Below are 56,156 nucleotides of genomic sequence, written 5' to 3' on the forward strand. Positions count from 1 at the left end.
AGGGTGGTGGCGGTGAAGCCGGGGAGCTGTTTGGTGTGGTTGCAGCGCACGCAGAGGGCTTGGCCGTTGGTGTCGGTGGTGGGGCCGCCCTGGGCGTGGTCGTGGATGTGGTCGAGGTGTCGGGCGGGGGCGTCGCACCAGGGGGTGCGGCAGGTGGCGGCGTCGCGGGTGAGCAGGTAGCGGCGCAGGCCGCCGTCGAAGGTGCGGCGGGTCGAGTCCATCGCGACGAGGGTGCCGGTGTCGGGGTGGGTGTAGAGCCGCCGCAACCACACGCCCGCCGCCTTGGCCCCGGCGTCACCCTGGGCGGCCGACCCGGTGGCCGACCCGGTGGCCGACCCGGTGGCCGACCCGGTGGCGCGCTGGAGTCGGGTGAGGAGGTCGCGGACCCAGGCGGCGGGGACGGGGCCGTAGCCGGTGAGGTGGGCGGGGGTGTCGTCGTCGGCGAGGAGGGCCTGGTCGGTCTTGACGAGCTGGATCTCGACGGGGACCTGGTCGGGGGCGGCTTGTCCGGTGAGGCGGGTGACGAGGGTGTCGGCCATGACCTGGCCCTTGCCGCGTTCGTCGCCGGCGGCGCTGGCGGTGTCGGCGGCCGCGGTGAGGGCGGCGTGGGCGGCGACGGCCTGCGCGACGGGCAGCAGCGCGGTGAGGTAGGCCATCGTGTCCGGCGCGGGGCGCAGCGTGACGCGCCGGTCGGACTCGGCCTTCGCGGCGCGGGCCATGACCGAGGCGGCGTCGATGCGGTAGGCGACGGCCCGGACCCTCCGGGCGAGCTCGCGGTCGCCGAGTGCGGCGACGGGCTGGGTGGGGTCGGTGATGACTTCGGCGTCGACGAGGCGCCGGTCCGCTGGGTCGAGGACGGCGGTCTCGCGGACGATGATCTGGGCGCGCCACTCGGACAGCTCGCCGGCTTCGAGCGCGGCGAGGGTGTACGGCAGGTCCGTCGTCAGCGCGAGCGCGAGCCGGACGTGCCCGGCGCCCTGCACGGGTGACTCGTGCCGCGCGAGCGCGACCTGCGCCGCGACCCCCGTCATCCCCGACGGCCGCCGCCGACGGCGCTGCGACCCGGCGTCACGGGCGCCATCATGCCCACCATCGCCGGTCCCGGTCACCGAGGGCGCCTTACCTGCGTTGTCATCGTCGGCGAACGACGCAGCCCGGGCCTGGTCCCGCGCGGCTCGCCAGCCGTCGAAGTCGCCCGCCTCGGAGCACTCCCGTGCCCGCTGCGACCACGCCTGCGCGACCTGCTCCTGGGAGTCGACGAACGCCGCCGTCACCCGCACCTGCGCCGCAGCCACCGCCGACTTCACCCGCTCGAGCACCGCGAGCTGGTCGATCAACACCTGGTCGGACAGCGTCTGGTCGGCGAGCCCGGCCCGGCCGGACTCACCCCCCTGCCCCACCCGCGACAGCGTCGACACGAGAGCCTCGAGGCCCTCCGTCGTCTCCACTGCCGCATCGTCGAACATACATTCGATTCTAGCGGATCGATGGAGTCCCAGAACCCCTTGTGCACACCTAATTCGGTTCGCGGAGAGCGGAATTCGACTCAGTCGGAGTCCACGTAGAGGCAGAACGGATGGCCAGCAGGGTCGAGCATCACCCGGACATCGTCCTGCGGCTGGAATGCGGCGAGCTCGGCCCCGACCTCGACGGCGTACGCCACGGCGGCAGCGAGGTCGTCCACCTCGAGGTCGAGGTGGAGCATCATGATCGGCCGGCCCGGCTCGCTCGGCCAGACCGGCCGCACGTAGTTCGGCTCCGTCTGGAACGACAGGTTGTAGCCATGGGTCTCGGACGGGGCGAGCGTCGCCCAGTCCGGGGTGTCCTTGAAGGACGTCCAGCCGAGCAGTCGCTCGTAGAAGTGCGCGAGGGCGGACGCGTCGGGGGCGTCGAGCACGACGCCGAACCAGTGCTTCGTCGTTCTTAGCGGCATCGCACCAGCATGCCCCGGCACCGGTCCAGCACGGCGTGAAGAAGGGCCAGGATCGGCGTATCAGGAGCGGCGCCCCCTCCTCTGAGGGGTGTCGGCGAAGGTCCAGGCACGCGCGTCGACGAACCTCCACCCTCCAGGGGTGGTGCTGGGCGGGGCCTGGACCGCCCAGCACTTGCCTGTCCGCAGGTGCTCAGCGTGAGTCGTGACTCGCGACCCAGCGGGCCTCAGTGGGACCGCGCGAGCCCGCGCACGACGACCGCCAGACCCACCTCGAACGCCTTGGCCTCGGACGTCGCATCCGGGGCAGGAAGGTCGGGGTCGACGGAGGCGGCCATCGCGCGATCCTGCTGCCCCGCAACGGATCCGAGGATGTGGTGCACGACGAGGGACGCTACCTCGTCCCGCTCCGACGCGGGCGCGCCGGCGTCGTGGACGAGCTGGGCCAGGGCTCGGAGCGGGCGAGCGGCGCCCGGCTCGACGGCATACGCGAGGCCGACCACATCGGCACCGTCGGGCACCTGGACCAGGGCGTCGCGCACGGCGACGGCCAGCCCGACGAGCGCCTCGGCCGGTGGCTGGTCCGGGCGCGGGTCGGGGATCTCGGAGAGCAGCACGTCGGCCACCTCGACGAGGAGCTCCTGCTTGTTCGCGACGTGCCAGTAGAGGGCGCCCGGCGCGACGCCGAGCTCGCGCGCGAGGCGGCGCATCGACAGGTCGGCCAGTCCGTAGCGTCGCAACAGGTCGACCGCGGTCGCGACGACCTGGTCCCGACTGAGTGCCACGCGCTCCCCCGCCCTCGGTGCACGGGTCCGCTGTGGACCCGCGTTGACAGCCGAGCCTAGCGACTCGGCATACTGAACACCGTTCAAGTTGAACACCGTTCAGTGCCGCGCGCAAGGAGCCCGCATGACCCGCCGTTTCGACGACCTCGCCGACGCCGTGCTGGCCGGCACCCCGGCCACGACGGACGACGCCCTCGACGTCCTGCGCGCCACCGACGAGGAGCTGCTCGCGGTCGTCGCAGCGGCGGCGCGCCTGCGGCGCAAGCACTTCGGCAACACCGTCAAGGTCAACTACCTCGTCAACCTCAAGTCGGGCCTCTGCCCCGAGGACTGCCACTACTGCTCCCAGCGGCTGGGCTCTCAGGCCGACATCCTGAAGTACACCTGGCTGAAGCCGGACGAGGCCATCGAGCAGGCTGCGGCCGGGCTGCGCGGCGGCGCCAGCCGGATCTGCATGGTCTCGAGCGGACGCGGGCCCACCGACCGCGACGTCGACCGCGTGGCCGGCATGGTCGGCGCGCTCAAGCAGGAGCACCCCGACGTCGAGGTGTGCGCGTGCCTCGGCCTGCTCAAGGACGGCCAGGCCGAGCGCCTGCGCGCGGCCGGCGTCGACGCGTACAACCACAACCTCAACACCGCCGAGTCGCACCACGACAAGATCGTCACGAGCCACACCTACGCCGACCGCGTCGACACGGTCACCAAGGCCAAGGACGCCGGGCTCTCCCCGTGCTCGGGCCTCATCGCCGGCCTCGGCGAGAGCGACGAGCAGGTCGCCGAGGCGCTCTTCGCGCTCCGGGACCTCGGCTCGGACTCCATCCCCGTCAACTTCCTCATGCCCTTCGACGGCACCCCGCTCGAGGGAACCTGGGACCTCACCCCGGGGCGTTGCCTGCGCATCCTCGCCATGGCCCGGATCGTCTGCCCTGACAAGGAGATCCGCATCGCCGGCGGTCGTGAGATGCACCTCCGCTCGCTCCAGGGGCTCGCCCTCCACGTGGCCAACTCGATCTTCCTCGGCGACTACCTCACCTCCGAGGGCCAGGCCGCGGAGGCCGACCTCGAGCTGATCCGCGACAACGGCTTCGTCGTGCTCGGCGCCGACGACGGGGCGGCCGACCCGGGCCGGCCGGCCGCGGCCACGCACGACCCGGCGAAGCGTCGCCGCGGGGCCGGCACGGACCTGCCTGCCAATGCCTGAACCGTCGGGACCACCGTCCGGCCCACCGCTGCATCCGCCTCTGCAGTCACCGCTGGCCGCCCGGGACCACGGGCTCGTCTGGCACCCCTACGCGCCGCTCGACGGCCCGGCGCCGTATGCCGTCGAGGGCGCCTCGGGCGTGCGCCTGACGCTGACGGCGCCGGACGGCACGCGCCACGACGCCGTCGACGCGATGGCCTCGTGGTGGTGCGCCGTCCACGGCTACCGCAACCCCGTCCTCGACGCGGTTGCCCACGAACAGGTCGACCGTTTCAGCCACGTCATGTTCGGCGGCCTGACGCACGAGCCGGCCGTCAGGCTCGCCGAACGCCTCACCTCGCTGGCGCCCGGGCCGATGGCCCACGTCTTCTACGCCGACTCGGGCTCGGTGTCGGTCGAGGTGGCCCTCAAGCTGTCGCTGCAGTACCAGGCGGCACAGGGACGACCGAGGCGGCAGCGGTTCCTCACGGTGCGCGGCGGCTACCACGGCGACACGTTTGCTGCGATGAGCGTGTGCGACCCCGTCGACGGGATGCACTCGGCCTTCCCGGGTGCGCTGGCGCGCCAGGTCTTCGCCCCACGTCCTCCCGCCGCGCGGCTCGTCACGACCGCGACCGGCGAGGAGCACTGGGAGACGGACCGGTCGGCCCTCGACGCATGGGCGAGCGAGGTGCGCACACTGGCGACGACCCACGGCGACGAGCTCGCCGCCGTCGTCGTCGAGCCGATCCTGCAGGGCGCCGGTGGCATGCACGTCTACCACCCCGACTGCCTCCGGGTGCTGCGTGAGGTGGCCGACGAGCACGGCCTGCTCCTCGTCGTCGACGAGATCGCGACCGGCTTCGGTCGGACCGGCCGGCTCTTCGCCTCCGAGTGGGCCGACGTGACGCCGGACGTCATGTGCGTCGGCAAGGCACTGACGGGCGGATACCTCTCTCTCGCAGCGGTGCTCATGACCCGTGAGGTCGGCGAGGCCATCACGCGCTCCGCCTTCCGGGCCCTGCTGCACGGACCCACCTTCATGGCCAACCCCCTCGCCTGCGCGGTCGCCAACGCGTCGGTCGAGCTGGTCGAGGCCACGTGGAAGGACGACGTCCCCCGCGTCGGTCGCCTCCTGCGCGAGCACCTCGAGCCGGCGCTCTCCCTGCCCCACGTGGCGGACGTCCGCACCCTCGGCGCGGTCGGGGTCGTGCAGCTGACGTCGCCGGTCGACGTCCCCGCCGTCACGCGCGCGGCGCTCGGGCGCGGCGTCTGGGTGCGGCCTTTCCGGGACCTCGTCTACACGATGCCGCCCTACGTCTGCACCGACCAAGACGTGCGGCTCATCGCCGAGGGCGTCGTCGGCGCCGTGGCGGAGGTCCATGGATGAGCCGCTGGGACGCCTGGCTGGGCCAACGAGCCGACCTGAGGGCCGAGCGCGGCACGGAGCGCTTCGACCCGGTGCTGCGCGTCAGCCGCCCAGGCTCCGCCTCCCGGGACCCCCTCGACCTCGCCTCCAACGACTATCTCGGCCTGTCCCGCGACGAGCGCGTCGTGACGGCCGCCAAGGAGGCCCTCGACCGCTACGGCGCCTCGGCGACCGCGAGCCGACTCGTCACAGGGACCCTGCCCGTGCACCGTGACCTCGAGGCCGCGCTGTGCCGGCTCACGGGAGCGACGAGCGCCCTCGCCTTCTCGACCGGGTATGCCGCCAACCTCGGGGTGCTGACCGCCCTCAGCGGGCGCGGGGCCGAGATCCTCCTCGACGCCCACGCCCACGCGTCGCTGCACGACGCGGCCCGCATGTCGCGGGTCCCGTACGCGACGTTCGCGCACAACGACCCCGACGCCCTGGCTGCCGAGCTCGCCGCCCGTCCCGACCGCAGGGTCGTCGTCGCCGTCGAGTCGATCTACTCCGTCCTCGGGGACGCCGCTCCCGTGCAGGCCCTCGTGGAGGTGTGTCACGCCCACGGCGCCCTGCTCGTCGTCGACGAGGCGCACGGCATCGGTGTCGCAGGGCACGGCCGCGGCCTCGTGCACGAGCTCGACCTCGTCGGGACCCGCGACCTCGTCGTGACCATGACCCTGTCGAAGGCCCTCGGCTCACAGGGTGGTGCCGTGCTGGGGTCGACCGCCGTGCGCGACCACCTCGTCAACACCGCGCGCAGCTTCATCTTCGACACCGGCCTCGCGCCTGCCGCCGCCGCGGCTGCCTGCGCCGCTGCCGACGTGGTCGACGGCGACCCGACGCTGGCGGCCGCGGTCCGCGCCAACGCCCGCACCGTCGCAGCCATCTGCGGCATCGAGCCCGCGGCCGGAGCAGTCCAGTCGATCCCCATGCGGTCGCCCGAGAGCGCAGTGGCCGCCGCCCTCGACCTGCGCGCCCACGGCGTCCTCGTCGGGTGCTTCCGGCCACCCAGCGTCCCCGACGGCGTGTCCCGCCTCCGGGTCACGGCGCGCGCCGACCTCGCAGGAGAGGATCTCTTCCAGGCCGCCCGGCTCGTCGCCCGCACGGTCGCGACGCACGAGGCTCCGTCCCGTCCCGATACCGTCGAGGGGCCACGGGCAGGGGACGCTCCCTCCCCCGCCCGTGGTCTCCCGTCGGTCGCGGCCGTGGAGGGGGTCCAAGGGCCCGTTCCCCCGTCGCCGCTCGGCGCCGTCCCACCCCACGGCGACGATGACTGAGTCACGGCTCGCCACGCTGCCCGCGGTGCTGCTCGTCACGGGCACCGACACCGACGTGGGCAAGACGGTCGTGACCTCGGCGGTCGTCGCGACGGCACGGGCGGCGGGACGGCGCGTGACGGCATACAAACCCACGCAGACCGGGGTGGCACCCGGCGAGCCGGGAGACATGGCCGAGGTGGAGCGCCTGACGGGCGTGGCGACCGTCGAGGGCGTGCGCCTGCGGGCGCCCATGGCGCCGAGGCCGGCAGCCGCGCTCGAGGGCGTCGGCCTGCCCACCCTGGCCGACCACGTGGCCCGGGTCGCGGACCTGGGCGTACGCCACGACCTCGTCGTCGTCGAGGGCGCGGGCGGTCTGCTCGTCGAGCTGACCGACGCCGGTGAGACTCTGGCCGACCTCGCCACGATCCTGGAGGACAGCGGGGTGCTCGTCGTGTCCCGGAGTGCACTCGGCACCCTCAACCACACCATGTTGACGCGAGAAGCACTGTCCCACAGAGGAGTCCGGCAACTCGGCATCGTCATCGGCGCGTGGCCCGACCATCCCGACGTCATCGAGACGACGAATCGCGACTACCTCGGGGCGCTCCCCGGGGGTCTGGTCGGCGCCGTGCCGCTCGGCGCCCCACGCCTCGACCCGGCGACCTTCGCCGCCGACGCTCCAGGCTGGCTGCCGGGACTGGCTCAGCGCCTCGGGACACCCTGACGCAGCAAGCCGTGCACGATGCCGTCGGTGAGGGCACGCCACGACGCGGCGAGGATCGAGCCGGCGACACCGATGGTGTCCCACGACGTCTCCCCGTCGGAGGTCTCGATGAGCACGCGCGTCACGGCGTCCGTGCCGTGCGAGGCATCGAGGATGCGCACCTTGAAGTCGATGAGCTCGATCTTCTCGATCTCGGGGTAGGCGCGGGCCAGGGCTTCGCGCAGCGCGTGGTCGAGCGCGTTGACCGGACCGTTGCCCTCGCCGGTCGCGATGAGGCGGGCACCGTCGGCACGCAGCTTGACGGTCGCCTCGGACGTGGCGTCACCTTCGCCCGAGGAGTCGGTGATGACCCGCCACGACTCGACCTCGAAGTAGTCGGTGCACCCCGGCTCGAGCGCCTCGCGGAGCATCAGCTCGACGGTCGCGTCGGCGGCGTCGAAGGTCCACCCGCGCAGCTCGAGGTCCTTGACCTCGGCGAGCACCGCGGCGACGACGTCGGGGCGGTCGGACAGGTCGAGCCCCGCCTCACGCGCCTTGAGCTCGATGCTCGCGCGCCCGGCCATGTCGGAGACGAGGGTGCGCATGCCGTTGCCGACGAGCGACGGGTCCATGTGCTGGTAGAGGTCGGGATCGACCTTGAGCGCGCTCGCGTGCAGACCCGCCTTGTGCGCGAAGGCGCTGGCGCCGACGTAGGGCTGGCGACTGTAGGCAGGGACGTTGGTCACCTCGCTGATCGCGTGCGCGATGTGCATGGCCCGGCGGAACGCATCGGGCTCCATGGCGTCGAGCCCCAGCTTGAACTGGAGGTTGGCGGCGACCGTGAGCAGGTCCGCGTTGCCGGTGCGCTCGCCGTAGCCGTTGACGGTGCCCTGGACGTGGGTCGCGCCGGCCCGGACCGCCGCGACGGAGTTGGCCGCCGCGCAGCCGGTGTCGTTGTGGCAGTGGGCACCGACACGGGCGCCCGTCGAGGCGATGACGTCGGCGACGACCTCCTCGACCTGGTGCGGGAGCATGCCCCCGTTGGTGTCGCAGAGCACGACGACCTCGGCGCCGGCCTCGTGCGCGGTGCGCACGACCGAGAGGGCGTAGTCGCGGTCGAGGTGCCAGCCGTCGAAGAAGTGCTCGCAGTCGAGGAAGACGCGCCTACCCTGGGCGACGAGGTGGCCGACCGTGTCGCGGACCATCTCGAGGTTCTCCTCGAGCGTCGTGCGCAGGGCGCGTTCGACGTGGCCGGTGTGGGACTTCGCGACGAGGCACACGACCGACGCCTCGGAGTCGAGGAGGGCACGCACGAGGGGGTCCTCCGCCGCGACCCCGCCGGCGCGACGGGTGGCCCCGAAGGCGGCGAGGGTCGCGTGACGCAGGTCGAGCTCGGTGCGGGCCCGCTCGAAGAACTCCGTGTCCTTCGGGTTGGCTCCGGGCCAGCCGCCCTCGATGAAGTCGACCCCGAGATCGTCGAGCAGCCCGGCGATGGCGAGCTTGTCCGACACCGAGAGGTTGAGCCCCTCCTGCTGGGCGCCGTCGCGCAGGGTGGTGTCGTAGACGTGCAGCGCTTCCATGGCCTTCATTGTCCTCGGTCTCGGGGGTTCGGCCGACCGCCTCTGACAGGCGGGCGACGCGGATGGGGGCGTCCCGGTCTCTTCTCGTGGTCGCGGCGGCCGGGGTGGTGGCCTTCGCGGTGTCTCCGTCGGGGTGGTTCGGGAAACAAAAAGACCCCCCAGGGTTGGGAGGTCTGCGCGACGAGGGGTGCTCGTCGCGCTATTCGATAATGAGGGTGCCGGTGGGCACGGGGCGCTTCATCACACGCTCACGGTAGGGCCCACGAAACGTCCGCGAAACACCACGTCCGGATCGTGGGACCGCTGTCCCACCCATCGGCCCCGCGGCCCGGGTGGCCCTCCGCCACGCGCACCGCCCACGCCACCGCGAGCGATGCAGCCGCACCTCGACCGGGCCACACGGCATACCGGATCTCAGCGCGCGGCGGCGGCCTCGACGAAGGCACGGAAGAGCCGTGGGTCGGAGCCGACCTCGGGATGCCACTGCACCGCGAGACGGAAGGTCGCGCCGGGGTCCTCCATCGCCTCGAGCGTCCCGTCGTCGGCCCACGCCGACGCCACGTAGCCGGGGTGCCGCAGCACCGACTGGTGGTGGTAGCTCGGGACGTCGACCTCCTCGCCGAGGATGCCGGCCAGGCGCGTGCCCGCCACGGTCCGCACGGGATGGTTGCCGTAGGTCGCCGGCGCCGGCGAGTGCTCGTGGTGGCCGACGCGGTCCGGCACGTGCTGCTCGAGCAGGCCACCGGCCGCGACGGCCATGACCTGCATGCCGCGGCAGATGCCGAGCAGCGGCAGGTCGACCTCGGCGGTGGCGCGCGCGAGCGCGAGCTCGGAGGAGTCCCGGTCGGGCCGTGAGGCCTGAACCGACGCGTGGCGCTCGTCGGCGTACAGCTCCGGCGCGACGTCGACGCCGCCGGCGAGGATGACGCCGTCGAGACGCTCGACGATCTCGAGCGCCGTGTCGTCGTCGGCGTCGGGACGCGGCGGGATGACGACGGCGATGGCCCCGGCGTCCTCGACCTGCCGGACGTAGCGGTGCGGCACGAGCGCCCCGGGCACGTCGACCCAGCGCCCCCACGACGCCCGCTCGACGTAGGCGGTGATCCCGATGACCGGACGGCTCATGCGAAGCCCCTACCCGACCTCAGAGCGGCGTGACGTAGGCGCCCGAGATGCCGCCGTCGACGAGGAAGGTCGAGGCGGTGATGAAGCTCGACTCGTCGGAGGCGAGGAAGAGCACGGCGTTGGCCATCTCCTCGGGCTCGCCGAAGCGTCCCATCGGCACGTGCACGAGCCGCCGGGCCGCCCGCTCCTCGTCCTTGGCGAAGAGCTCCTGGAGCAGCGGCGTGTTGACCGGTCCCGGGCACAGCGCGTTGACGCGCACGCCCTGGCGCGCGAACTGCACGCCCAGCTCGCGCGACATCGACAGCACGCCACCCTTGCTCGCGCTGTAGGAGATCTGCGAGGTCGCCGCGCCCATGACGGCGACGAACGAGGCGGTGTTGATGATCGAGCCCTTGCCCTGCTCGAGCATGTAGGGCAGGGCGGCCTTGCAGCAGAGGTAGACCGAGGTGAGGTTGACCTCCTGCACCTTGCGCCACGCGTCGAGGTCGGTGTCGAGGATCGAGTCGTCCTCGGGCGGGCTGATGCCGGCATTGTTGAAGGCGATGTCGACCGAGCCGTAGGTCTCCTTCGCGGTGCGGAAGAGCGCGTCGACGTCCTCCTTGCTCACGACGTCGACGCGCACGAAGGTGCCGCCGACCTCCTCGGCGACCTGCGGACCCTTGACCTCGTCGAGGTCGCCGATGACGACCTTGGCGCCCTCCTCGGCGAACCGCCGCACCGTCGCGAGACCGATGCCCGAGCATCCGCCCGTGATGACCGCGACCTTGCCGTCGAGCCTGCCTGCCATGTGGATTTCCTTCCAGCCCAATGAGTTACGTGTCGGTTGTGGGGTGACCGTCAGTCGGTCGCGATGAAGACGTTCTTGACCTCGGTGAAGGCGTCGAGCGCGTCGGGGCCGAGCTCGCGGCCGATCCCGCTCTGCTTGAACCCGCCGAACGGTGTCGAGTAGCGCACGCTGCTGTGCGAGTTGACCGAGAGGTTGCCCGCCTCGACGCCGCGTGCGACCCGCAGCCCGCGCCCGATGTCGCGCGTCCAGATGGACCCGGAGAGGCCGTATGCCGTGTCGTTGGCCTTGGCGACCGCGTCGGCCTCGTCGTCGAACGGCATGACCGCCACGACCGGCCCGAAGACCTCCTCCTGCCAGACCTTGTCGGTCGTCGAACGGGGCAGGACCACGGTCGCGGGGTACCAGTAGCCGCTGCCGTCGGGGGCGTCGCCGCGGAAGGCGACGTCGACGTCCTCGGTCGCCTCCTCGACGTAGGAGCGCACGGTGTCGCGCTGGCCGGCGCTGATGAGCGGTCCCATCTCGGCGGACTCGTCACGGGGGTCAGTGACCACCACACCGCGCACGGCCGTCTCGAAGTGCTCCATGAAGGTGTCGAAGACGCTGCGCTGCACGAGGATCCGGCTGCGCGCGCAGCAGTCCTGACCGGCGTTGTCGAAGACTCCGTAGGGGGCCCGGGCCGCAGCTAGCTCGAGGTCGGAGTCGGCGAAGACGATGTTGGCGCTCTTGCCGCCGAGCTCGAGCGTCACCCGCTTGACCTGGTCGGCGGCGCCGCGCATGATCCGCTGACCGACGGCGGTCGACCCCGTGAAGCAGACCTTGCGCACGTCGGGGTGGGTGACGAAGCGCTCGCCGACGACCGAGCCCTTGCCTGGGACGACGGTGAAGACACCCTCGGGGATCCCCGCCTCGAGCGCGAGCTCGCCGAGGCGCATCGCCGTCAGCGGGGTCAGCTCGGCGGGTTTCAGCACCACGGTGTTGCCGGCGGCCAGTGCGGGCGCGAAGCCCCAGCCGGCGATCGGCATCGGGAAGTTCCAGGGGACGATGATGCCGACGACGCCGAGCGGCTCGCGGAAGGTCACGTCGATGCCACCGGCCACGGGGATCTGGCGCCCGAAGTTCCGCTCGGGTGCCGCGGAGTAGTAGGCGAGGACGTCCCGGACGTTGCCGGCCTCCCAGCGGGCGTTGCCGATGGTGTGGCCGGCGTTCTCGACCTCGAGCTGGGCGAGCTCCTCCTGGTGCTCGCCGACGAGGTCGGAGAACCGGCGCAGCAGCAGGCTGCGGTCGGCGGGACTCACCTCCCGCCAGGCCGGTGCCGCGGCGGAGGCGCGCGCGATGGCGCCGTCGGCCTGCTCGAGCGAGGCCAGCTCGACCGAGCGGACGACCTCCTCGGTCGCCGGGTTGATGACGTCGTGCGTCTGGCTGGTGGTGGTCACAGTCGCTCGAATCCTCTCCTGCGCTCCCAGTCGGTCACGGCGGCGTTGAAGGCCGTGATCTCGACGTCGGCGGCGTTGACGTAGTGGTCGACGACCTCGTCGCCGAAGGCCGCCCGCGCCATCTGCGACCCGGCGAGCAGGTCGCGGGCCTCCTGCAGCGTCGAGGGAACGTGCGGCTTGTCCGAGGTGTAGGCGTTGCCGTCCAGCGCAGGCTCGAGCGGGAGCTCGTGCTCGATGCCGTGCAGGCCGCCCGCGAGCATCGCGGCGACGGCGAGATAGGGGTTGAGGTCGCCGCCGCCGATGCGGTTCTCGACGCGGAGGCCGGCGCCGTGACCGACGACGCGCAGCGCACACGTGCGGTTGTCACGGCCCCACGCGACGGTGGTCGGCGCGAAGCTTGCCGACGCGAATCGCTTGTAGGAGTTGATGTTCGGCGCGTAGAAGTAGGTCAGCTCGCGCTGCGTCGCGAGGATGCCGGCGAGGAAGTGCTCGAACATCGCGCTGTGCCCGTGCTCGCGGTCGTCGTCGACGAAGACCGTCTCGCCGTCGAGCCCGCGCAGCGACAGGTGGATGTGGCACGAGCTGCCCTCGCGCTGGTCGAACTTGGCCATGAAGGTCAGGGACTTGCCGTGGTGGGCCGCGATCTCCTTGGCCGCGTTGCGGTAGACGACGTGGTTGTCGCACGTGCGCACCGCTTCGTCGAAGAGGAAGCCGATCTCGTGCTGGCCGTAGTTGCACTCGCCCTTCGCGCTCTCGACGACGGCGCCCGCGGCATACATCTCGTTGCGGATCTCGCGCAGCAGCGGCTCGACCCGGTCGCCACCGAGGATGGAGTAGTCGACGTTGTAGCGGTTGGCCGGCGTCAGCCCGGTGTAGCCGGCGTCCCAGGCCTGCTCGTAGGACTCCTGGAAGACGATGAACTCGAGCTCGGTGCCACAGTGCGCGGCCATCCCGAGGGCAGCGGCCCGGTCGACCTGGGTCTTGAGCACCGTCCGCGGCGACTGCGCGACCGCGCCGCTCCCGTCGAGCCAGGTGAGGTCGCACTGCACGGTCGCCGAGTTGCGGCTGCCCGGGGTGCGGCGGAGGGTGCCCAGGTCGAGGTCGAAGAACATGTCGCCGTAGCCGCGCTCCCACGAGGAGATGGCGTAGCCGTCGACGGTGTTCATGTCGACGTCGACGGCGAGCAGGTAGTTGCAGCCCTCCGTGCCGTCCTCGAGGACGTGGTCGAGGAAGTAGTGCCCGTGCAGGCGCTTGCCCTGCAGGCGTCCCTGCATGTCGGTGAACGCGACGACGACCGTGTCGATGTCGCCCGCCTCGATCTCGGTGCGGAGCTGGTCGACGGTCAGGGTCGGTGGTTTCGCCATGTCTCTTCCTATCCGATGAGGCCGCGGAGCAGGGCGGAGGTGGCATCGCAGTGCTCCTCCATGACCACGCGGGCCCGGTCAGGGTCGCCGCCGAGGATGGCCTCGACGATCTGGGCGTGCTGGTTGTCGGAGTGCTCGATGTTGCGCCGGAGGACCGGGATCGCCATGAGCATGTCGTGCAGGGCGGCCTGCGCCCGGGTCACCGCGTCGACGAGCATCGGCGACCCCGAGAGCGTGGCGATCGCGAGGTGCAGCCGCGAGTCGGCGACGCGGTGGGCCGGGGCGTCGGCCGCCTCCTCGACCTCCCGCAGGCTCTCGGTCAGCCAGGCCCGCTGGTCGCCGGCCAGCGGCTGGGTCGCGGCCAGCCACGCCGCCCCCGGCTCGACGACCCGGCGGAACGTCAGGGCGTCGGCCATCGCGGCCCCGCTGCGCACGAAGGTCCCCGGGACCCCGCGTGGCGACGTGGGGACCTCGGCGGCATACGTCACCGTCGTGCCTCCGCCCCGGCCCCGCTTGGTCGTGACGAGGCCGGAGTCGCGGAGCGCGGCGATGGCCTCGCGCAGCGTGTTGCGGCTGACGCCGAGACGCTCCGCGAGGTCGCGCTCCGGCGGCAGCTGCTCGCCGTCGGCGAGCACGCCCAGGCGGATCGCACGGGCGAGCTGCTCGACGGTGTTCTCGAAGGCGTTGCCGGACGCCGGCCGCAGCACCGCGTCCGGCAACGCCGTGAGCGCGAGGTGGCGCTCTCCCCCGACCACGTCCATGTCAGCCGAAGATCTCCGACGCCGGCTTCGTGTCGTGCCCCTTGGGCACGTCACGCATGAAGTGCACCCGGCCGCCGACGAACCACGTCACCGTCGAGAAGACGAGGACGGCGAGGACCGCGATCGGCGCGTAGTTGAACGTGTTGACGGTGATCGGACTCGCCGGCGGGAGCATGAACAGCACGACGATGAAGCCGACCCAGACGACCGCGACCCAGCCGATGGGGGCGCTCCACCGGCCGAGGTTCCACACGCCGGGTCGGAACTCAGGGTTGGTCCGGCGCAGGAAGACCGGGACGACGTAGGCGATGTAGAGACCGATGACGGCTATCGAGGTGACGGCGAGGTAGGCGGTCGTCGAGACGAGCGCGGGCGCGGTCAGCACGACGGAGCACACGACGCACAGCCAGATGGAGTTGGTCGGCGTGCCCGTGCGCGGGTTGACCTGCGACCACCAGCGCGAGCCGGGCAGGGCGTTGTCGCGCGAGAAGGCGTAGGACATGCGCGAGTTGGCCGTGACCGAGGCCATGCCGCAGAAGAACTGGGCCACGGCGGCGATGAAGAGCAGGAAGATCCCGAGCGAGCGGCCGGCCGCGTCGATGAAGATCTGGGCCGGCGGCAGGCCGATGTCGGTGCCGAGGGCCGCGTCGTAGTCCTGGATCGCGGCGGTCACCGCGACGAGGAGCACCCAGCCGGCGAGGATCGAGACCCACACGCTGCGCACGAGGCCCTTGGGCGCCTCGGTGGAGGCGTTGATGGTCTCCTCGGCGACGTGGGCCGAGGCGTCGAACCCGGTGTAGGTGTACTGCGCCATGAGCAGGCCGATGAGGAAGGCGTAGAACGGGGCGTCCCAGCCGGTGCGGTTCTCGAAGTGGAAGAAGGTCCACGACAGGCTCTGGTGCTGGTCCGGGACGAACGCGAGCACGGCCACGATGACGGCCACGCCGACGAGGTGCCACCACGCGCTGACGTTGGAGAGCAGCTTGACGAGGTTGACGCCGAAGGTGTTGAGCAGCCCGTGCAGCGCGATGATGACGAGGAAGGCCACGAACGTCGAGACGGCGGTGACCTCGATGCCGGTGACGAGGCTGAGCAGCGCCATCCACGTCACGGCCGCGCCGTAGTCGATGGCCGCCGTGACGGCGACCTCGCCGAGGAAGTTGAACCAGCCGACGTACCAGGCCCACACGCGCTTGTTGCGCCGCGCGAGCCGGCCGGCCCAGAAGTAGAGGCCGCCCGCGGTCGGGTAGACCGAGCAGATCTCGGCCATGGCGAGCGAGACGAGCAGGACGAAGGCGCCGACGAGCGGCCACCCGATGGAGATGGCGATCGGGCCGCCGGCGTTCATGGCGATCGCGTAGCTCGTGATGCAGCCGGCGAGGACCGAGATGATCGAGAAGGAGACCGCGAAGTTGGAGAAGCCGCTCATGCCGCGGTGGAGCTCCTGCTTGTAGCCGAGCTCGGCCAGCATGGCCTCGTCGGTCGCAGCTCCCGCGGGGGCTGGGGCACCCGCGGTGCGACCGGTCAGTTCAGGGGACGGAGGAACGCTCATGCACTACCTCACAAACATCGTGCAGCGAACCTTTGCCCGCTGCTCCACCATGATGTGAGGCATCGTCCACCCGCACGTCGGACACCGTCAATGGTTCTGGATCAAACCTTTTGAGCGAGGACTGCTTCGAGGACGTGGGCCACGCCGTCGTCGTCGTTGGCCGGGCACTCCCGGTCTGCGGCCCGGCGAACCTGCTCGTGGCCGTTGGCCACGGCCCAACCGACTCCGGCCCACTCGAGCATCGGCAGGTCGTTGGGCATGTCCCCGAAGGCCCACACCTCTCCCGCCTCGATACCGAGTCCGGTGGCCCACCGTTCGAGGCCGGCAGCCTTGGTCACGCCGGGCGCGTTGAGCTCCGCGAGCCCGTGCGCACCGGAGAAGTGCAGGTGACCGCGGTCGCCGACCACGTCCTCGACCACGGCGAGGAACTCCTCGAGGGGCAGGTGCGGGGCGAGGGCGAGCAGCTTGCCGACCGGTTCGGCCGCCACGTCGCGCCACGACCCGTGCACGGCCCGGTCCGCGCCGCGGTCACGGTGCGGGTCGGGGTAGTCGTCGGCCACGAAGGGCCCGCTGGCCCGTTCGGCCGCGAACGCGATCGACGGCACGGCCCGACGCAGGTCCGCGACGATGTCGTCGACGACGCTGCGTTCGAAGCAGTGCGCCTCGACGACCTGTCGGGTGGCCACCTCGTAGACGAACGCGCCGTTGCCGCAGATGGCCGTGCCGCGTCGCCCGACGACCCGTTCAAGGTCGTGCAGCCATCGTGGCGGACGGGCCGTCACGATGACCGTCTCGATGCCCGCGTCGGCGGCGGCCGACCAGGCTGCCGCCGTGCGCCCGGACAGCGAGCCGTCCGTGCGCAGCAGCGTGCCGTCGAGGTCGGACGCGACGAGCCGGGGCCGGTCCAGGTCTCCCGTCGACCCGGGCCGCTTCGGACCGCCGGCGGAGACCATCGGCGACGTCCTGTCAGACGAGGCGGGTCAGCCAGCCCCGGGAGTCCTCGGCGCGGCCGTACTGGATGTCGAGCAGGCGGGCCCGGATCGCCTCGGCGTAGCGGTCCTCGTGACCGTCACGGCGGTGGTCTACGGAGCCGCCGTCCCAGCGGAGCTCGCCGACCGGGGTGACGACGGCGGCGGTGCCGCACGCGAAGATCTCGACGATGTCGCCGTTGGCCGCCCCCTCCTTCCACTCCTCGATCGGGATGCGGCGCTCCTCCGGCTCGAGGCCCTCGTCCTTGGCGATCTCGAGGATGGAGCTGCGCGTGACCCCCTCGAGGATGGTGCCGGTCAGCTCGGGGGTGATGATGCGCCCGTCCTTGGTGACGAGGAAGAGGTTCATGCCCCCGAGCTCCTCGATGTAGGTGTGCGTCGAGGAGTCGAGGAAGACGGCCTGGTCGCAACCGTGCTCGATGCCCTCGAGCTGACCGGCGAGCGAGCTGGCGTAGTTGCCGCCGCACTTGGCCGCACCGGTGCCACCCTCGCCCGCGCGGGCGTAGTCGGTGGAGATCCAGAGCGTGACGGGCTTGAGGCCGCCGGAGAAGTACGCGCCCGCCGGGGAGGCGATGACGGAGTAGGTGACCTGCTGAGCGGGGCGCACGCCGAGGAAGGCCTCGGACGCGAACATGAACGGGCGCAGGTAGAGGCTCTTCTCCCCCGCGTCGCCGGCCGGCACCCAGGCCTGGTCGACGGAGACGAGCTGGCGCAGCGACTCGATGAAGTCGGCCTCGGGCAGCTCGGGCAGCGCGAGGCGCCGGGCCGAGCGGGCGAAGCGGGCGGCGTTGGCCTCGGGGCGGAACGTCCAGATCGAGCCGTCGGCGTGACGGTAGGCCTTCATGCCCTCGAAGATCTCCTGGGCGTAGTGCAGCACCGCCGCCGCCGGGTCGAGCTGGAAGGGGCCGTAGGGCCGGACCTGCGCGTCGGCCCAGCCGCCGTCGGTGGTCCACGTCGCGACGACCATGTGGTCGGTGAAGGTCTTGCCGAAGCCGGGGTTCTCGAGGATCTCGGCGATCCGCTCGGGCGACGCCGGCTCGTCGCGGCGCGTGACCTCGAAGGACAGCTGGGTCATGACAAAACCTCCAGGGGCAAAATCAGCGGTGATCCGATGTCAGGCTATCGCCCACATCGTGAGACGACGAGGCCGGGCCCCGTCCGCGGGTGACGGTTCCGTACGCGTGGTGCACCACGCCTACGACCCATCCGCCCGCGTCCGGGCCCGAAGCCTGCGTATGCCGTGTGGCGCGGCGTCAGAGACGGCCGACGACCGCGTCGCCGACGGCCGTGGTGCTGCGGGCGGCGTCGCCGCGCTCGGCCAGGTCGGCTGCCACGGCCTCGTCGACGCGCGCCGCCTCCTTGTCGAGGCCGAGGTGCGCGAGCAGCATCCCGACGGAGAGGATCGCGGCGGTGGGGTCGGCCTTGGACTGGCCGGCGATGTCGGGCGCCGAGCCGTGGACGGGCTCGAACATGCTCGGGGTCGTGCGCGCCGGGTTGATGTTGCCCGACGCAGCGAGCCCGATGCCGCCGGCGATGGCCGCGGCGATGTCGGTGAGGATGTCGCCGAAGAGGTTGTCGGTGACGATGACGTCGAAGCGGCCGGGGTCGGTCGCCATGAAGATCGTCGCGGCGTCGACGTGCTGGTAGGCGGTCTCGACGTCGGGGTACTCGGCGCCGACCTCCTCGACGGTGCGGCGCCAGAGGTGGCCGGCATACGTCAGGACGTTGTGCTTGTGCACGAGCGTCAGGTGCTTGCGGGGGCGGGCCTGGGCGCGGGCGAAGGCGTCGCGCACGACGCGCTCGACGCCGTAGCGGGTGTTGACGCTCACCTCGGTCGCGATCTCGGCCGGGGTGCCGACGCGCAGGGCGCCGCCGTTGCCGGTGTAGGGACCCTCGGTCCCCTCGCGCACGACGACGAAGTCGATGCCGTCCGGCGCGACCCGCGACACGTCGAGCGGGCTCGAGACGCCGGGGAAGAGCTTGGCCGGGCGGAGGTTGACGTAGTGGTCGAGGGCGAAGCGCAACGGCAGCAGCACGCCGCGCTCGAGCACGCCGCTCGGGACGCTCGGGTCGCCGATGGCGCCGAGCAGGATCGCGTCGTGGCCGCGCAGCTCGTCGAGGACCGAGTCGGGCAGGGTCTCGCCCGTGGCGTGCCAGCGTCGCGCGCCGAGGTCGTAGTCGGTCGTGGTGAACGTCGGACCGCCCGAGCCGGTGACCGCGTCCAGGACCTTCAGGCCCTCCGCGACGACCTCGGGGCCGATGCCGTCCCCACCGATGACGGCGATCGAATAGGCGTCCTTGACCAGCGTTTCTCCCATGGGTCGAGCCTAGGACCCGTCTTGTGATGTGGGATGAGCGTCTCATTTCGTGAACGCACGACGAAGGCCCCCGCCCAATGGGGCGAGGGCCTTCGTGAGGGGGGCTCGGCGACGAGGTCGCGAGCGCAGTCCCTGATCAGTCCTCGGTGTGACCCTGGTCGCGCAGGTCCATCGACTCCTGCAGGGCCTGACGGGCTGCCTTGGCGTCTTCGCTCATGGTGATCACGTCTTTCGGTTCAGTGCTGTTGTGGTCTCAGGTGGCTCGAGCTCGGTCAAGCGAACCGGTCAGCACGAGGGTGCGCGGGATCTCCGCGGCGAGGTTGCTGACTACCTGGACTCGCCGCGGCGGAGAATGAGTACGACCTGCCGCGTCATGCGTTTCACGGTACGCCCAGCTACCCACGGGTACAGGGGGTTTCCACCAAGTGAGACGCCGCGTCCACCATCCGTCACATCCGTCGACTCGCGTGTCCGGTCCTCACCGTGGCTCGGGACGCGCGTCCCCCGCTCGGAGCGGGCCTGCCCGTAGGCTCGCCGCGTGAGCGCCGACCACCCCGCCGACCACCGCGAGCACCACGAGCACCAGGGCCGGGTCGCCCACCAGCGACACGGGAGCCACGGCGTACCCGGGGTCCCGTTCGACGAGGAGGCCCGCTGGATCGCCGTGACACCGGGCAACGCCCGCCGCGTCACGTTCACCGTGATGGTCGCCATCGTCCTGCTCTCGCTCGCGACGTGGGCCTTCCAGGCGATGGGCAGCTTCCTCTTCCTGCTGCTGCTCGCATGGCTCGTCTCGATCGCCATGGAGCCGGTCGTGCTGTGGCTCAGCTCGCGAGGCATGAAGCGGGGCCTCGCGACGGGTCTGACGATGCTCGGCATGCTGCTGCTCTTCGCCGGGCTCGGGGAGCTCTTCGGCCAGGTCTTCGTCTCGCAGCTCTCGCAGCTCGGCACCCAGCTGCCCGGGGCGGTGACCTCGGCGATCACCTGGGTCAACTCCTCGTTCGGCACGAGCTTCGACCTCGCCCAGATCCAGTCGGCCCTCAGCCTGACACCCGACAAGCTCGGGGAGCTCGCGGGCAAGTACGGCGGCGGCATCGTCGGCATCTTCGGGTCGCTCATCACCTTCCTCTTCGACAGCCTGACGATCCTCGTCTTCGCCTACTACCTCTCGGCCGACAGCCCGAGGCTGCGGCAGACCATCGGCTCCTGGCTGCCCCAGCGCTACCAGCGGGTCTTCATCACCGTGTGGACCATCTCGGTCGAGAAGACCGGCGGCTACGTCGTGTCCAAGCTCCTGCTCGCCGCGCTGTCGGCCGTCTTCCACGTCGCCTTCTTCTGGTTCATCGACGTGCCGTTCTGGCTGCCCCTCGGCGTGTTCGCCGGCATCGTCGGCCAGTTCATCCCGACGATCGGCACCTACATCGGGGTCGCGCTGCCGGCGCTGTTCGCCCTGCTCGACAAGCCGATCAACGCCTTGTGGATCGCGGTCTTCGCGACCGTCTACCAGCAGCTCGAGAACTACGTCTTCACCCCGCGCATCAGCCGCCGCACCATGGACGTGCACCCGGCGGTCGCGCTGGGGTCGGTCATCGCGGGCGCCGCGCTCTTCGGCCCCATCGGCGCCCTCATCGGCATCCCCATCGCCGCGGTCGCGCTCGCCATCATCGACACCTTCAGCAAGCGCCACGAGCTCGTCCCCGAGCTCGCCAGCCTCGAGGCCGCCGAGCCGGACGACGACGACAGCAACGGCAACGGCGAGGAGGACGCCGGCCGCAGCAGCGGGACGGGCGGGGCGAAGGACTCCGCCGGCGACGTCACGAGGTGACGTCCCGACGGTCGAAGCCGACCGCCGCCACGAGCACGAGCAGGAGCACCGTCCCCACGGCGGCGACGTTGCCGGCCGGCAGGTCCATGTCGGCGAGCCGCCTCTCCGCGACGAGCGCCACCCCGAGCACGACGGCGAGCCCGAGGGTCCCGAGGACCATGGCCAGCGCCTTGTCGACGACGACGCGGGACCGGGTGACGGGGGTGGTCAGCAGCAGGTCGAGGGTGCGGCGGTCCTCCTCGCCCGCGATGGACGACGAGCCCACGCCCACGGCATACAGCAGGACGAGGATGGGCCCCATGAACGACAGCAGCTCGATCCGGATGTAGCCCACCGGGGTCGACATGTCGGCGCCCGCCATCGCGAAGAGGTTGCGGCTCGGCCTCGGTGCACGTGAGGTCGACGACCGCGTGCTGCGCGAGCGGCTTGAGGAGCGGGTCGAGGGAGGTCTGCCGGTGCAGGTCGAGGTCGAGGCGCTCGGCCAGGGCGGCGGCCTCGGGTGGCCGGCCCATCCCGTGGAGGTGCCCGACGTAGTCGACGTGGTCCTGCCCGGTGAGCCGGGGGTAGAGCGCGACGTCGCCGGGGACGTAGCCGACACGTCGGTGCAGGTCGTCGCGGTGCGTCCACGCGTCGAGGCCGAACAGCTCGGCACTGCCCGCCGTGGCCCGCGTCAGGCCCATGACGATGCGCAGCGTCGTCGTCTTGCCGGCGCCGTTGGGGCGAGGTAGCCGAAGGCCTGCCCTTCTCGACGACGAGGTCGACGCCGCGGAGGGCCTCGGTCGCGCCGAACCGTTTGGTGACGCCCGCGCAGCGGTGACCGGAGTTCCCACAGGCTCACGCTGGCAGCCGTCCGAGCCCCACGACAGGTCCAAAGGCCCGAACGACCGCGGGTGCCGGCCGGCGCAGTGCGGTTCGATGCAGCTGAGTGCGGCTCGGTGCAGCCGAGCGCGGCTCAGTCCTGCAGGTCGACGACCGAGAACGTCCGGGCCTCGATGACCTCGGCGAGCTCGGCGGCCATCGCGGGCGGCACCGCGCTGTCGACGTTGAGCACGCCGATGGCGCGGTCCTCCTGGCGCGAGACCTGCATGCCGCCGATGTTGATGCCGGCATCACCGAGGATGCGGCCGACTGCGCCGATGACGCCGGGGCGGTCGGAGTACTCGAAGACGAGCATGTGGTCCGACAGCGGGACCTCGAGGTCGTAGCCGCCCACCCCGACGAGCTTCTCGACCATCTTCGGACCGGTCAGCGTGCCGGAGACCGACACCACCGACCCATCGGTGAGCGTGCCGCGCAGCGTCGTGACGTTGCGGAAGTCGCCGGCGTCGGGGTCGGTGACGAGACGGACGACGCAGCCGCGCTGTTCGGCCAGGACCGGTGCGTTGACGTAGGTGACCGGGTCCTCGACGACGTCCGTGAACAGCCCCTTGAGCGCGACGAGCTTCCACACGCTGACGTCGTGCGCCGTGATCTCGCCGCGGACGTCCACGTCGAGCTGCGCGGGCACCGTGCCGGCGATGGCGGTGAAGATGCGGCCGAGCTTCTCCACCAGAGGAATTCCCGGACGGACCTCCTCGGCGATGGAGCCGCTGCTGACGTTGACGGCGTCGGGGACGAGCTCGCCACCGAGGGCGAGCCGTACCGATCGCGCGACGGCGATGCCGGCCTTCTCCTGGGCCTCCTCGGTCGAGGCACCGAGGTGTGGCGTGACGACGACGGACTCGTGCTCGAAGAGCGGGGACTCGGTCGTGGGCTCCGTGGCGAAGACGTCGATGCCGGCGCCTGCCACCCGACCCTCTGCGATGGCGCGGGCCAGGGCTGCCTCGTCGACGATGCCGCCGCGGGCGGCGTTGACGATGCGCACCGACGGCTTGACCTTCGACAGCGCCTCCTCGCCGATGAGGCCGACCGTCTCGGGCGTCTTTGGCAGGTGGATGGTGATGAAGTCGGACTGCACGAGCAGCTCGTCGAGGCCGACGAGCTGGGCGCCGAGCTGGCCGGCCTTGGCGGGCGAGGCATAGGGGTCGTAGGCGACGATCTTCATGCCGAAGGCCTTGAGTCGCTCGGCGACGAGGGCCCCGATGCGGCCGAGGCCGACGACGCCGACGGTCTTGTCGAGCAGCTCGACGCCGGAGTACTGGCTGCGCCTCCACTCACCGGCCTTGAGGGCCTGGTTGGCGGGGGCGACGTTGCGGGCCGTCGCGAGGAGCAGGGCCACGGCGAGCTCTGCGGCCGAGGTGATGTTGGAGGTGGGTGCGTTCACGACCATGACGCCGGCCTGCGTCGCCGCCTGGACGTCGACGTTGTCGAGGCCGACGCCGGCGCGGGCGATCACCTTGAGCCGCTTGGCCGCCGCGATCGCCTCGGCGTCCATCCTCGTGGCCGACCGGATGAGGACCGCGTCGACGGCGACGAGCGCCGGGAGCAGCGCGTCGCGGTCGGCGCCGTCGACCGAACGGATCTCGAAGTCGGGTCCCAGGGCCTCGATCGTGGCGGGCGACAGCTCTTCGGCGATGAGGACAACGGGCTTGCTCACAGGGGAACCCTTCCGGAGGGGCGAGGCCACAGGCACGGCGGGGTGCGGACCGTCGGCGGCACCGCGGTGTGCCGTCGGCGAGTCTAGGCCGCACCCCTGCGCAGATCCACGGGATCCGGCGTGGGTGGGACGTTGCGCTCTCACGGTCAGGAGCGCCAGTGTGGGGTCATGCGCATCGTGGTGACGGGTGGCGCCGGGGACCTCGGGTCCCGGGTCGTCCGCGAGGTGACGGCCCGCGGGCACCAGGCCGTGTCGGCGAGCCGGCGGTCCGGGGTGGACCTGACGACCGGGGCGGGACTCGACGGAGTGCTCACCGATGCCGACGCCGTCGTGCACTGCGCCGACGACACCTCTCGCGGCGACGACGTGACGGTCTACGCGACGCGCCGCCTGGCCGACGCGGCCGCCGCCCACGGCACGCACCTCGTGCACATCTCGATCGTCGGCATCGACGACCACCCGCTGAGCTACTACCGCCGCAAGCTGCGCGCCGAGCAGGGCATCGCAGCCGCCGGCGGTCCTGCGTCAGTCCTGCGCGCGACCCAGTTCCACTCCCTGACAGCGTTCTTCGCCCGCAGTCTGACCGTCGGACCGTTCGCCGTCACGATCGGCGACATGGCCCTCCAGCCCGTCGACACCGACTTCGTGGCGCAACGGCTCGTCGACCTGGCGCTGGGACCCATGCCCACGGCATACGCCCGCGCGACGGACGTCGCCGGCCCCGAGGTGGTGGCGATCACGGAGGTCGCGCGGCTCGTGCGGACCCACCGCGGCGCCTCGGCACCGCGCACGGTCCGCCTCCCGCCGGTGGGGCGGCTCATGCGCGCCGTGTCCGAGAGCCGCACCGTCCCGGCCGCCGGCTCGGCGGACCTCGGCGGCAGGACCTTCGCCGACTGGCTCGCCGCCCAGCCGCCCCGCCTGTCCGGTCGCTGACCGCCGGACGCCGACGGCCGGTGCCCCCACGAACGGGGCACCGGCCGTCGGACCGTCGAGCAGGTCAGCGTGCGGCGCTGCCCTCGACGTAGTCGGAGTCGGTCTGCTTGACCCACGCCATGAGCTTGCGCAGCTCGCGGCCGGTGGCCTCGATCGGGTGCTGGGCACCCTTCTCGCGCAAGGACTTGAACTCGGGCGCGCCGGCGTCCTGGTCGTCGATGAAGCGCTTGGCGAAGGTGCCGTTCTGGATGTCGCCGAGGACGGCCTTCATGTTCTCCTTGACGTGCGGGTCGATGACGCGCGGCCCGGAGACGTAGTCGCCGTACTCCGCCGTGTCGGAGACCGACCAGCGCTGCTTGGCGATGCCGCCCTCGATCATGAGGTCGACGATGAGCTTGAGCTCGTGGAGGCACTCGAAGTAGGCGACCTCGGGCTGGTAGCCCGCCTCGACGAGGGTCTCGAAGCCGTACATGACGAGCTGGCTCGCGCCGCCGCAGAGCACGGCCTGCTCACCGAACAGGTCGGTCTCGGTCTCCTCGGTGAAGGTCGTCTTGATGCCGCCGGCGCGCAGGCCGCCGATCGCCTTGCCGTAGGCCTTGGCGAGGTCCCACGCGGTGCCCGACGCGTCCTGCTCGACGGCGAGGAGCACGGGCACCCCACGGCCGTCGACGAACTCGCGGCGCACGATGTGACCCGGACCCTTGGGGGCGACCATGAGCACGTCGGCGTCGGACTCGGGCTTGATGTAGCCGAAGCGGATGTTGAAGCCGTGCCCGAAGAGCAGGGCCGCGCCGTCCTTGAGGTTGGGCTGGATGTCGTTCGCGTAGACCGTCCGCTGCACCTGGTCGGGCGTCAGGATGACGACGAGGTCGGCCTCCTTCACCGCGTCGGCGACGGACGCCACGGACAGGCCCTCGGCCTCGGCCTTGGCCTTGCTCTTGCTGCCCTCGGCGAGACCGACGCGCACGTCGACACCGGAGTCGCGCAGGTTGAGCGCGTGGGCGTGGCCCTGGCTGCCGTAGCCGATGACGGCGACCTTCTTGCCCTGGATGATCGACAGGTCGGCGTCGTCGTCGTAGAACATCTCGGCCATGGTGGCCTTCTCCTTCGGTTGCGGTGTGCGTTTGGTCTGTGCGGGTGTGGCACCCGAGGTCGTATGCCGTGTGGCCGGGCCGGACGGCATACGTCCTCGGGAGGGTGGCCGGGTCAGGCGCTGCGGAGGCTGCGGTCGGTGATGGAGCGCGAGCCGCGCCCGACGGCGACGAGGCCGGACTGGACGAGCTCCTTGATGCCGAACGGCTCGAGGACGTCGAGCAGCGCGCGCAGCTTGTCGGAGGTGCCGGTCGCCTCGATGACGATGGCGTCGGTCGTGACGTCGACGACCTTGGCCTTGAAGAGCTGGATCGTGTCGATGACCTGGCTGCGGGTCGCCGCGTCGGCGCGGACCTTGACGAGCAGGATCTCGCGCTGTACCGACGCGTGCGCGTCGAGCTCGACGACCTTGAGCACCTCGATGAGCTTGTTGAGCTGCTTGGTCACCTGCTCGAGGGCGGCGCCCTCGACCTCGACGACGACGGTGATGCGCGAGATGTCGGGCAGCTCGGTCGGGCCGACGGCGAGGGAGTTGATGTTGAACCCTCGACGGGAGAAGAGCGCCGCGACGCGGGTCAGGACGCCGGGCTTGTCCTCGACGAGGACCGACAGGGTGTGCTTGCTCATGCTCAGTCCTCCCGCTCCCAGACCGGCGCCTCGTGGCGCGCGGCCTGGATCATGTCGTTGCTGACTCCTGCCGGCACCATCGGCCACACCATCGCGTCGCGGTGGACGATGAAGTCGATGACGACCGGACGGTCGTTGGTCTCGAGGGCCAGCTTGATGGCCGCGTCGACCTCTTCGGGCGTCTCGGCCCGCAGCCCGAGGCAGCCGTAGGCGTCCGCGAGCTTGACGAAGTCGGGCACGCGCTGCTCGAGCGGCTGGAGGTTGGTGTTGGAGTAGCGCTCGTCGTAGAAGAGCGTCTGCCACTGGCGCACCATGCCGAGCGAGCTGTTGTTGATGATCGCGACCTTGATCGGGATGTCGTTGATGACGCAGGTCGCGAGCTCCTGGTTGGTCATCTGGAAGCAGCCGTCGCCGTCGATGGCCCAGACGGTGCGCTCGGGCTCGGCGACCTTGGCGCCCATGGCTGCCGGGACGGAGTAGCCCATGGTGCCGAGGCCTCCGGAGTTGAGCCACGCGTTGGGGCGCTCGTACTGCACGAACTGCGCGGCCCACATCTGGTGCTGGCCCACGCCCGCGACGTAGGTGGCCTCGGGCCCGGTCAGCGCACCGATGCGCTCGATGACGTACTGCGGTGAGAGCGTGCCGTCCTCGCTGTCGGTCCAGCCGAGCGGGAACGTCTCCTTCCACCCGGCGACGCGCTCGCGCCAGGCGGCGTAGTCCCAGCCCGACGCGGCGTCGTCCGCGGCCCGGTCGAGGGTGACCTGCTCGATGAGGTCCTTGATGACCTCACCCACGTCGCCGACGATGGGCACGTCGGCGAGGCGGTTCTTGGAGATCTCCGCGGGGTCGATGTCGGCGTGGATCACCTTGGCGTCCGGGGCGAACCTCGACAGCTGACCGGTGACGCGGTCGTCGAACCGGGCGCCGAGGGCGATGATGAGGTCCGACTTCTGCAGGCCGGTCACAGCGGCGACGGTGCCGTGCATGCCGGGCATGCCGAGGTTGAGCGGCTCGCTGTCGGGCACGGTCCCCCGCGCCATGAGGGTCGTGACGACCGGGATCCCGGTCAGCTCGACGAGCCGACGCAGCGCCTCGCTGGCCTTGGCGCGCACGACGCCGCCACCGACGTAGAGGATCGGCTGCTTCGCCGCCGCCATGAGTCGCGAGGCCTCGCGGATCTGCTTGCCGTGCGGACGCAGGACAGGACGGTAGCCGGGCAGGTCGATCTGCGGCGGCCAGCTGAACGTCGTCATGGCCTGCAGCGCGTCCTTGCTGATGTCGACGAGGACGGGGCCGGGGCGCCCGGTGCTCGCGACGTGGAACGCCTCGGCGATGGCCTGCGGGATCTTCGCCGGGTCGGTCACGAGGTAGTTGTGCTTCGTGATCGGCATCGTGATGCCGCGGATGTCCGCCTCCTGGAAGGCGTCGGTGCCGATCGCGGCGCTCGCCACCTGGCCGGTGATCGCGACGACCGGGACGGAGTCCATGTGGGCGTCGGCGAGCGGTGTCACGAGGTTGGTCGCGCCGGGGCCCGACGTCGCCATGCAGACGCCGACCTTGCCGGTCGCGGAGGCGTAGCCCTCGGCCGCGTGGCCGGCGCCCTGCTCGTGGCGCACGAGGATGTGGCGGACCTTCTTCGAGTCGAGCATGGGGTCGTAGGCCGGGAGGATCGCGCCGCCCGGGATGCCGAAGACGGTGTCGCAGCCGATGGCCTCGAGGGAGAGGACGAGCGCCTGCGCCCCGGTGACCTCGAGTACCGGCGTGACGACGCCGGCCGTCGGGACGGCCTTGGCCTCCGCCGCGGGTCGGGGACGGGCCAGGGAGGCCACGTCGGCGGGCGAGGGCGCCTGCTTCGTCGTGTCGCTCACGATCTCTTCCTTGTCTCGAGCACTGCGGGGTGATGCCGGTTCGGGCTGACTCCAGCCACAAAAAAACCCTTCTGTCCCGCGGGGGGACGGAAGGGAGCGCGCTGACCGTTCGAGCTGGTCGGCGCGCTAGGGAAGTACGAGGAGTCGGGCCACGTGACAACCGTCCTACGCAGCCCCAACGGTGTCAATCGACCGTCACAGCCGTCTCAACATGTGACCTCGTGATCTCACCCACTGTCACCCGGTTGCGACGAGGGCCTCTGGGGCCTCGCCACGGAAAGTCGGTTGTCGCTCGCAGGACCGTCTCGGGACACTGACCGTCATGACGAGCGCCGTGCCCCTCCTGCTGCCGCCGACCGCGGCCGACCTCACGACCCGCCCGCTGACCCGCGAGGACGCAGCTGCGGTCACGGCCCTCATGGCCGCCTGCGAGCTGCACGACGTGGGCGAGGTCCTCATCGAGGAGGCCGACATCGTCGGCGACTGGCAGCGTCCCGCCTTCGACCTCGCCACCCAGTCGGTCGGCGTCCTCGACGGGGACCGGCTCGTGGCATACGCCGAGGTCTTCAAGGGTCGCTGGGCCGACGGCGCGGTCACGCCCGACCACCGCGGACGTGGCCTCGGCACCGCCCTGTCGCACTGGACGCGGGCCGTCGGTGCCCGCGACGGCGGCACGCTCGTCGGCCAGCCCGTGCCCGGCGACTCCCCCGGCGAGCGCCTCTTCTCCGCCCTCGGCTACCGCACCCTCTGGACGTCCTGGGTGCTCGAGATGCCGGCGGGCACGACGATCACGCCGCAGCCGCTCCCCGCCGGCTACAGCGTCCGCGAGCCGCGCGACGAGGCCGACCTGCGCGCGGCCTGGACCGTCAACGAGGACGCCTTCCTCGAGTGGTCCGAGCGGGAGCGCTCGTCCTTCGAGGAGTGGACGGCCACCGTCTCCCGTCGCCCGGGCTACGAGCCCTGGCAGCTGCGACTCATGGTGGATGCCGCGGGCGAGGTCGTCGGCATGGCCTTCGTCGTCGTCTCCAGCGGCTGCGGGTACGTCGACAAGCTCGCCGTGCGCCGCGACGAGCGGGGCGGGGGACTCGCCCGCGCGCTGCTCGTCGACGCCTTCGAGGTCGCCCGCGCCCACGGTGGCGAGCGCTCCGAGCTGTCGACCGACTCCCGCACCGGAGCACTCGGCCTCTATGAGAAGGTCGGCATGCAGGTCACGTCGGTGTGGCGTCATTGGGCCGCCGACGTGGCACCGCAGCCCGGGGTCGCACCAGCCTGAGGAGACGTGTGGAGCAGCACACGAGCATCGAGATCGACGCCCCCGCCTCCCGCGTGTGGGCGGTGATGCGTGACGTGGAGCGCTGGGGCGAGTGGACCGCCTCCGTGCGCTCGGTGACGCTCCTCGACGACGACCTCCGGGTGGGGGCGCGGGCCCGCGTCGAGCAGCCCCGCATCCCGACGACCGTGTGGACCGTCACGGACCTCACGGAGGGCCGCGAGTTCACCTGGGAGGCACGCGGACCCGGCACCGTGACGACCGGACGCCACGGTGTCGAGGCCACCGGTCCCAGCACCTGCCGGGCGACGCTCTCGATCAGGCACTCGGGCTGGGCCGGCGCGGTCGTCGGCCGCGGCTACCGGTCCCTCACCGAGCGCTACCTCGCGATGGAGGCCGCGGGCCTCAAGGCCCGGTCCGAGGCTGCGGCGTCGGACGCGACCACCTGACGCTCGACCCGGCGCGGGCGCCACATGTCGTCCGGGCCGCGGTCAGCGGGGCAGGACGGGGTTCGCGTCGGACGCCGCGACGTCGCCCGGCGTGAGGCCCGGCAGCCACAAGGCCAGATCGCCCACCCGCGCCGGGTTGGCCGGCTCGAGCACGGGAAGCCCGTCGGCGAACCAGATCACCGTCATCACCTCACGCATCTGCGTCGAGGTGTTGCCGAGGGCCTTGTGCACCGTCCAGCCCGAGTGGAACGAGGCGTCGCCCGCCTGCATCGCGACCGGCTCGTCGACGACGAGACCACGCTCGGCGAGCAGCCGGTCGAAGTGCTCCTCGGACGCGTCGGAGATGCCGATGTCGCTGAGCGGCCCGTCGGCATGGCTCCCGGTCGCGAAGGCGAGACCGCCGTGGTCCGGCGTGATGTCGACGAGCGGCATCCACATCGTCAGGCACCGCGAGCCGTCGAGCGGCCAGTACATCGCGTCCTGGTGCCACGGTGTGTAGCCGCCGCCGGGCTCCTTGAAGAGCGCCTGGTCGTGGTAGAGCCGGACCCGCGGCACCCCGAGCAGCCGTGCCGCGACGCCGGCGAAGCGGGACGCCATGACGAAGCGCGCGACGTCCTGGTCGTGCCGCCACAGGTTCATCACCTGCAGGAACGCCATGCCGTAGCTGTCCCGATCGGCCAGGGGGCGCGTCTCGGTACTGAACCGCTCGACGGCCGCGGCGATGGGGTCGCGGTAGGCCGCCGCCTCCTCCCGCGTGGCCACCTGGGCCAGGCGCACGTGGCCGTTCGAGCGGTAGGCGGTGACGTCACCGTGACCGACGGGGTATGCCGTGGTGAGCTCGGGAAGCGTGTCGATGGGCATGGGGCGGATCGTCCTTCGCTGATCGTCAACGACCGGAGCGGTCGTCGCGTGGCGGAAGCACACCAGACCCGGGGAGCTGACACCCCGGACCTCGTGGTCACAGGGGTACGTTCTGGTTCGATGTGAGCGTGAGCGACACTGCATCGACGCCTGCGGCCGGCCCTCGGACGGCGGCCGGGCGCCTCGGCCGGGTGCTGGTCGCAGGCCACATCACCGCCGGCAGCGGCCTGCCACCGGGAACGACCCGGCGCCACCCGACGTGGGGGCTCACGTTCGTCACCGCCGGCACCGGCCGCTACCACGACGCCCGCCACGACGAGCCCATCGGGGCAGGCACGCTCGTCGTCGTCCACCCGGGACATCCGCACTGGTACGGCGCCGACGCCGGCGGCTGGGACGAGCACTTCGTCGTGTTCGACGGCGCCGTCTTCGACTGCGCCGGACGCACCGGAGCCCTCTCCCCCGACCGCCCGCTCGTGCACGGCCTGCCGGTGCGCCGGTGGGCCGCCCGCTTCGCCGCCTTCGACCGGCCGCGACCCGCCACGGTCGACGCGCGGGACGTCGAGGCGCTCGACCTGCTCGCAGCCCTGCTCGAGGCGCGCGACCTCGTCGACCACCCGCGGCGACACGGCCCCGTGGGCGGGGCCGGCTGGCTCGCGCGGTCGGTCGAGCTCCTCGAGGGCGACCTCACCGAGCCCCTCGACCTGGCCTCGGTGGCGGCCGAGGTCGGCCTGCCCTACGAGACGTGGCGACGGCGCTTCCGGGCCGAGACCGGGACCGGCCCGTACGCGCACCGTGCGGCTCGGCGGCTCTCCGCGGCGACCGACCTGCTCGTGCACACCGGCCTCAGCGTGCGCGACATCGCCGCCGCCACCGGGTTCACCGACGAGCGGCACCTCATCAGGCGCTTTCGCGAGGCGACCGGCGTGACGCCGCGCGCCTACCGGGACGCCGACGAGGCCGCGTCCGCGGACGGACGGACCGCCACCGACCCTCCCGCGACGTAGCGCACGCGCTCACCGGTGGCAGGAGACGTAGGCCGTGGCGGTCCGTCGGTTCGCCGCGGCGCCCGGACACACGGCATACGAGAACGTGCGTGTTAGAGGTGATGCCGGCACCCGGGCGGGTGCCGGCATCACCTCGAAAGAGCTTGGAACGCCGGGCGGCTCAGCCGCAGACGGCGCCGCCGCTCGCGCTGCCGACGAGCTTGCGGTACTTCGCGAGGACACCGCGGGTGTACTTCGGCTCCGGGTGCGTGACGCCCTCGGCACGGCGGCGCGCCATCTCGTTGTCGTCGACGAGCACGTCGAGCGTGCCGCTCGCGACGTCGAGGCGGATGGTGTCGCCGTCGCGCACGAACGCGATCGGTCCCTCGTCGACGGCCTCGGGTGCCACGTGGCCGACGCACAGGCCGGTCGTGCCACCGGAGAAGCGGCCGTCAGTGAGCAGCAGGACGTCCTTGCCGAGGCCGGCGCCCTTGATGGCGCCGGTCACGGCGAGCATCTCGCGCATGCCCGGGCCGCCCTTGGGACCCTCGTAGCGGATGACGACGACGTCGTTCTTCTTCAGCGAACCGGCCTCGACGGCGTCCATGGCGGCACGCTCGCCGTCGAAGACACGGGCGGTGCCCTCGAAGACCGACTCGTCGAACCCGGCCGACTTCACGACGGCGCCCTCGGGTGCGAGCGAGCCGGTGAGGATCGTCAGGCCGCCGGTCTTGTGGATGGGCTGGGACATCTCGCGGATGACCCGGCCGTCGATGTGGGGCGGGTTGATCTCGTCGAGGTTCTCGGCCATGGTCTTGCCGGTCACCGTCAGGCAGTCGCCGTCGAGCAGCCCGGCCTCGAGGAGCGTCTTCATGACGACGGGGATGCCGCCGATGTGGTCGATGTCCTTCATGACGAAGCTGCCGAACGGCTTGACGTCCGCCAGGTGCGGCACCTTGGCGCCGATGCGACGGAAGTCCTCGATCGTCAGGTCGACCTCTGCCTCGTGGGCGATGGCGAGCAGGTGGAGCACGGCGTTGGTCGAGCCGCCGAACGCCATGACGACGGCGATGGCGTTCTCGAACGCCGGCTTGGTCATGATGTCGCGCGCCGTGATGCCGCGTCGCAGCAGCTCGACGACCGCCTCGCCCGACTTGCGGGCGTACATGTCGCGGCGGCGGTCGGTCGCGGGCGGCGCGGCCGAGCCCGGGATCGACATGCCGATCGCCTCGGCCACGGCGGCCATGGTGTTGGCGGTGTAGAAGCCGCCGCACGCGCCCTCGCCGGGGCAGATGGCACGCTCGATGGCGTCGACGTCCTCGCGCGACATGAGACCGGCGTTGCACGCGCCGACGGCCTCGAAGGCGTCGATGATCGTGACCTCCTTCTCGGTGCCGTCGGAGAGCTTGGCGACGCCCGGGAGGATCGTGCCGGCATACAGGAACACCGACGCGAGGTCGAGGCGCGCGGCGGCCATGAGCATGCCGGGCAGCGACTTGTCGCAGCCGGCCAGCAGCACCGAGCCGTCGAGGCGCTCGGCGTTCATGACGGTCTCGACGGAGTCGGCGATGATCTCGCGGGAGACGAGGCTGAAGTGCATGCCCTCGTGGCCCATCGAGATGCCGTCGGAGACCGAGATCGTGCCGAACTCGAGCGGATAGCCGCCCCCGGCGTGCACGCCGTCCTTGACGGCCTTGGCGAGCCGGTCGAGGGACAGGTTACAGGGGGTGATCTCGTTCCACGAGCTCGCGACCCCGATCTGGGGCTTGGCGAAGTCGTCGTCGCCGAGGCCTACCGCCCGGAGCATCCCCCGTGCCGCGGTCTTCTCGAGACCGTCGGTGACGTCGCGGCTGCGGGGCTTGATGTCAGGCGTCTGCGTCATGGCTGCAGCATAGGACGGTGTCCGCTGGGTGGACACCGCATCTCACAGCCTGATCGCCGCATCGTCCCCGCGGAACCGACGACCGGGAGGGCCCGAGGATCAGTCCTCACGCCCACGGCTGACGTGGAAGCGGGTCAGCTCGCACGTGCCGAGGTCGAGGTCGGCCCACTCCCCCGCGTAGTGCAGGACGGCGAGCCCGCTCGTGACGAAACCGTGGCCGAGCGCCTCGTGGGCCTCGCGCGACCCCTCACCGTCGGTGAGCAGGCTCGTCAGCTGGGCCATGGTCGGGTTGTGCCCCACGACGAGCACCGTCGAGGTGTCGCCGGCGTCCTCGCGCACCGTCTCGAGCGTCTGCTCGGAGCCGCCGAGGTAGACGCTGCGCCGGAACTCGACGAACTCGGTGTGCGCCCCACCCCGGCACGCCTCCTCCCACGTCTGGCGCGTGCGCTGCGCCGTCGAGCAGATGACGAGGTCGGGGACGAGGCCCTCGGTGTGGAGCCAGGACCCCGCCGCCTTGGCGTCACGCCGGCCCCGAGCAGCCAGCTCGCGGTCGTGGTCGGGCTTGCCCGCCCCCTCCTCCGCCTTGGCGTGACGCATGAGGATGAGGGTCTTCTCCCGCGAGGCGCTGCTCATGGTTCCGAGCATGCCCCGATCCCCTCGGGTTGTCAGCCCGGGTGGTCCCGCGTCACAGCTCCAGGGCCGGCTTGATGCGCTTCGGCGTCCACATCCGCGACCGTCGGGCCGCGATCGTCGACACAGCCAGCGCGACGACAAGGTATGCCGTGAGCACCCCGAGCGACCCGAGGACCGGTCCGAGGTCGGCGCCGTAGAGCAGGCGTCGCAGGCCGTCGACCGCGTGGCTCATCGGCACGACGTGGTGCACCGCCTGCAGCGGCGCGGGCAGGGTCTGCCACGGGAAGGTGCCTCCGGCGCTGACGAGCTGCACGACCATGAAGACGAGCCCGAGGAACTTGCCGACGGCGCCGAGACGAGCCGCCAGCGCGTGCAGGATCGCGACGAACGTCATCGAGGTGAAGCAGAGGAAGAGGAAGGCGAGCACCGGGTGGGCGATCTTGATGTCGACGCCGCGTCCGACGACGAGCACGAGGGCCGCCACCTGGACGAGCCCGACGAGCGCAGGGGCGAGCCATCCGCCGAGCGCCGTGCGGACCGAGCGCTGGCTCGTCGCGAGCGCCCGCGGTGAGAGCGGACGGACGAACAGGAAGAGGACGTAGGCGCCGATCCAGAGTGCGAGGCTCATGAAGAGCGGCGCGAGCCCGGCGCCGTAGGAGCCGGCCGACGAAAGCGAGCCGGTGGACACGCCGACGGGGTTGCCGATCGTCTGCGCCATGGCCTTGCGCTGGGCGTCGCTCGGGTCGGGGATGGAGTCGCGGCCCTTGACGAGACCGTCGTGCAGGTCGGTGGCGCCCTTGGTGAGCGCGTCGAGACCGGACGCGAGGGAGTTCGCGCCCGAGGCCAGCGAGTCGGCCCCGGTGGCGGCCTTGTCGGCGCCCGTCGTCAGCTGGCCGGCACCGGTCTTGAGCGTGTCGAGGCCGCTCGAGAGCGTGCTCGCACCGTCGCGCAGCCGAACGGCGCCCGAGTGCGCCGAGGCGATGCCGTCGGTGAGCGCCGGCGTCGCCTTCGCGAGGGCGCGGGCCCCGGTGGCGACCTGGTCGGCGCCCTTGGACAGGCGGGTCAGGTCGCTCGACGCCGACTGGATGGTCGAGTCGGCTCGGTCGACGTAGCCGTCGATCGTGTCCAGCCGTGACGTGACCAGGGACAGCTGGGCGTCCGTCAGGCCCTGCGCGCGCAGGGTGTCGAGGAAGCTCGTGCGGTCGGCGGTGATCCGGCGCTTGAGGTCGCTCGAGGCCGTCGCGGCCTTGGTGCCGTAGCCGGCGATCGTGCGGTTGCCCGCCGCGACCTGCTCGGCGCCGTCGGCCAGCTTGTCGGTCTGGGCCGGCAGGCTCGCTGTCCGGGACTGGAGCGTGCCGAGCCCGGAGGCGAGCTGGCCGGCTCCGGCCTGGAGGTCGTCGGCGCCCGCGGCCGCCTGGCCGATGCCGGTGCCGAGGCGCTTGGCCCCGGAGGACAGGTCGTGCAGGCCGCTGGCGAGGCTCGTGGCGCCGGTCGCGAGCTGGTGGGCGCCGGAGTCCGCCTTGGCCGCTCCGGCCCGCAGCTTCTCCGACCCGTCGACGGCCTTGACGAGCTGGTCGTGCACCTGGCTGAACCCGAGCAGCAGCTTGCTCGCAGCCGTCTGGCTCACCTCGCTCGCGACGGACGCCGTGACCTGCTTGATGACCTGGCTGCCGATCATCGAGGTCATGTAGTTGTTGGCGTCGTTGGTCTCGAGCACGACGGTGGCCTGCCGCGGCTTCATCTCGGCCGTCGAGGCGAGGTCGGCCGAGAAGGTCTTCGGCATGATGACCGCGAAGGCGTACGTGCCGTCGTCGACGCCGCGCAGCGCCTCGTCGTGCGAGACGCGGTGCCAGTCGAAGGACTTCGAGTCGACGAGGTGGTCGGCGACGCTGCCCCCGACCTGCAGCTTCTCCCCCGTGCTGAGCGTCGTCCCGGCGTCGTCGCTGACCACCGCGGCGGGCACCTGCGGGAACGCGCCGTACGGGTCGTGGTTGGCGTAGAGGTAGAGCCCGCCGTAGAGGGTCGGGATGAGCACGAGCGCCGCGAGGGCCAGCCGCGCGAGACGGGAGGAGGTGAGGCGGCGCAGCTCGGCGACCGCGAGTCGGACGGGGTTCATGCCGAGGGCTCCTTCGGGAGGTTCGGTTCGTCGGCGTCGGCAGCGGGGTCCGCCTCGTCGGGTTCGTCGGCCGTGTCGACAGCCGTGTCGTATGCCGTGTCGTCAGCCGTGTCGTGCGCCGTGTCGTCGGCGCTGGCGAGGTCGGCGGGCAGGGACGCGGCCGTCGCGGCCGCGGTCAGGACGATGACGGCGAGACCGGTCTCCGCGAGGCGCCGACAGGTCTCGAGCCACACCGTTTGGTCGCCGCCGTGCCGCTCCGGGCCGGCGAGGACCAGGACGCGCACCATGGGGTGCAGGGCCCCGAGCTCGAGCAGCAGGCTCGTGCGCACCCCGGCGGGCAGCTGCTCCCAGGGCCGTGTCGCGCGGTCGGACAGGTCGTGGGCCTCGAGGAACGCTGCCACGGCGGCGCGGCCGGCCGGCTTCTCGGCGAGCGCGAGCTCCTCCTCGACGACGGCCTTGACCGCGATGGTGTCCTCGGGGGCCGTGACGTCGGCGACGTCGACGAGCCGGGTGCGCAGCTGGAGGTCGGCCAGGTCAGACCCGGCGCCGACGCGGATGCGGCCGCGCATCAGCTCGACGCGGCCGCCGATGGCGAGCGCCAGGGCGACCTGCGGGATGCCGGGGTCGGTCGGGACGACGGTGACCTCGCCGCGCGGCGCGGTGAACGAGACGTGCTCGACGAAGGGCTCGTGGGTGCCGGCGACACTGATGTCGTCGACCACGACGGTGCGCTGGTTGAAGCCCTGCAGGTGGGTCACCTCGGTTTCAGTCACGATACGAGTATGCATCCGATACGTTGTCGTATTCAATTCGAGCACGTATCCTTGTACACATGACCACGACGGCCGAGCCCCGAATCACCGCCCGACGCCGGGCCACCCGTGACCGTGTGCTCGAGGCGGCGAGCGAGGTCTTCGCCGAGCGCGGCTTCCACGGGGCCACGGTCGAGGACATCTGCGAGCGGGCCGGCTTCACGCGGGGCGCGTTCTACTCCAACTTCAGCTCCAAGGACGACCTCGTCGTCGAGCTGTCGCAGCGCCACTCCGAGGCGCTCGTCGACCGGATCCGCCGGGCCAGCAAGCGCGAGCACGCCGGGGCCGACGAGGTCCTGCGCGACGTCTTCGCGGCTCTCGCCGACGACAGCCGCAGCAAGGAGCGCTGGCTCGTGCTGACCACGGAGTTCACCCTGCACGCGATCCGCGACCCCGAGGCGCGCCGCGCCTGGGCCGCGCAGCAGCGCCGCGTGCGCGACGAGCTCGTGACCGTCGTCGACGAGGCCGTCGCGCGCCAGGGCCTGACCCTGCCGATCCCCACCGAGCTCTTCGTGCGCGCCGCCATCTCGCTCGCGCAGGGGTCGATGACCCAGCGCCTCGTCGAGCCGCGCTCGCTCACCGTCGGCGAGCTCGAGCGCACCGTCCTGCCGATCCTGCTCGGCGTCGCCGACTGACGCCCGACCGGCGGGCGCCGTCGCTGCGACGCGCGCTCGCGCCGACGGCCGGGGCGCGCTCGTCAGCCGCCGGAGACCGCGTTGATGATGTGCACGCGTGCGCCGGCCGGCACTGCCGCACCGACTCCGGCTCCGCGCGTCGCGTCCTCACCGTTGACGAACACCTTGACGTGACGACGGATCTGCCCGCGCTCGTCGCGCACCTTGCCGTCGAGGACCCGGTGCCCCGAGAAGGCTCGGTCGAGCAGCTCCGCCACGGTCTGCGACTCGGTCGGGGACTCGACCTCGATCTCGGCCACGCCGCCGACGAGGTCGCGGAGCATGCCCGGGAGGATGACGCGAACAGGAGCGGACGGCATACGGAATCCTCTGTCTCTCAACCGAGCTGGGCCGCGCGCACGACGAGCACGTCGGGCAGCTGGGTGGCGATGCGCTGGAACGACTCGCCCTCGTCGGCGGAGGCGAACACGTCTCCGTTGCGCGTGCCGAGGTAGACGCCGACGGGGTCGGATTCGTCGAGCGAGGCGGCGTCGCGCAGCACGCACGTGTAGCTGTCGGCGGGCAGCCCGTCGGCCTGCATGCGCCAGTGCGCTCCCCCGTCGTCCGAGCGCTGCACCTGCAGCTGGGCGCCCGGCGGGATGCGCTCGCCGTCGTCCTGCACCGGGATGTTCCACACGACGCCGGGCCTGCGGGGGTGGGCGAGGATCGTGAAGCCGAAGTCGGTGGGCAGCCCGTCGGCGATGGACTCCCACGTGTGGCCGTTGTCGTCGGAGCGGTAGACGCCCTTGTGGTTCTGGGCGTAGAGCGCCCCGTCGGCCTGCCCGCGGGCGACCTTGTGCACGCACTGGCCGAACTCGGGGTACTCGTTGTCGGGCATGAAGTAGGCACGGATGCCGGGATTGCTTGCCTCCCAGGTGTTTCCGCCGTCCTCCGACCGATAGACGCCGCCGGCGCTCATGGCCACGAGCAGGTGCTCGGGATGCCCGGGCTCGGGGACGATCGTGTGCACGGCTCCCCCGCCGAAGCCCGGCTCCCAGCTCGGCCGGTGCGGGTGGTCCCACAGCCCGCGGACGAGCTCGTAGCGCTTGCCGCGGTCGGTGCTGCGGAAGAGAGCGTGGGGCTCGACGCCGGCCCACACGACGTCCGAGTCGTTGGGGTCGGGCGTCAGCTGCCAGACGCGCTCGAGCGCCGTGTCGGTGTCGGTGGGGAACGACAGGGCGCGTTCGGCGCTCTCGGTCCACGTGCGACCGCCGTCGGACGACACCTGCACGGTCGGGCCCCAGTGCCAGGACTTGACGCCGGCGAGGACCGAAGAGCGCCCCTCGCGGGTGTCCACGGCCACCGAGGCCACCTCGCTCATGAGGAAGTGCGGACCTTCGAGGGCCCACTCCCGGCGGTCGGTGCTACGCGCGATCCAGAGCCCCTTGCGCGTGCCGATGGCGACGATGGTCTCGGTCATGTGGACAGTGTCCACTATGACTACGGAGCAGACAAGGGTCCGGCCACGGCGTTGTCGACCCGTGCGCCGGAGCGCAGGGCCTCCACCTGCCGGCGCACGAGCGCGATGGCCCGAGGCCGCATGGCCTCGGTCGCGCCTCCCACGTGTGGCGTGATGAGGACCCCCGGCGCGGTCCACAGCGGATGGCCCTCCGGCAGCGGCTCGGGGTCGGTCACGTCCAGCGCCGCGCGCAGCCGCCCGGAGGAGCACGCCTCGACGAGGGCGTCGGTGTCGACGACCGCTCCCCGGGCCACGTTGACGAGCAGCGCACCGTCCCGCATACGACCGAGCATCTGCGCGTCGAACAGCCCGCGGGTCGCGTCGGTGAGGGGGACGATGACGACGACGACGTCCTGGTCCGGCAGGAGGTCGGGCAGCTCGTCGATGCCGTGCACGTGCGGCACGAGGTCGTCACCGGCCCGGGCCCGCGACGCGACCACCGTGATCGCGACCTCGAACGGCTCCAGACGTCGCACGATCGCCCGCCCGATCTGCCCGTAGCCCACCACGAGCACCCGCCGGTCGGCGAGCGACGACCGCAGTCGCAACGGCTCCCAGGTCGAGCGCGCTTGGGACGCAGCGAAAGCCGGGATCTCGCGGATCGACGCGAGCACGAGGGTGAGGGCCAGCTCGGCTGTCGACGCGTCGTGGACCCCCGCCGCGTTGCAGAGCGTCACGCCGTCCGGCAGGTCGTCGACGAAGTGTTCGTAGCCGGCGCTCTGGAGCTGGACGACCTCGAGCGAGTCGAGGCCCGGCGTGACGTCGGCGAGCCGCAGCTTCGTCATGTAGGGCATCACGGCGAGGCGGATCTCGGCGCCGCGCGGGTGCGGACCCTCCATGTCCCACACGAGCGCGTCGACACCGTCGAGGTCGGCGAGTGCCTCGGCGTACTCCGGGTCGGGGACGGACACGACGAGCGGATCGGCAGCCATGACCTCACGCTAACGAAACCTGCGCCACGGCCGCGGACCGGTCCGCGTGGTCGCGGCTAGGCTCGCGCCGTGATCACGCAGCCTCACGTCCTGGCACTCAGCTCGGGCCGGCGCACCGTCCCCCACGGCGGTGGCCGCCCGACCGCCATCGACAAGCAGCCCGTGGACGCCTTCGAGGTGCGCGACCCGGGACCCAAGCACGGCGGGCTCGGCAGCGGAGTGGTCGGCGACGAGATCGGCAACCCCAAGCACCACGGGGGCGAGCTGCAGGCCGTCTACGCCTACCCGCGCGAGGACCTGGACTTCTGGGAGCAGCAGGTCGGACGCCCCCTGCGCTCCGGTGGCTTCGGTGAGAACGTCACGACCGTCGGGATCGACACGACGCACGCCCTCGTCGGAGAGCTCTGGCGGATCGGGGACGTCGTGCTGCGGGTGGAGGTCCCGCGCATCCCGTGCAGCACCTTCGCGAAGCACATGGACGAGCCGCGCTGGGTGCGGCGGTTCACCGAGGAGGGCCGCACCGGGGCCTACCTGTCGGTCGTCACGCCGGGCGTCGTGCGCACCGACACACCCGTCGAGGTCGAGCGGCCAACGCACGACATCGACCTGCTCCTGCTCTTCCGCGCCTTCACCGGCGACCTCGAGGCCGCTCGCCGGGTCGTCGACGCGGACGTCGTCCAGCCCGAGGTCCAGGAGGGCCTCGTCGACACCCTCGGGCGACGCGGCCGCTGAGCCACCGTGCTCCCGCGCTCCCCCTGGGACAGAATGAGGTATGCCGCACTCCTCCCGATCGATCGGTCGCGCCCTCACGGGGTGCGTCGTCGTCGCCCTGCTCACCGCGGCGTGCTCGACAGGCGTGCCGTCGGCGCCCTCGGTCGGGACGGGCACGGGCGCCGGGGGCAACGGCGGGACGTCGGGAGCCGAGGCCGGGCGCGACAGCGGGTCCACGAGCGCGCCGACCGCGACCGCCGCACCGAGCAGCGGCACGTCGGCCCTCTCCCCCACGGCGACGACGCCCGCGGCGCCGACCTCGACCCGGCCGGCCACGCCTCAGGCCACGCCCCAGGGACCCACGACGCTGCTGTCCGGGCTGGACATCGCCTGGTCCGTCGCGATGCTCCCCGACGGGAGCGCCCTCGTCAGCGAGCGCAACACGGGCCGGATCCTGCACGTGCCCAAGCCCGGGTCGGGTGGCACGTCCTCCGTGGCCGGACGGCTGCCCATCACGCGTACCGAGGGCGAGGGCGGGCTCCTCGGCCTCGCCGTCCCCGAGGACTTCGACGCGGACCCCGTCTTCTACGCGTACTACTCGACCGACAGCGACAACCGCATCGCGGCCGTGCCCTGGCGGGACGGCACACTCGGCGAGCCGGTCGTCATCTTCTCCGGCATCCCCCGCGGGCGCTACCACAACGGCGGCCGCATCGCCTTCGGACCTGACGGCTACCTCTACGTCGGCACGGGCGAGGCCGGAGACACCTCGCTGTCGCAGAACCTCGGCTCGCTCGGCGGCAAGATCCTGCGCATCACCCCCGACGGTGACCCCGCCCCGGGCAACCCCTTCGGCGGCTCGCCGATCTGGTCGCTGGGGCACCGCAACGTGCAGGGCCTCGCCTGGGACAGCCGGAAACGACTGTGGGCCAGCGAGTTCGGTCAGAACACCTTCGACGAGCTCAACCTCATCGAGCCCGGGAAGAACTACGGCTGGCCCGAGGTCGAGGGGCGCGCGGGCAAGCCCGACTTCGTCGACCCCGTGGCGCAGTGGCCGACCTCCGAGATGTCGCCGAGCGGCATCGCCGTGGGTCCGGACGGCGCCGTCTACATGGCCGCCCTGCGGGGCCAGTCGGTGTGGCGCGTCCCCGTCGGGACCGACGGGACGGCCGGCACGCCGACCCGCCACCTGCAGGGCACCTACGGTCGCATCCGCGACATCCACTTCGTCGGCGACCGGGTCTGGATCACGACGAGCAACAACGACCGGGCCGACCGGCTCATCTCCCTGCCGCTCTCGGCGGTCGGCGCCGGCTGACGGACTGCGCAACGTCGGGCCTGCCGCTCCCGGCCGGACGTGGCTAGCCTGACGGACAGGGCCGGCACCGACGCCGTCCACGAGCAGGAGGGGCACCCCATGGGTTCGTACGACGAAATCCTCGACCAGGTACCGATCGACCAGCTGGCGGGCCAGCTCGGCGTCGGGAGCGACGAGGTGCGCCAGGCGACGGAGCAGGCGCTGCCCGCCCTGCTCGGCGGCTTGCAGGCCAACGCCTCCGACCCGGCCGGCGCCGACTCGCTGATGGCGGCGCTGTCGGACCACCAGGCCCCCGTCACCGGCCTCGACGACGTGGACGAGCAGGACGGTCGCGCCATCGTCGGCAACATCTTCGGCGGCAGCACCGACCAGGTGGTCAACCAGCTCGGCGGCCTCGGGGGCAGCTCCGGCGGACTCGTGCAGAAGCTGCTCCCGCTCCTCGCACCTATCGTCATGTCGTGGCTCGCCAACAAGCTGGGTCAGGGCGGCCTCGGCGGCATGCTCGGCGGTGGCTCGGAGGACGGCACGACCGGGACCGGGGGCTCCGGCGGCGGGTCCACGGACGGCGGTGCGCTCTTCCCCGGCGGCGTCGGGGCCTCGAGCGGCCCGGTGCAGGCGCCCGGCAGCGCCACCTCGACGGGGGCGGCCGCCGGTGGGTCCAACCCGCTGCAGGACATCCTCGGCCAGGTGCTCGGCGGCGGGGCCGGCTCCTCCGGCGGCAGCGGCGGCGCGGGCGACATCCTCGGTGGCCTGCTCGGTGGCCTCCTCGGCGGCGGCAAGCGCTGACCCCTCGAACGTCGAGAGGCCACTTTTTGCGGGTCCACCGCAGTCGAGGGGCCACCCTTCGTGACGAAGAGTGGCCCCTCGACGACGCGTCGGCCACGAACTCTGGCCTCTCGACGGTTACTGCAGCTTGGCGAGGATGAGCTCGCGGGCCTTGCCGGCGTCGGCCTGGCCCTTCATCTCCTTCATCACCTGACCGATGAGCGCACCGGCGGCCGCCACCTTGCCGTCGCGGATCTTCGCGGCGACGTCGGGGTTGGCCTCGATGACCTTGTCGACGGCCGCCTCGAGGGCGCCGTCGTCCTGGACCAGCTCGAGCCCGCGCGCGTCGGCCACGGCCGTCGGCGTGCCCTCGCCGGCGAGCACGCCGTCGAGCACCTGGCGCGCCATCGAGTCGTTGAGCCGTCCCGCCGTGACGAGCCCGTCGAGCTCGGCGATGTGGGCAGGCGTCAGACCCAGCCCCGCGGCATACGTGACGATGTCCTGGCCCTCGCCGTTGGCGCGGCGCGACGGCTCACCGAGCCACCACTTCTTCGCCGCGCCGGCGCTGGCACCGGCTGCCACGGTCTCCTCGATGAGCTCGACGGCGCCGGCGTTGACGACGTCGCGCATCTCGAGATCGCTGTAGCCCCAGTCGGACTGGAGCCGCTTGCGGCGCAGCCCGGGAGGCTCCGGCAGGGTGCCTCGGAGCGCCTCGACCGTCTCGCGCGTCGGCGCGACGGGCACGAGGTCGGGCTCCGGGAAGTAGCGGTAGTCCTCGGCGTCGGACTTGACGCGGCCCGACGTCGTGATGCCGGTGTCCTCGTGCCAGTGACGCGTCTCCTGCAGGATCGAGCCACCACCGTCGAGGATCGCCGCGTGGCGGGAGATCTCGTAGCGCACGGCCCGCTCGACCGAGCGGAGCGAGTTGACGTTCTTCGTCTCCGTGCGGGTGCCGAGCGGCACGGCGAGCTGGGCCTCGTCGAGCGGGGCACCGACGCGCGGGCGCAGCGAGACGTTGGCGTCGCAGCGCATCGAGCCCTGCTCCATCTTGACGTCGCTGACATCGAGGGCACGCAGCAGGTCGCGCAGCGCCGAGACGTAGGCCTTGGCGACCTCGGGCGCGCGCTCCCCCGCACCCACCATCGGCTTGGTGACGATCTCGATGAGCGGGATGCCGGCGCGGTTGTAGTCGACGAGCGAGTGGTCGGCGCCGTGGATGCGGCCGGTCGCGCCGCCGATGTGCAGCGACTTGCCGGTGTCCTCCTCCATGTGCGCGCGCTCGATCTCGACTCGGTAGACGGTGCCGTCCTCGAGCTCGACGTCGAGGTGGCCCTCGAAGGCGATCGGCTCGTCGTACTGCGACGTCTGGAAGTTCTTCGGCATGTCCGGGTAGAAGTAGTTCTTCCGGGCGAAGCGGCACCACTCGGCGATCTCGCAGTTGAGCGCGAGGCCGATGCGGATCGCCGACTCGACGGCCTTCTCGTTGACGACGGGCAGGGCGCCGGGCAGGCCGAGGCAGACTGGGCAGACCTGCGAGTTGGGCTCGGCGCCGAACTCGGTCGGGCACCCGCAGAACATCTTCGTCGCCGTGTGCAGCTCGACGTGGACCTCGAGGCCCATGACGGGGTCGAACTTGCCCATGGCCTCGTCGTAGTCCATGACGGCGTCGGCGGTGGCCGTGCTCATGTCAGGCTCCCTTCGCAGCAGCAGCGCCACCCAGCGAGGGTGCGCGGTCGAGGATCGGACCGCCCCAGCGGTCGACGAGGGCCGCCTCGAGGGCGGCGCCCACCGAGTAGAGGCGCTCGTCCTTGGTCGCGGGCGCGAGGATCTGGATGCCGGCCGGCAGCCCGTCCTCGTCGGCGAGACCGGACGGGATCGACATGCCGGGCACGCCCGCGAGGTTGGCCGGGATCGTGGCGATGTCGTTGAGGTACATGGCCATCGGGTCCTCGAGCTTGTCGCCGAGCCTGAAGGCCGTTGTCGGCGCCGTCGGGCTGACGAGCACGTCGACCTTGCTGTATGCCGCGTCGAAGTCCTGGGCGATGAGCGCGCGGACCTTCTGGGCCGAGCCGTAGTACGCGTCGTAGTAGCCCGAGCTCAGGGCGTAGGTGCCGAGGATGATGCGGCGCTTGACCTCGTCGCCGAAGCCGGCGTCGCGCGTGGCCGCCATGACCTGCTCGGCGCTCGGGGCGTCGACGCCCTCGGGCAGCACCCGCAGGCCGTAGCGCATGGCGTCGAACTTGGCGAGGTTGCTCGAGGCCTCGCTCGGGAGGATGAGGTAGTAGGCCGCCAGGGCGTACTCGAAGTTCGGGCAGCTGACCTCGACGACCTCGGCGCCGAGCTCCTCGAGCAGCGCGACGGACTCGTCGAAGCGGGCGCGGACGCCGGGCTGGTAGCCCTCGCCGCCGAGCTCCTTGACGACGCCGATCTTCATGCCGCGCACGTCGGCAGCGCGGGCCGCCTCGACGACCGGCGGGACCGGCGCGTCGATCGACGTCGAGTCCATCGGGTCGTGGCCGCCCATGACGGCGTGCAGCAGGGCGGTGTCGAGCACCGTGCGACCGCAGGGCCCGGCCTGGTCGAGCGAGCTGGCGAGCGCCACGAGGCCGTAGCGCGAGACGCCGCCGTAGGTCGGCTTGGTGCCGACGGTGGCCGTGACGGCGGCCGGCTGGCGGATCGAGCCACCGGTGTCGGTGCCGGTCGCGAGCGGCGCCTGGAACGAGGCGAGCACCGAGCTCGAGCCACCGCCCGAGCCGCCGGGGATCCGGTCGAGGTCCCACGGGTTGTGCGACGGACCGTAGGCCGAGTGCTCCGTCGAGGAGCCCATCGCGAACTCGTCCATGTTCGTCTTGCCGAGGATCGGCAGGCCGGACTCGCGCAGCTTCGTGACGACGGTCGCGTCGTACGGCGGAATCCAGCCCTCGAGGATGCGGCTGCCGCACGTCGTGGGCACGCCCTTGGTCGTCATGACGTCCTTGACGGCGATCGGCACGCCGGCGAGCGCACCGAGGCTCTCGCCCGCCCGGCGCCGCTCGTCGACCGCGCGCGCCTGCGCGAGGGCGCCGTCGGTGTCGACGTGCAGGTAGGAGTGCACCTGACCGTCGACGGCGGCGATCCGGTCGAGGTGCGCCTGGGTCACCTCCACGGAGCTGATGGTCTTGCGCGCGAGGGCGTCGGCCAGGTCGGCGGCAGTCGCCCTCGTCAGGTCGGTTGGCAGGTCGGTCACGTCGGTGCCTTCGGTTCGTAGCTGCGACAAGCGGTTTCGTGGGTGCCCGTCACGGGCGGGGCGTATGCCGGGTGCTCGGCGACACGGCATACGCGAGCAGGTCGGTGGCTTGAGGGGCTCAGTCCTCGTCGAGGATGCGCGGCACCGAGAAGCGCTGCTGCTCGGCCTCGGGCGCGCCGGCGAGCACGGCCTCGGCGCCGAGGCTCGGGCGGACCACGTCGGGGCGGGTCACGTTGGTCAGCGGCATCGGGTGCGACATCGGGGCCACGCCCTCGGTGGGAGCCTGCTGGACCTTGGCCACGGACTCGAGGATGACGCCGAGCTCACCCACCATGCGGTCGAGCTCGGCGTTCGAGAGCTCGATGCGGGCGAGGCCGGCCAGGTGGGCTACGTCGTCGCGGGACAGGGATGACATGCGCGCCAGTCTATGGGGCGCCCCAGCGCGCCCGGACCACGCATCCGGCGTCGGCTCGACCGGTCCGCGACGAGGCGGGCGTGTCCTCCGGCGGGCTGGCTCGTTGACCACACCGGATCCACGAACTGCCGCAAGGAGAACCCTCGATGACGAGCCCGGCCACCCCGACGACCGACACCCACGCACCCGAGCCCGCACCCGCCACACCGTCCGCCACCCCGGCCACACCGTCCGCATCGGCCGCCACGACGCCGGAGGTCGGGACGCCCACCCCGGCTCCAGCTCCCGAGCCCTCGGCCCGCGCGTCCGCCAGGGCCGAGTCGGGCGCAGCGGCACGTCGCTCCCCCGACGTCCGCGCCGGCGCACGCCGGGCCGCGAGCCTGACCGGGGCCGGGATCAAGCGGCTGCGCACCCTGCTCGGCGAGATCGTGTGGTTCGCCTGCCTGCTCGCGGCGACGGCCCTGCTGCTCGGCGCCGTCCTCGTCGTGCTCGAGGCCAACACGCGCAACGCCCTCGTCGAGGCGGTGCTCAAGGCGGCCGACTGGGCCGACCTGGGGGTCTTCAGCCGCACCGCGGGCGTCAAGCAGTTCACCGGCGACGGCGCGACGGTCAAGAACGCCATCACCAACTGGGGCCTCGGCGCCGTCGCCTGGCTCGTAGTGGGACGCGTCGCCCGCCGTATCCTGACGCCCCGCTCCTGACCCCTCCCCCCACCCCTCCCCGACCCCGGTTTGAGGTAGACGCGCCGCCGCGAACACCGGGCGCATACCTCGAACCGGAGGTGCAGGGGCACTCAGTCGCGAGACCTCTGGCGCCGCTCGAGGACGTAGCGGCGCAGGACGTTGCGCCCCGTGCCCCAGATGCCGTGCCGGAAGAGCAGCACGATGACGACGAAGATCGTGCCGGTGATCAGGCCGATGCCCTCGAAGCCGGAACTGGCGAGGAAGTCCTCGAGCGTCACGACGACACCGGCGCCGACGAGACCGCCCCAGAGGGTGCCGATGCCGCCGAGCACCGTGACGAGCACGACCTTGCCCGAGGTCGTCCACATCAGCTCCTGCAGCGAGGCGAACTGGTGGCTGACCGCGAAGACGCCGCCGGCCAGGCCCGCGAGCCCCGCGGAGATGACGAAGACCGTGATCTTGTAGCGCTCGACGTCGTAGCCGAGCGCACGGGCGCGGGCCGGGTTGTCGCGCACGGCCGTCAGCACCCGGCCGAAGGGCGAGTTGACGACGCGCCAGGCGAGCAGGATGCCGATGAGGATGAGCACCGCGCCGACGTAGTAGAAGTAGAACGGGTCGGTCTCGACGAGCTCGATCCCGAAGAAGTTGCGCGGGATGCCCTGCAGGCCGTTCTCGCCGCCGGTGAGGTCACGCGCCTGGTTGGCGATGAAGTAGAGCATCTGCGCGAAGGCGAGGGTCACCATCGCGAAGTAGATGCCGGTGCGCCGCACCGAGAGGTAGCCGATCGGCCACGCGATGAGCATCGAGAAGACGGCCCCGCCGAGGACGGCCACCGGGAACGGCACGCCCCAGTGGGTGGCGATGAGCCCGGTGCAGTAGGCGGACCCGCCCCAGAAGGCCGCGTGCCCGAAGCTGAGCAGCCCGGTGAAGCCGAGGAGCAGGTCGACGCTGATCGCGAAGAGCCCCCAGCACAGGATGTCCATCGCGACCGGCGGGTAGATCCAGTACGGCAGCATCACGACGACCGCGAGGCCGGCAAGGAGCATGACGTAGCGCAGCGGGTTGCGGCGCGAGAGGATCGAGGGCTGGGCCAGGTCGACGTCGACCTTGGCGGTCATCTGCTCGCTCATGCGACCTCCTCCCGTCCGAAGAGCCCCGAGGGCCGGACGAGAACGACGAGCGCCATCAGCACGAAGATGACGATCTGGGCGTACGTGGGGGCGTAGGCGATGCCGTAGGCCTCGACGAGTCCGACGAGGAAGCCCGCGACCACCGCCCCGAGGATGGATCCGAGGCCGCCGATGACGACGACCGCGAAGAGGATGATGATGAAGTTGCTGCCCATCTCGGCCGTGATGGCGCGCGTCGGGGCGGCGAGCACCCCGGCCAGGCCCGCGAGGGCGATGCCGAAGCCGAAGACCGGCGTCACCCAGCGGCCGACGTTGATGCCGAGGGCGCGGGTGCGCTCGGGCGCCTCGGTCGAGGCGCGCACGATCATGCCGATCCGCGTCTTCGTCAGCAGCAGCCCGACGGCGACGCAGACGACGACGGAGAAGAGGCACGCGAAGATCGCGTACGTCGAGAGGTTGACGCTGCCGATGCTCACCTGGCCGGTCAGGCCCGCCGGCACCTCGTAGGGCAGGCCGGAGACGCCGTAGCGCTGCTTGACCGCCTCGACGAGGATCAGCGTCAGCCCGAAGGTCAGCAGGAAGTTGTAGAGCGGGTCGAGCGCGAGGAGCCAGCGCACGAGCAGCCGCTCCATGAGCACGCCGAACCCGAACATGAGGATCGGCACGACGACGAGCGCGACCCAGAAGCCGACGTGCAGCTCACCGAGCAGCACCGCGGAGATGACGGCGCCGAGCATGTAGCAGGCGCCGTGGGAGAAGTTGACGACCCCGAGGACTCCGAAGATCACGGCGAGGCCCAGGGCGGACAGCGCGTAGAAGCCGCCGGCGGCGAGCCCCTGGAGGGTGTACTGGATGAATTCGCTCATGTCTCTCGCTCGTTCGCGGTCGATCGGGAAAACCTCGGCGTATGCCGTCCGGCGCGTCCTCGTGGGACGCCACCGAACGGCATACGCCACCGGTGGGTGTCAGCTCATCGAGCAGGCGGGGTTGGCCTCGCCATAGGCCTCGGCGGCCGGGATCGTCTTCTCGATGTCCTCGTAGTCCCACTCCTCCGGGGCGGAGGACTTGACCTTGGCGAGGTAGACGTCGTGGATGACGGCGTGGTCGGCCTTGCGGATCTCGCCGTTGCGCAGGAAGACGTCGTTGATCTTCTTGCCCTCGAGCTTGCCGACGATGGTGTCGGCGTCGTCGGTGCCGGCCTCCTGGACGGCCTCGAGGTAGTTCATCGCGGCCGAGTAGTTGGCGGCGTGGGCGAAGGACGGACGGGTGTTCGTCTTCTCCTTGAAGCGGTCGGCCCACTTCTTGTTCTGGGCGTCGAAGTTCCAGTACCAGGCGTCGGTGAACTGGGTGCCGGCGAACTGGTCGACGCCGAGCGAGTGGATGTCGGTGATGAACATCAGGCCGACGGCGAGCTGGACCTTGCCCTTGAGCGAGCTCTGGTTGAACTGCTTGACGAAGTTGATGAGGTCGCCACCGGCGTGCATCGAGCCGACGACCTTGGGGCTGCCCTCGCCGGCCTTGGTGATGAACGTGGCGAAGTTGTCGCTCGGGAACGGCGAGGCGATCGACTGCCCGACGCTGCCGCCGTTCTTGGTCACCTCGGCGCTGAACGACTTGTTCATGTCCTGGCCGAAGGCGTAGTCGGGGTAGACGATGTTCCAGCTCGTCCCGCCCTCCTTGGTGATGGTGCCGGCGGTGCCGCGCGCGAGGACGGCGGTGTTGTAGGCCCAGTGGAAGGTGTACTTGTTGCAGCTCGCACCGGTCAGGGCCGTCGTGCCCGCGCCGATGTTGATGTAGAGCTTCTTCTTGTTCTTGGCCTGCGTGGCGACGGCGAGGGCCGCGGCCGAGTTGGGCACGTCGAGGATGATGTCGGCCTTCTGCCGGTCGTACATCTCCTGCGCCTTGGAGTTGGCGATGTCGGCCTTGTTCTGGTGATCGGCCGTGACGATCTCGATGTCCTTGGCCACGGCCTTGTCGCCGTACTTCGCCTTGTAGTCGTCGATCGCCATCTGGATCGCGACCTTGGAGTTGGGGCCGGACAGGTCCTTGTAGACACCGGACTGGTCGTTGAGCAGGCCGATGACGACCTTGTCGTCGGTGAGCTTGCTCGAGCCGCCGGACTGCGGGCCGCCGGCCCCTCCGCACGCGGCGAGCGCGAGCGACGCGGTCGCCGCGATGGCGACGGTGCCCTGGACTGTCCTGCTACGCATGTCTGCTCCTGGTTTGTGACGGGTTGTGACGAGAGTTGTGACGAGGGTTGTGACGAGGTGGGACGGGTGTGTGACGGGTGACGCTGGTGGTGCGGTGAGGTGAGGTGGGTGCTGTCGTATGCCGTGTGCCTCGCGGGGCGTGGCGCCTGGTCGGCGCCGTGGTGCGGTCGTGATGCGTGGCGCGAGCTGGTGTGGACGCCGACGCGGGCGGGCTACATCCCGAGGTAGGTGAGCAGCTCGCCCTCACGGGCGCGGAACTCCTCGTTGCCGAGGTGCTCGACGACCTTCCCCTGCGCGAGCAGGTAGTGCCGGTCGGCCACGGTCGAGGCGAACTTGACGTTCTGCTCGACGAGCAGAACGCCGACTCCCTGGCCCTTGATCTCGCGGACGATCTCGCCGATGCGCTGGACGATGACGGGGGCCAGGCCCTCGCTGGGCTCGTCTAGCAGCAGCAGGCGCGAGCCCATCCGCAGGACCCGGGCCATGGCGAGCATCTGCTGCTCGCCGCCGGAGAGCTTCGTGCCCGGGAAGTCCCGGCGTTCGTGCAGCACCGGGAAGAACTCGTAGACCTTCTCGAGCGACCACGCGTCCGGGTGAACGACGGGCGGCAGCAGGAGGTTCTCGGCGACCGTGAGGCTCGAGTAGATGCCGCGGTCGTCGGGCACCCAGCCGATGCCGGCGCGGGCGCGGGCGTCGGCCGACCGCTTGGCGAGGTCGCTGCCGTCGAGGGTGATCGTGCCCTCGGTCTGCCGGTGCAGGCCCATGACCGAGCGGAGCAGGGTCGTCTTGCCGGCGCCGTTGCGGCCGACGAGCGTGACGACCTCGCCGGGGGCGACGTCGATGCTGACGTCGGTCAGCACGCGGGCCTCGCCGTACCAGGCGGAGAGCCCTGCCACCTCGAGCATCCGCGGCCCCGCGGTCGTCCCTGCCGGCGCGGTCGCCGTGCCGGTCGTCGTGCCGGTCGTCGTGCCGGCGGTGGTGCCGGTCGTGCCGGCGTTGTCGTCACTCATGGGCTGCTCCGAGATAGGCCGTGATGACGCGCTCGTCGGCGCGCACCTGCTCGTACGGGCCCTCGGCGAGCACCTGTCCCGACTGGAGCACCGTGACGGTGTCGGCGAGCGAGCCGACGACGTGCATGTTGTGGTCGACGAAGACGACGGTGCGCCCGGCCGCGAGCCGCTTGACGAGGGCGATGGTCCGGTCGATGTCCTCGATGCCCATGCCGGCGGTCGGCTCGTCGAGCAGGAGCAGCTTGGGGTCGAGGGCCATGGCGATGGCGAGCTCGAGCGCACGCTTCTGGCCGTACGCGAGCGACGAGGCGGGTGCGCCCGCGCGGTCGGCGAGGCCGACCTGCTCGAGCAGCTCCATGGCGCGGTCCTTGAAGGTCGCCATGCGACTGACCGAGCGCCACCACTGCTTGCCCATCCCCGTGGGGCTGGCGAGGGCGAGCTCGAGGTGCTCGCGCAGGGTCATCGCCTCGAAGAGGCTCGTGATCTGGAAGGAGCGCGCGATGCCGAGCGGCGCGATCTGCTCCGGCGCCTTGCCGGTGATGTCCTGACCGTCGAAGACGACGGCGCCGGACGTCGGCGAGAGGAAGCCGGTGAGCAGGTTGAAGAGCGTGGTCTTGCCCGCTCCGTTGGGTCCGACGAGGGCGTGGACGGTGCCGCGGGCGACCGTCAGGTCGACCTCCGAGACGGCGCGGAAACCGCGGAACTCCTTGGTCAGGGCCCTGGTCTCGAGCAACGGGGTACCCGTCAAGACCTGCACCTCCTCGTGCGTCGCGCTCCGGTGAGCGGTGTGTCGGGGCGTGCTGCCCAGGTGGGCGAGGCACCGACCGCGGGTAGCTGCTGGAACTGCTGCAAACTTCGGCAAAGCCTAGGAGGGCGCCACGACGAAAGGACGGTGGGGACCCACACACCTGAGTCGCATCTGTGGGGCGGGCACACATGAGAGCGCGCTCCGGCCGTCGCGGACGACAGGTCCGTGGACGCGACCGTCCAGCCCCGCCGGACGAACGGGAGGATCAGTCGGGCGAGCCGGTCTCGAGGAGGCGCCGGAAGCCGGCCTCGTCGAGGATCGTCAGGCCGAGCTCCTCGGCCTTGGCCGCCTTGGAGCCGGCGTTGGCGCCGATGACGACGTAGTCGGTCTTCTTCGAGACCGACCCGGACGCCTTGCCACCCCGGCTGATGATGGCCTCCTTCGTCTCGTCGCGGGAGAAGCCCTCGAGGGACCCGGTGACGACGACGGTCTTGCCCTCGAGCGTGCGCTCGACGGACTCGTCCACCTCGTCGGCCATCCGGACGCCGGCATCGGCCCACTTGCGGACGATCTCCTGGTGCCAGTCGACCGCGAACCACGCGGTGACGGCCTCGGCGATGACGCCGCCGACGCCCTCGGCCTGCGCGAGCTCCTCGGTCGAGGCCTCCCGGATCGCGTCCATGGAGCCGAAATGCGTCGCGAGCGCCCGCGCGGCGGTCGGGCCCACGTGACGGATGGACAGCGCGACGACGACCCGCCACAGCGGCTGGCTCTTGGCCTTCTCGAGCTCGGCGAGGAGCGTCTCACCGCCGGCCGAGAGGATGCGACCGTCGACGACGGCGTCGGCGGGGTCGATCTTCTTCGCCGCCCGCGTGTAGAGCGGGACGTGTGAGAGCTTCTCGCGGGTGATGCCGTAGTCCCCGGCGTGCGGGCTGCCCTCGGGCGGTGCGAAGAGGTCGCCCTCGTCGGTGATGATCCCGGACTCGAGCAGCGCGATGGAGCCCTCCCAGCCGAGCGCCTCGATGTCGAGGCCGCCGCGGGAGGCGAGGGCGAAGACGCGCTCGCGCAGCTGGCTCGGGCACGAGCGGGTGTTGGGGCAGCGGATGTCCTTGTCGCCCTCCTTCTCCGGGGCGAGCGGCGTGCCGCAGGCGGGGCACTCGGTCGGCATGACGAAGGCGCGCTCGGTGCCGTCGCGCAGGTCGACGACCGGCCCGACGATCTCGGGGATGACGTCGCCGGCCTTGCGCAGCACCACGGTGTCGCCGATGAGGACGCCCTTGCGCTCCACCTCGTAGGCGTTGTGCAGCGTCGCGTTCTCGACGGTCGACCCGGCCACGGCGACCGGCTCCATCACGCCGTACGGGGTGACCCGGCCGGTGCGGCCCACGTTGACGCGGATGTCGAGGAGCTTGGTGTTGACCTCCTCGGGCGGGTACTTGAACGCGATGGCCCACCGCGGCGCCCGGGAGGTCGCACCGAGCTGGCGCTGCAGCGTGACCTCGTCGACCTTCACCACGATGCCGTCGATCTCGTGCGCGCGGTCGTGCCGGTGCTCGCCGTGGTAGGTCACGAACTGCTCGACGGCGGCGATGTCGTCGAGCACGCGCACCTCGTCGGAGGTCGGCAGTCCCCAGGCGCGCAGGACGGCATACGCCTCGCTCTGTCGATCGACGTCGAAGCCGCGGCGGGCGCCGATGCCGTGGACGAGCATGCGCAGCGGCCGGCTCGCCGTGACCTTCGGGTCCTTCTGGCGCAACGAGCCCGCGGCCGCGTTGCGCGGGTTGGCGAAGGGCGCCTTGCCCGCCTCGACGAGGCTCGCGTTGAGGTCGGCGAAGGCAGCGGTCGGGAAGAAGACCTCACCGCGGACCTCGACGAGGTCGGGGACGTCGTCGCCCGCCAGCCGCTCGGGGACGCCCTCGATCGTGCGGACGTTGTGGGTGACGTCCTCACCGGTGCGCCCGTCGCCGCGGGTCAGGGCGCGCACGAGGCGGCCGTTCTCGTAGAGCAGGTTGATGGCCAGCCCGTCGATCTTGAGCTCGGTGAGGAAGTGCGCCCCGGTGCCGACCTCGCGCTCGACGCGCTCGGCCCAGGTCTGCAGCTCCTCGAAGGAGAAGGCGTTGTCGAGGCTCAGCATCCGCTCGAGGTGGTCGACGGTGGCGAAGCCGGTCGCGAACGAGGCGCCCCCGACGTTCTGCGTCGGGCTCTCGGGCGTGCGCAGCGAGGGGTGCTCGTCCTCGATCGCGGTGAGGCGGCGCATGATCGCGTCGTACTCGCCGTCGCTGATCGTCGGCGCGTCCTTGACGTGGTAGGCGAACTGGGCCGTCGCGGCCTGCTCGGCGAGGTCGGCCCACTCCTGGTGGATCTCGGTCGGGACGTCGTCGGTGACGGGCGCGGGGACGGGGCTCTCACTCACGCGCTCATCCTGCCAGCCGGCTGTGACGGTGCCCGGTCGATGACACACGTCACGTGGCGTCGGACGCACCGGGTCTGTTCACCGGGCGACCCAGCGGTAACAATGGGCCCGAGTCCGAGCGCCGCCCCCTGCGAAGGAGCAGAGATGACCAACCTCGCCGCCAACCTCGCCGCCACCGCGGCCCGCGTCCCCGACAAGGTCGGCATCAAGCTCGACCAGGTCGAGCTGTCGTGGTCGGCGCTGCACCGGGCGGCGGCGACGGTGGCCGGACAGCTGCGCGCAGCGGGCCTCGAGCCCGGTGACCGGGTCTCGCTCATCCTGCCCAACGTGCCCGCCTACCCCGTCGCGTTCTACGGCACCCTGCTCGCCGGCGGCGTCGTGGTCCCCATGAACCCGCTGCTGAAGTCGGGCGAGATCCAGTACTTCTACGAGGACAGCGGCGCCCGCTTCAGCTTCGTGTGGCCCGACTTCGCCGACGAGGCGGGCAAGGCCGCCGCCGAGACCGGCACCCGCCTCATCGTGTGCGGGCCGATGGGCCCGGCCGACGGCCAGTTCGACGCCTCGGAGTCGGCAGCCGAGCCCGTCCTCGAGCCGGTCGAGCGCGCAGACGACGACACCGCCGTCATCCTCTACACGAGCGGCACCACCGGCAAGCCCAAGGGCGCCGAGCTGACGCACTTCAACCTGCACCGCAACGCCGAGCGGTCGGCCGCCGACATCATGGAGATCACCGAGGACGACGTGATCATGGGGTGCCTGCCCCTCTTCCACGTCTTCGGCCTCACGTGCGGCCTCAACACCTCGGTCCAGCGCGGCGCCACCCTGAGCCTCATCCCCCGCTTCGACCCCGCCAAGGCCATCGAGGTCCTCGGGCGCGACCACGTGACGATCTTCCAGGGCGTGCCGACGATGTATGCCGCGATCCTCAACCACCCGAACGCCGACCAGGCCGACACGCACACCCTGCGCACCTGCGCCTCCGGAGGTTCGGCCATGCCCGAGGCCGTCATGAAGGCGTTCGAGGAGAAGTTCCGCTGCCAGATCCTCGAGGGCTACGGCCTCTCGGAGACCTCCCCCGTCGCGTCGTTCAACATGCCCGACAAGCCGACCAAGCCCGGCACCATCGGACGGGCGATCCCCGGCTGCGAGATGAAGCTCGTCGACCTCGAGGGCAAGGACACCCCGCCCGGGGAGATCGGCGAGATCGCGATCCGCGGCGAGAACATCATGAAGGGCTACTGGAACCGTCCCGAGGCGACGAAGGAGGCCATCCCCGACGGGTGGTTCCGCTCCGGCGACCTCGCGACCGTCGACGACGAGGGCTACTTCACGATCGTGGACCGCAAGAAGGACATGATCATCCGGGGTGGCATGAACGTCTACCCGCGCGAGGTCGAG

At 71.6% G+C, this 56,156-nt stretch carries 51 protein-coding genes and 1 pseudogene (1 of these 52 running past the window's edge); 15 read left to right on the forward strand and 37 right to left on the reverse strand.

What is annotated here, in order from left to right:
• From IEY30_RS07395 to IEY30_RS07405, 3 genes are all read right to left on the reverse strand, one after another.
• Positions 1-1,466, reverse strand: a 1,466-nt coding sequence (locus tag IEY30_RS07395; protein ID WP_188960114.1) for an HNH endonuclease, incomplete at its 3' end; no start/stop codon positions are given.
• A gap of 80 nt (positions 1,467-1,546) precedes the next feature.
• Complete coding sequence (locus IEY30_RS07400) at positions 1,547-1,933, reverse strand: VOC family protein (RefSeq protein WP_030195209.1); 387 nt, start codon at positions 1,931-1,933, stop codon at positions 1,547-1,549.
• Positions 1,934-2,157: 224 nt separating this feature from the next.
• Positions 2,158-2,715 carry a TetR/AcrR family transcriptional regulator gene (locus tag IEY30_RS07405; protein WP_030195206.1) on the reverse strand — a complete coding sequence of 186 codons (558 nt, stop codon included), beginning with the start codon at positions 2,713-2,715 and terminating at the stop codon, positions 2,158-2,160.
• 124 nt (positions 2,716-2,839) lie between these two features.
• On the opposite strand from IEY30_RS07405, the gene bioB reads away from it, so the two are divergent.
• The 4 genes from bioB to bioD are packed head-to-tail and all read left to right on the forward strand — an operon-like array spanning position 2,840 to position 7,286.
• Positions 2,840-3,916, forward strand: coding sequence for a biotin synthase BioB (gene bioB, locus IEY30_RS07410; RefSeq protein ID WP_030195203.1), 1,077 nt, complete (start codon positions 2,840-2,842; stop codon positions 3,914-3,916).
• Positions 3,909-5,285 carry an adenosylmethionine--8-amino-7-oxononanoate transaminase gene (gene bioA / locus IEY30_RS07415; protein WP_052358360.1) on the forward strand — a complete coding sequence of 459 codons (1,377 nt, stop codon included), beginning with the start codon at positions 3,909-3,911 and terminating at the stop codon, positions 5,283-5,285. Before bioB ends, bioA begins: the two co-directional genes overlap by 8 nt.
• Positions 5,282-6,580 carry an 8-amino-7-oxononanoate synthase gene (locus tag IEY30_RS07420; RefSeq protein WP_030195196.1) on the forward strand — a complete coding sequence of 433 codons (1,299 nt, stop codon included), beginning with the start codon at positions 5,282-5,284 and terminating at the stop codon, positions 6,578-6,580. Before bioA ends, IEY30_RS07420 begins: the two co-directional genes overlap by 4 nt.
• Entirely contained in the window at positions 6,573-7,286 is a 714-nt protein-coding gene (gene bioD / locus IEY30_RS07425; RefSeq protein WP_030195192.1) for a dethiobiotin synthase, read from the forward strand. Before IEY30_RS07420 ends, bioD begins: the two co-directional genes overlap by 8 nt.
• Here bioD and cimA read toward each other — a convergent pair.
• The 11 genes from cimA to IEY30_RS07480 form a co-directional block, all read right to left on the reverse strand.
• Positions 7,265-8,845, reverse strand: a complete 1,581-nt coding sequence (gene cimA, locus IEY30_RS07430; protein WP_156035144.1) for a citramalate synthase — start codon at positions 8,843-8,845, stop codon at positions 7,265-7,267. The genes bioD and cimA overlap by 22 nt on opposite strands.
• A 414-nt stretch (positions 8,846-9,259) precedes the next feature.
• Positions 9,260-9,970 (reverse strand): gamma-glutamyl-gamma-aminobutyrate hydrolase family protein, encoded by a 711-nt coding sequence (locus IEY30_RS07435; protein WP_030195185.1) that lies wholly within the window; start codon positions 9,968-9,970, stop codon positions 9,260-9,262.
• Positions 9,971-9,989: 19 nt separating this feature from the next.
• Positions 9,990-10,757: a 3-oxoacyl-ACP reductase gene (locus IEY30_RS07440; RefSeq protein WP_030195183.1), complete on the reverse strand. Its 768-nt coding sequence runs from the start codon at positions 10,755-10,757 to the stop codon at positions 9,990-9,992.
• Positions 10,758-10,807: 50 nt separating this feature from the next.
• Entirely contained in the window at positions 10,808-12,190 is a 1,383-nt protein-coding gene (locus IEY30_RS07445; protein WP_030195180.1) for an aldehyde dehydrogenase family protein, read from the reverse strand.
• Positions 12,187-13,554, reverse strand: a complete 1,368-nt coding sequence (locus IEY30_RS07450; protein WP_030195178.1) for a glutamine synthetase family protein — start codon at positions 13,552-13,554, stop codon at positions 12,187-12,189. The genes IEY30_RS07445 and IEY30_RS07450 overlap by 4 nt, the downstream gene beginning before the upstream one ends.
• An 8-nt stretch (positions 13,555-13,562) precedes the next feature.
• A complete protein-coding gene (locus tag IEY30_RS07455) occupies positions 13,563-14,315 on the reverse strand; it encodes a FadR/GntR family transcriptional regulator (RefSeq protein ID WP_030195176.1) in 753 nt (250 codons plus the stop codon).
• A gap of 1 nt (position 14,316) precedes the next feature.
• A complete protein-coding gene (locus tag IEY30_RS07460; RefSeq protein ID WP_030195174.1) occupies positions 14,317-15,867 on the reverse strand; it encodes an amino acid permease in 1,551 nt (516 codons plus the stop codon).
• A 101-nt stretch (positions 15,868-15,968) separates the two neighbouring features.
• The gene (locus IEY30_RS07465) at positions 15,969-16,820 is read right to left on the reverse strand and encodes an HAD family hydrolase (RefSeq protein WP_052358359.1); all 852 of its coding nucleotides are present in this window, start codon (positions 16,818-16,820) and stop codon (positions 15,969-15,971) included.
• Positions 16,821-16,833: 13 nt separating this feature from the next.
• Entirely contained in the window at positions 16,834-17,931 is a 1,098-nt protein-coding gene (locus IEY30_RS07470) for a branched-chain amino acid aminotransferase (RefSeq protein WP_030195170.1), read from the reverse strand.
• Positions 17,932-18,109: 178 nt separating this feature from the next.
• Positions 18,110-19,174 carry a 3-isopropylmalate dehydrogenase gene (locus IEY30_RS07475; protein ID WP_030195168.1) on the reverse strand — a complete coding sequence of 355 codons (1,065 nt, stop codon included), beginning with the start codon at positions 19,172-19,174 and terminating at the stop codon, positions 18,110-18,112.
• Positions 19,175-19,310: 136 nt separating this feature from the next.
• Positions 19,311-19,391: a 3-isopropylmalate dehydrogenase gene (locus IEY30_RS07480; RefSeq protein WP_081633825.1), complete on the reverse strand. Its 81-nt coding sequence runs from the start codon at positions 19,389-19,391 to the stop codon at positions 19,311-19,313.
• A gap of 321 nt (positions 19,392-19,712) precedes the next feature.
• Here IEY30_RS07480 and IEY30_RS07485 point away from each other — a divergent pair, with 321 nt between their 5' ends.
• Positions 19,713-20,999 carry an AI-2E family transporter gene (locus IEY30_RS07485; protein WP_052358358.1) on the forward strand — a complete coding sequence of 429 codons (1,287 nt, stop codon included), beginning with the start codon at positions 19,713-19,715 and terminating at the stop codon, positions 20,997-20,999.
• On the opposite strand, the gene IEY30_RS07490 is transcribed toward IEY30_RS07485, so the two are convergent.
• From IEY30_RS07490 to serA, 3 genes and pseudogenes are all read right to left on the reverse strand, one after another.
• Complete coding sequence (locus IEY30_RS07490; RefSeq protein WP_052358357.1) at positions 20,989-21,360, reverse strand: ABC transporter permease; 372 nt, start codon at positions 21,358-21,360, stop codon at positions 20,989-20,991. The genes IEY30_RS07485 and IEY30_RS07490 overlap by 11 nt on opposite strands.
• A gap of 151 nt (positions 21,361-21,511) precedes the next feature.
• Positions 21,512-21,679 (reverse strand): annotated as a pseudogene (locus IEY30_RS07495) (ABC transporter ATP-binding protein); the annotation flags it as partial.
• A gap of 272 nt (positions 21,680-21,951) precedes the next feature.
• Positions 21,952-23,535, reverse strand: a complete 1,584-nt coding sequence (gene serA, locus IEY30_RS07500) for a phosphoglycerate dehydrogenase (protein WP_030195160.1) — start codon at positions 23,533-23,535, stop codon at positions 21,952-21,954.
• Between the two features lie 168 nt (positions 23,536-23,703).
• Between serA and IEY30_RS07505 the strand changes: the two genes are divergently transcribed.
• On the forward strand, positions 23,704-24,468 hold the full coding sequence (locus IEY30_RS07505) for an SDR family oxidoreductase (RefSeq protein WP_030195157.1): 765 nt from the start codon (positions 23,704-23,706) through the stop codon (positions 24,466-24,468).
• 64 nt (positions 24,469-24,532) lie between these two features.
• Here IEY30_RS07505 and ilvC read toward each other — a convergent pair whose 3' ends face one another.
• From ilvC to IEY30_RS07520, 3 genes are all read right to left on the reverse strand, one after another.
• Positions 24,533-25,561, reverse strand: coding sequence for a ketol-acid reductoisomerase (gene ilvC, locus IEY30_RS07510; protein WP_030195154.1), 1,029 nt, complete (start codon positions 25,559-25,561; stop codon positions 24,533-24,535).
• A gap of 113 nt (positions 25,562-25,674) precedes the next feature.
• A complete protein-coding gene (ilvN, locus tag IEY30_RS07515; protein ID WP_030195151.1) occupies positions 25,675-26,187 on the reverse strand; it encodes an acetolactate synthase small subunit in 513 nt (170 codons plus the stop codon).
• A 2-nt stretch (positions 26,188-26,189) separates the two neighbouring features.
• Positions 26,190-28,055 carry an acetolactate synthase large subunit gene (locus IEY30_RS07520; protein ID WP_030195147.1) on the reverse strand — a complete coding sequence of 622 codons (1,866 nt, stop codon included), beginning with the start codon at positions 28,053-28,055 and terminating at the stop codon, positions 26,190-26,192.
• Between the two features lie 322 nt (positions 28,056-28,377).
• Here IEY30_RS07520 and IEY30_RS07525 point away from each other — a divergent pair, with 322 nt between their 5' ends.
• Together IEY30_RS07525 and IEY30_RS07530 are read left to right on the forward strand one after the other, a co-directional pair.
• Positions 28,378-29,328, forward strand: a complete 951-nt coding sequence (locus IEY30_RS07525; RefSeq protein ID WP_052358355.1) for a GNAT family N-acetyltransferase — start codon at positions 28,378-28,380, stop codon at positions 29,326-29,328.
• Between the two features lie 8 nt (positions 29,329-29,336).
• Positions 29,337-29,774 carry an SRPBCC family protein gene (locus IEY30_RS07530; protein ID WP_030195141.1) on the forward strand — a complete coding sequence of 146 codons (438 nt, stop codon included), beginning with the start codon at positions 29,337-29,339 and terminating at the stop codon, positions 29,772-29,774.
• Positions 29,775-29,816: 42 nt separating this feature from the next.
• Here IEY30_RS07530 and IEY30_RS07535 read toward each other — a convergent pair whose 3' ends face one another.
• On the reverse strand, positions 29,817-30,635 hold the full coding sequence (locus IEY30_RS07535; protein ID WP_030195138.1) for a phytanoyl-CoA dioxygenase family protein: 819 nt from the start codon (positions 30,633-30,635) through the stop codon (positions 29,817-29,819).
• 128 nt (positions 30,636-30,763) lie between these two features.
• Between IEY30_RS07535 and IEY30_RS07540 the strand changes: the two genes are divergently transcribed.
• Complete coding sequence (locus tag IEY30_RS07540; protein ID WP_162180986.1) at positions 30,764-31,642, forward strand: helix-turn-helix transcriptional regulator; 879 nt, start codon at positions 30,764-30,766, stop codon at positions 31,640-31,642.
• A gap of 160 nt (positions 31,643-31,802) precedes the next feature.
• Here the strand turns inward: IEY30_RS07540 and ilvD are convergent, their stop codons facing one another.
• The 4 genes from ilvD to IEY30_RS07560 form a co-directional block, all read right to left on the reverse strand.
• Positions 31,803-33,503, reverse strand: coding sequence for a dihydroxy-acid dehydratase (ilvD, locus tag IEY30_RS07545; protein ID WP_030195133.1), 1,701 nt, complete (start codon positions 33,501-33,503; stop codon positions 31,803-31,805).
• Positions 33,504-33,602: 99 nt separating this feature from the next.
• Positions 33,603-34,136, reverse strand: a complete 534-nt coding sequence (locus IEY30_RS07550; protein WP_030195130.1) for a SixA phosphatase family protein — start codon at positions 34,134-34,136, stop codon at positions 33,603-33,605.
• A 52-nt stretch (positions 34,137-34,188) separates the two neighbouring features.
• The gene (locus IEY30_RS07555; protein WP_030195129.1) at positions 34,189-36,252 is read right to left on the reverse strand and encodes a YhgE/Pip domain-containing protein; all 2,064 of its coding nucleotides are present in this window, start codon (positions 36,250-36,252) and stop codon (positions 34,189-34,191) included.
• The gene (locus IEY30_RS07560) at positions 36,249-37,025 is read right to left on the reverse strand and encodes a hypothetical protein (RefSeq protein ID WP_156035142.1); all 777 of its coding nucleotides are present in this window, start codon (positions 37,023-37,025) and stop codon (positions 36,249-36,251) included. The genes IEY30_RS07555 and IEY30_RS07560 overlap by 4 nt, the downstream gene beginning before the upstream one ends.
• Before the next feature lie 59 nt (positions 37,026-37,084).
• On the opposite strand from IEY30_RS07560, the gene IEY30_RS07565 reads away from it, so the two are divergent.
• The gene (locus IEY30_RS07565) at positions 37,085-37,699 is read left to right on the forward strand and encodes a TetR/AcrR family transcriptional regulator (RefSeq protein ID WP_030195125.1); all 615 of its coding nucleotides are present in this window, start codon (positions 37,085-37,087) and stop codon (positions 37,697-37,699) included.
• Between the two features lie 62 nt (positions 37,700-37,761).
• Here IEY30_RS07565 and IEY30_RS07570 read toward each other — a convergent pair whose 3' ends face one another.
• The 3 genes from IEY30_RS07570 to IEY30_RS07580 are packed head-to-tail and all read right to left on the reverse strand — an operon-like array spanning position 37,762 to position 40,129.
• Complete coding sequence (locus IEY30_RS07570; RefSeq protein ID WP_030195122.1) at positions 37,762-38,058, reverse strand: MoaD/ThiS family protein; 297 nt, start codon at positions 38,056-38,058, stop codon at positions 37,762-37,764.
• Between the two features lie 17 nt (positions 38,059-38,075).
• On the reverse strand, positions 38,076-39,158 hold the full coding sequence (locus IEY30_RS07575) for a WD40/YVTN/BNR-like repeat-containing protein (protein ID WP_030195120.1): 1,083 nt from the start codon (positions 39,156-39,158) through the stop codon (positions 38,076-38,078).
• Between the two features lie 20 nt (positions 39,159-39,178).
• The gene (locus tag IEY30_RS07580) at positions 39,179-40,129 is read right to left on the reverse strand and encodes a 2-hydroxyacid dehydrogenase (RefSeq protein WP_030195109.1); all 951 of its coding nucleotides are present in this window, start codon (positions 40,127-40,129) and stop codon (positions 39,179-39,181) included.
• A gap of 69 nt (positions 40,130-40,198) precedes the next feature.
• Between IEY30_RS07580 and IEY30_RS07585 the strand changes: the two genes are divergently transcribed.
• The 3 genes from IEY30_RS07585 to IEY30_RS07595 all read left to right on the forward strand — a co-directional run bounded on the left by IEY30_RS07585 (position 40,199) and on the right by IEY30_RS07595 (position 42,944).
• Positions 40,199-40,861, forward strand: coding sequence for an MOSC domain-containing protein (locus IEY30_RS07585; RefSeq protein WP_156035140.1), 663 nt, complete (start codon positions 40,199-40,201; stop codon positions 40,859-40,861).
• 40 nt (positions 40,862-40,901) lie between these two features.
• Entirely contained in the window at positions 40,902-42,158 is a 1,257-nt protein-coding gene (locus tag IEY30_RS07590) for a PQQ-dependent sugar dehydrogenase (RefSeq protein ID WP_030195103.1), read from the forward strand.
• Positions 42,159-42,257: 99 nt separating this feature from the next.
• Positions 42,258-42,944, forward strand: coding sequence for a DUF937 domain-containing protein (locus IEY30_RS07595; protein ID WP_030195100.1), 687 nt, complete (start codon positions 42,258-42,260; stop codon positions 42,942-42,944).
• Positions 42,945-43,061: 117 nt separating this feature from the next.
• On the opposite strand, the gene gatB is transcribed toward IEY30_RS07595, so the two are convergent.
• From gatB to gatC, 3 genes are all read right to left on the reverse strand, one after another.
• Positions 43,062-44,609, reverse strand: a complete 1,548-nt coding sequence (gene gatB / locus IEY30_RS07600; protein ID WP_030195097.1) for an Asp-tRNA(Asn)/Glu-tRNA(Gln) amidotransferase subunit GatB — start codon at positions 44,607-44,609, stop codon at positions 43,062-43,064.
• A gap of 1 nt (position 44,610) precedes the next feature.
• Complete coding sequence (gene gatA, locus IEY30_RS07605) at positions 44,611-46,140, reverse strand: Asp-tRNA(Asn)/Glu-tRNA(Gln) amidotransferase subunit GatA (protein ID WP_043416373.1); 1,530 nt, start codon at positions 46,138-46,140, stop codon at positions 44,611-44,613.
• A gap of 127 nt (positions 46,141-46,267) precedes the next feature.
• A complete protein-coding gene (gene gatC / locus IEY30_RS07610) occupies positions 46,268-46,564 on the reverse strand; it encodes an Asp-tRNA(Asn)/Glu-tRNA(Gln) amidotransferase subunit GatC (protein WP_030195091.1) in 297 nt (98 codons plus the stop codon).
• Positions 46,565-46,710: 146 nt separating this feature from the next.
• On the opposite strand from gatC, the gene IEY30_RS21850 reads away from it, so the two are divergent.
• Positions 46,711-47,265: an RAD23 family protein gene (locus tag IEY30_RS21850; RefSeq protein WP_229674894.1), complete on the forward strand. Its 555-nt coding sequence runs from the start codon at positions 46,711-46,713 to the stop codon at positions 47,263-47,265.
• Positions 47,266-47,357: 92 nt separating this feature from the next.
• Here the strand turns inward: IEY30_RS21850 and IEY30_RS07620 are convergent, their stop codons facing one another.
• From IEY30_RS07620 to ligA, 6 genes are all read right to left on the reverse strand, one after another.
• Positions 47,358-48,377, reverse strand: coding sequence for a branched-chain amino acid ABC transporter permease (locus IEY30_RS07620; RefSeq protein ID WP_156035138.1), 1,020 nt, complete (start codon positions 48,375-48,377; stop codon positions 47,358-47,360).
• A complete protein-coding gene (locus IEY30_RS07625) occupies positions 48,374-49,243 on the reverse strand; it encodes a branched-chain amino acid ABC transporter permease (RefSeq protein WP_030195070.1) in 870 nt (289 codons plus the stop codon). The genes IEY30_RS07620 and IEY30_RS07625 overlap by 4 nt, the downstream gene beginning before the upstream one ends.
• A gap of 99 nt (positions 49,244-49,342) precedes the next feature.
• Entirely contained in the window at positions 49,343-50,587 is a 1,245-nt protein-coding gene (locus tag IEY30_RS07630; RefSeq protein WP_030195067.1) for an ABC transporter substrate-binding protein, read from the reverse strand.
• Between the two features lie 212 nt (positions 50,588-50,799).
• Positions 50,800-51,597 (reverse strand): ABC transporter ATP-binding protein, encoded by a 798-nt coding sequence (locus tag IEY30_RS07635; protein ID WP_229674895.1) that lies wholly within the window; start codon positions 51,595-51,597, stop codon positions 50,800-50,802.
• On the reverse strand, positions 51,590-52,354 hold the full coding sequence (locus IEY30_RS07640; protein ID WP_229674896.1) for an ABC transporter ATP-binding protein: 765 nt from the start codon (positions 52,352-52,354) through the stop codon (positions 51,590-51,592). Before IEY30_RS07640 ends, IEY30_RS07635 begins: the two co-directional genes overlap by 8 nt.
• A 256-nt stretch (positions 52,355-52,610) precedes the next feature.
• Positions 52,611-54,758 (reverse strand): NAD-dependent DNA ligase LigA, encoded by a 2,148-nt coding sequence (ligA, locus tag IEY30_RS07645; RefSeq protein WP_030195059.1) that lies wholly within the window; start codon positions 54,756-54,758, stop codon positions 52,611-52,613.
• Positions 54,759-54,902: 144 nt separating this feature from the next.
• Here ligA and IEY30_RS07650 point away from each other — a divergent pair, with 144 nt between their 5' ends.
• Positions 54,903-56,156, forward strand: partial view of a long-chain-fatty-acid--CoA ligase gene (locus tag IEY30_RS07650; protein ID WP_030195057.1) — the 5' portion only. Its footprint extends 258 nt past the window's final position; only the first 1,254 of its 1,512 coding nucleotides appear in the window; its start codon is at positions 54,903-54,905; the stop codon falls past the right edge of the window.

This window comes from Terrabacter tumescens, from assembly GCF_014646815.1.
GTDB classification, from domain to species: domain Bacteria; phylum Actinomycetota; class Actinomycetes; order Actinomycetales; family Dermatophilaceae; genus Terrabacter; species Terrabacter tumescens.

What these genes read in the sequence shown, in the direction of transcription:
- IEY30_RS07400 (WP_030195209.1), bottom strand. Translation starts at nt 1,933, where the DNA reads ATGCCGCTAAGAACGACGAAGCACTGGTTCGGCGTCGTGCTCGACGCC.
- bioB (WP_030195203.1), top strand. Translation starts at nt 2,840, where the DNA reads ATGACCCGCCGTTTCGACGACCTCGCCGACGCCGTGCTGGCCGGCACC.
- bioA (WP_052358360.1), top strand. Translation starts at nt 3,909, where the DNA reads ATGCCTGAACCGTCGGGACCACCGTCCGGCCCACCGCTGCATCCGCCT.
- IEY30_RS07420 (WP_030195196.1), top strand. Translation starts at nt 5,282, where the DNA reads ATGAGCCGCTGGGACGCCTGGCTGGGCCAACGAGCCGACCTGAGGGCC.
- bioD (WP_030195192.1), top strand. Translation starts at nt 6,573, where the DNA reads ATGACTGAGTCACGGCTCGCCACGCTGCCCGCGGTGCTGCTCGTCACG.
- cimA (WP_156035144.1), bottom strand. Translation starts at nt 8,845, where the DNA reads ATGGAAGCGCTGCACGTCTACGACACCACCCTGCGCGACGGCGCCCAG.
- IEY30_RS07435 (WP_030195185.1), bottom strand. Translation starts at nt 9,970, where the DNA reads ATGAGCCGTCCGGTCATCGGGATCACCGCCTACGTCGAGCGGGCGTCG.
- IEY30_RS07440 (WP_030195183.1), bottom strand. Translation starts at nt 10,757, where the DNA reads ATGGCAGGCAGGCTCGACGGCAAGGTCGCGGTCATCACGGGCGGATGC.
- IEY30_RS07450 (WP_030195178.1), bottom strand. Translation starts at nt 13,554, where the DNA reads ATGGCGAAACCACCGACCCTGACCGTCGACCAGCTCCGCACCGAGATC.
- IEY30_RS07455 (WP_030195176.1), bottom strand. Translation starts at nt 14,315, where the DNA reads ATGGACGTGGTCGGGGGAGAGCGCCACCTCGCGCTCACGGCGTTGCCG.
- IEY30_RS07460 (WP_030195174.1), bottom strand. Translation starts at nt 15,867, where the DNA reads ATGAGCGTTCCTCCGTCCCCTGAACTGACCGGTCGCACCGCGGGTGCC.
- IEY30_RS07465 (WP_052358359.1), bottom strand. Translation starts at nt 16,820, where the DNA reads ATGGTCTCCGCCGGCGGTCCGAAGCGGCCCGGGTCGACGGGAGACCTG.
- IEY30_RS07470 (WP_030195170.1), bottom strand. Translation starts at nt 17,931, where the DNA reads ATGACCCAGCTGTCCTTCGAGGTCACGCGCCGCGACGAGCCGGCGTCG.
- IEY30_RS07475 (WP_030195168.1), bottom strand. Translation starts at nt 19,174, where the DNA reads ATGGGAGAAACGCTGGTCAAGGACGCCTATTCGATCGCCGTCATCGGT.
- IEY30_RS07480 (WP_081633825.1), bottom strand. Translation starts at nt 19,391, where the DNA reads ATGAGCGAAGACGCCAAGGCAGCCCGTCAGGCCCTGCAGGAGTCGATG.
- IEY30_RS07490 (WP_052358357.1), bottom strand. Translation starts at nt 21,360, where the DNA reads ATGGCGGGCGCCGACATGTCGACCCCGGTGGGCTACATCCGGATCGAG.
- IEY30_RS07505 (WP_030195157.1), top strand. Translation starts at nt 23,704, where the DNA reads ATGCGCATCGTGGTGACGGGTGGCGCCGGGGACCTCGGGTCCCGGGTC.
- ilvC (WP_030195154.1), bottom strand. Translation starts at nt 25,561, where the DNA reads ATGGCCGAGATGTTCTACGACGACGACGCCGACCTGTCGATCATCCAG.
- ilvN (WP_030195151.1), bottom strand. Translation starts at nt 26,187, where the DNA reads ATGAGCAAGCACACCCTGTCGGTCCTCGTCGAGGACAAGCCCGGCGTC.
- IEY30_RS07525 (WP_052358355.1), top strand. Translation starts at nt 28,378, where the DNA reads ATGACGAGCGCCGTGCCCCTCCTGCTGCCGCCGACCGCGGCCGACCTC.
- IEY30_RS07535 (WP_030195138.1), bottom strand. Translation starts at nt 30,635, where the DNA reads ATGCCCATCGACACGCTTCCCGAGCTCACCACGGCATACCCCGTCGGT.
- ilvD (WP_030195133.1), bottom strand. Translation starts at nt 33,503, where the DNA reads ATGACGCAGACGCCTGACATCAAGCCCCGCAGCCGCGACGTCACCGAC.
- IEY30_RS07550 (WP_030195130.1), bottom strand. Translation starts at nt 34,136, where the DNA reads ATGAGCAGCGCCTCGCGGGAGAAGACCCTCATCCTCATGCGTCACGCC.
- IEY30_RS07555 (WP_030195129.1), bottom strand. Translation starts at nt 36,252, where the DNA reads ATGAACCCCGTCCGACTCGCGGTCGCCGAGCTGCGCCGCCTCACCTCC.
- IEY30_RS07565 (WP_030195125.1), top strand. Translation starts at nt 37,085, where the DNA reads ATGACCACGACGGCCGAGCCCCGAATCACCGCCCGACGCCGGGCCACC.
- IEY30_RS07570 (WP_030195122.1), bottom strand. Translation starts at nt 38,058, where the DNA reads ATGCCGTCCGCTCCTGTTCGCGTCATCCTCCCGGGCATGCTCCGCGAC.
- IEY30_RS07575 (WP_030195120.1), bottom strand. Translation starts at nt 39,158, where the DNA reads ATGACCGAGACCATCGTCGCCATCGGCACGCGCAAGGGGCTCTGGATC.
- IEY30_RS07580 (WP_030195109.1), bottom strand. Translation starts at nt 40,129, where the DNA reads ATGGCTGCCGATCCGCTCGTCGTGTCCGTCCCCGACCCGGAGTACGCC.
- IEY30_RS07590 (WP_030195103.1), top strand. Translation starts at nt 40,902, where the DNA reads ATGCCGCACTCCTCCCGATCGATCGGTCGCGCCCTCACGGGGTGCGTC.
- IEY30_RS07595 (WP_030195100.1), top strand. Translation starts at nt 42,258, where the DNA reads ATGGGTTCGTACGACGAAATCCTCGACCAGGTACCGATCGACCAGCTG.
- gatB (WP_030195097.1), bottom strand. Translation starts at nt 44,609, where the DNA reads ATGAGCACGGCCACCGCCGACGCCGTCATGGACTACGACGAGGCCATG.
- gatC (WP_030195091.1), bottom strand. Translation starts at nt 46,564, where the DNA reads ATGTCATCCCTGTCCCGCGACGACGTAGCCCACCTGGCCGGCCTCGCC.
- IEY30_RS21850 (WP_229674894.1), top strand. Translation starts at nt 46,711, where the DNA reads ATGACGAGCCCGGCCACCCCGACGACCGACACCCACGCACCCGAGCCC.
- IEY30_RS07620 (WP_156035138.1), bottom strand. Translation starts at nt 48,377, where the DNA reads ATGAGCGAGCAGATGACCGCCAAGGTCGACGTCGACCTGGCCCAGCCC.
- IEY30_RS07625 (WP_030195070.1), bottom strand. Translation starts at nt 49,243, where the DNA reads ATGAGCGAATTCATCCAGTACACCCTCCAGGGGCTCGCCGCCGGCGGC.
- IEY30_RS07630 (WP_030195067.1), bottom strand. Translation starts at nt 50,587, where the DNA reads ATGCGTAGCAGGACAGTCCAGGGCACCGTCGCCATCGCGGCGACCGCG.
- IEY30_RS07635 (WP_229674895.1), bottom strand. Translation starts at nt 51,597, where the DNA reads ATGAGTGACGACAACGCCGGCACGACCGGCACCACCGCCGGCACGACG.